We start from the raw sequence: 43,987 nt of genomic DNA on the forward strand, positions 1-43,987 counted from the left end.
AGAATACAAAGCTTTGGTGGAGCATTAAATTCTAACTCCAAAACACTACCTTGGACAATATGACCTACCCCTACTTGAGACCAATGTTGCTCAAACAAAGTATAGAGTAGCGATGACAAAACATCACTACTACAATCAAAATATTCATACTCAACTGATCCATTTGTAGATGCCTCAGTCACAACTTGATTTACAGGTGTCACCCAACAATTAAATTCAACCATTTAAAACTCTCCTGCACGGCTTTGCGTAAAACAAAACTATTAAAACGTAGAACTCAACCCAACTTGAAAAACCCTTCCCCCGTCTGGAAAACCAGGAAACAACTGATAACGCTGGTTAAAGAGATTATCTATACTACCTGTCAATACCAATGTATCGCTTAGAGGCGCACGCATTTTAAAATCCAAAGTAGTATAACCTGATAAAAACTCTGTGTTGATATTGTTAATTGGGTATCCGCTTAAAGAATTCATTAGTAACGCCAAATATAAACCTTCAGGATTTTCATAAGAAACTCCCAAATTTAATTTATCCGCACCGACAAATCGTAATTCTTGATTGATTTCAGCAGGATTGGCACTTTCTAAAATGCGCGGATTATTGGCTGTATAGTTAGCAAATGCGTAGACGTTTCTTATCAACTGCAAATTTAAAGATGCTTCAATTCCTGTAGTTTGTACTAAGCCGATATTTTCAAAAGTGCCTGTATTGCCATTTACAGGTGGGATTAGCCTTGTAAAAGCAATTGTATCAGATACTCTGTTACTAAAAAAGGTTAACCGTAGTAAGCCAATATTACCCAATCTTTGGTCAATACCAATATCAAAACTATCGCCTCTTTCGGGTTTGAGTGCTGGATTACCAATGTTAGTAGGATTATTGTTAAATAAATTAGCAATAGTCGGTGCGCGGAAATTTATAATGTAGTTAGCTCGGAGTGTAGTAGAATCAAATAAATCTAACTTTGCACCTATTGATGGTGATGTGAATGAACCGTTCACCAAGCTACTAAAATCTTGACGTATACCTAAATTAAGACTAAAACTGGGAGTTAAATTAGTTTCATATTTGGCAAAAATTGCCCCTTGACTTATCCCATCGTCATAATTTTCTCTGGTTATGTTTGTATCATAACTAAAGGTTGTATTGCGGACATTGGTATTGCGGTAATCAAAGCCATATAAAATTTGATTATTGATAAGATTCCAACTGTGTGTAGCTTGCATTCCATAAGAGGCTTGATTCGTATCAAATCGATTTTGAGATGTCAGCGTATTACTGCGGTTATCAAAACGAGTATTAAGAAAATCAGCATAAACTCTGACTGTTAATAACGAATTATCCCCACTCCCTAATTGGGAGTTCCAGGTTAAATCTGTGAGAATTTGGTCTGTGTATTTGCGATTATTCTCGGTAAGCGAATTGAAAAATCCTTGACCAAATTCGGGTTCAGGAATGGGGACTCCTCCTGGTACTCCTTGTTCTTTACCTAAGTATAGAGTTGATAGAGTTAAAGTGTTGCGCGTGCCTAAATTTGTTTCGAGTTTGATATTAAAGTTGTTATAGAGGGCATCATTATTGGCTCTAGTTCCCTCAAAATTGGCTTCAGGAATTACAAAAGGATAATTATTTTGTGCTTGAGTGCGGTTGTAACCTACAACCCAAGAAATGTCACCTATTGTTCCACTATTCTGAACAATTTGTTGGTTTAACCCATAAGCCCCAAGGTTAACATTGGCTTCCGTGATAATTTCACCTGTGGGACGACGAGTGACAATATTAATTACTCCACCGATCGCATCTGAACCGTAGAGTGTAGAACCGCCACCTGGTAAAACTTCCACCCTTTCGATATTATCGGTGGTAAATTCTGAAAGGTCGAAACCGCCACCGCCGAGGTTGTTAATCGGTCTACCATCCAGCAATATTAATACTTGACCTGTATTAGCACCTCGAATAAATTGACCGCTTAATGCATTAACTTCTGTCCCAACTGTACCATCACCCAAGATTCCAGGCAAAAATCGTAGTGCTTCCCTAACAGTTCTAGCACCCTGTGCTTTCATTTCTTCATTCGTAATCACGTAAACTGGACGGGTGGAATCTTGTACTGTTCCCTCGCGGCGAAAGGGTGAAAATACGGGTTCATTTAACAGTTTGTCGATGACAGTTAGTTCAATATCGGCTGCTTGTTCTTCTGTCGCTTCTGGGGTGTTTTTAGGTGTTACTGCAACTGGTTGTAGGTACGAAGCCGAATTTTTGTGCCTGGGAAACTCAGATAATTGGGTGATTTCTGTGGCTATAGTGTTGTCATTGCCGTATATTATCCCCAAAGCAACAGTCAAACTAGACACAACAACTTGAATAATACTGGTAATAGAATGAGTAGACATTTATAAGCTAAGCAAATAAAAGTTTGGCGAATTAAAAAAGAAAGCGTGCAACTCAACCACAAAAGTGGTGTTGGAAGAAAGCTAGCGTTTGATAATCATAATCATTATTGCATGCGAGATGGCTGTTTACGTTAGCGATCGCTCAACGTTCCCAAGAAATCACCCCAAGCGACTGGGTATTAATGATGAATTCTGCCAGAGTTGGATTTGATAACACAGATGGCTATCAAAAATGGCGCGTGCTGCTAACCCTTCGACAATCGGCTTTTCTAGCCAACGATTAAATGCCCAACGCCCAAGTGTGTATAACGGCGGAAGTGCGATCGCCACGACATCAGCAATGTATTTAACAGTAGTCAGCCCAAAAGTACGGAAGTTATCAACACATAAATCAATTGTTGGCGCAACTTGAGTTGAGATGTCCTCAGACTTGATTAACTTAAATCCAGCTTGGATCAAAGCCGTGTGAAGTTTGCTAGCTACATGACAATTAGAAAAAATGCCCTCTCGATATTCCGCATCAGAACGCATCATATCTGCAAGCAACAGGTAGCCACCACTACTTAGTAAACGAGCCGCACCTTGAGCTAAATCTTCAACAGCAATATATTGGCTACTTTCACTGAACAAAAGGAGATCGTAGAAGTGTGATGTGTGAAAATCTTCAAATCTTGTTAAATAGAAAAGTACTTGATTGTTAGTATTTTTGATAAACCTTTCTTGTTGAAGTGTATCAGGGGCTAACCCCTCGACAATAAAACCGCGATCGCACAAATACGCTGCATTACCACCGATACCACAACCTACGTCAAGCACAGTTTTTATACCTTCTGGGATAAAACTCATTAACTTCGCTGCATAGGCTTCCTGGGCTGCACGTAAGCGAGTTAGAGTCAATTCCTCTCCTTTTTCCGGTAGTGGTTCCCAATACCCGTAATGAAGATAGGAGGAATTTGTGAGTCCTATATAATAATCTATCGCTGCATTTTGGTAGCGAGTTGGTTTGGGAATATTAGTTGCTTTTGGCTTGATCATTAAGGCACACAGTAAATGTTAGGTGATTAGGCTTGGTTGAAATTCTTCCCATCGTTTGCACACTTGTTCGTAACAATTGAGTGGAGTAATCTTTAGCTGATGTAAGAGATTGACTTCAATTTGAGGATAAGCTTTTAGCATTAAAACAATGTCTTGATGGGGATTGTATGTTGCAACTGCGGGGAGAATAGAGGAAATTATTGATGAGCTAGTAGATTGCGATCGCAAGTAACACTCAATCAGATTAGAAGGCATAAATTGAAGTGTGAAGGAAATTGTATCGAGATTTGTCATTGTAGAGTAAGTAACAGAGGTGTCCACATCACAAATGACAACTCCCCGCCCAAATGACTCAAATCCCCGCCATGCTGCGTAGCCTATTACCAGCAAATTATTATGAATAAAGTTATTTTGCCAGTAGCCAAAATTTCCTTGCCAGATACTATCAGATAATCGCACCTGCTTCCTCACTTTGGAGTCATCGTTGTTTGTTAATTCCTATTAGAACTAGCAGCAATATTTATGGGTGGAATCTTTGCTAAAATACTTTTTTTTAGGGGGTCTGGTCGTTCCGACCAAGGCAAAGAACCGTCAGATTTAGTGTAATATTGAGTTGCACATTCGAGGATCGCTGGCGCACTTTCCTCTTTTGGTAAATCTCCAAAAAGATACGTTAACTTTGCTTCGGCGGCAAAGGCAATAACACAAGCACGATTGCAAGCACTCATACATTTTACGGCTTGAATGGAAAATTGATGCTGCAATTCCCAAGTTTGTGCTAATTCCTGAAGTTGTTGTAACAGTTGTTGTCCACCACTCTCACCAACACGATTGCCATCTTGCCACACGCTGGCACAGGTCGTGCAGATAAATAAAGTATGTTTGTTCATTGATTTTGAAAGATATAGAATGAATTTTGAAGCGCAGACATGAAAAATTATCTTAGTTGTGCTGCGACTGTTTCAGGCGATCGCAAGCTAGTCTAATACTACGGCTGCATGAGAAAAATAAGCTTTTTGGCTAAACTCTATACTAAAAATAGTCGTGTGTATTCAAAATACGCACTTTGAGTCAGTTAATTTAGTTAAGTTAAAGATTCAACACTTGCAATTAATTAAGTCCTAACAATCAATTGCTTTTTGGTTGGTAGTTGTATATTCTCAAGCAGACTGGATAAATTCTTATGCTTATAAATCATCTGTACCTCGCAGATAGATAGGTAGAGTTTTTTTCGGCGGGCATTCTGACTTTAGATAGTTTTGAGCGATTTTTGATTTGAGAAATTCTGAATCTTGAGTTTTGTTGACTCATAATTCATTTAAATTCAACCTTTGTCACTCATTACTTCTTTCACAGCTGCGGGACAATGTCGGATTTACACCGAGCTTTCCCCGTTACCTCTAATGGCTGACCCCCATTAGAACCGAATTATTGATTACCTAATAGTAGCACGATTTATGGTTCACAGCTTGGGCAATCGCACTAAGAAATAATACATCTTAGTCTGCAATGAACTATGTGAGCGCAAAACCGAGCATCTTTACATAACTTAATATTAAAATAATGTAAGTTATTACTTTTGCTTAACCTATGCCAAACCTTCAGAAAGGCAGTAGCAAATCTCGGATTATTGTAATTGGTGCTGGAATTGGTGGACTCACCGCAGGTGCATTATTAGCGCATCGTGGCTATCAAGTGTTGGTTGTAGATCAAGCATTAGTTCCAGGAGGGTGTGCTTCTACATTTAAGCGCAAGGGATTTACCTTTGATGTAGGTGCAACGCAAGTAGCGGGACTCGAACCTGGAGGAATTCATCATCGCATCTTTAGTGAACTTGAAATTGATTTACCACACGCAACTCCTTGCGATCCGGCGTGTGCAGTCTATCTCCCTGGAGAAACACAGCCGATTAACGTATGGCGCGATGCCAAAAAGTGGCAAACCGAACGTCAGCGGCAATTTCCTGGTAGCGAACCATTTTGGCAGTTAATCGCAACTTTATTTAAAGCAAGCTGGGCATTTCAGGGACGCGATCCGGTATTACCACCGCGCAATATGTGGGATTTGTGGCAACTTGCAACGGCGGTACGCCCTGGAACTTTAGTGACGTTACCGTTTACTTTGATGACGGTAGGTGATGCGCTACGGGCGTATGGCTTAGGAAACGATGAGCGCTTGAGAACATTTTTAGATTTGCAACTCAAGCTTTATTCGCAGGTGGATGCAGAAGAAACCGCATTACTTTACGCGGCGACGGCGTTGAGCGTATCGCAGTTACCACAGGGATTGTATCATCTAGAAGGCAGTATGCAGGTGTTGAGTGATCGCCTCGTATCTGCTGTAGAAAGAGACGGCGGCAAACTCCTGATGCGCCATACAGTAGAACAGATCCAAGTAGAAAATAATAAAGCAACTGGTGTCGTTATCCGCGATCAAAAAACAGGTGAAACTTGGACAGAACTAACCGACCATGTTGTTACGAACGTTACGGTGCAAAACTTGGTACAGTTGTTAGGTAAAAATGCTCCTAGTGGTTACAAAAAACGCGTAGACAAATTACCCCAAGCTTCCGGTGCGTTTGTCGTGTACTTGGGTGTAGAAGAAAGCGCGGTTCCGGTTGGATGTCCGCCGCATCTGCAATTTATGTATGATGCTGATGGTCCGATTGGCGACAATAATTCGTTGTTTGTTTCGGTAAGTCGTCCTGGTGACGGTCGCGCTCCAGAAGGAAAAAGAACAATTATTGCTTCTTCGTTTGTCGATCCGTTACCGTGGTGGCGCTGTCATGATTATGCGGCAATAAAAGCGAAGTATACGCAAGAGGCAATTTCTAAACTTGGTCAATTTTTCCATTTAACACCAGAAACGATTATTCACGTAGAAGCTGCAACGCCGCGCACTTTTGCTAGATACACAGCAAGAGATCAAGGTATTGTTGGTGGTATTGGTCAACGAATACCAACTTTTGGTCCGTTTGGTTTTGCCAATCGGACTCCTATTAAGCACTTATGGTTAGTCGGTGACTCAACGCATCCAGGGGAAGGAACTGCGGGTGTAAGTTACTCGGCATTAACAGTCGTTAGGCAGATCGAGAGCTTTTGAACAACACTAGTCACTAGATACTCTTTCACTCACTACTCACCCCTAGCTAGGCTGTTGTTGGTTGTTTCATTTGCGACTCTAGAATTGAACCATACAGTGTACTAGTGCGCATCAAATCCTCATGCGTTCCTTGGGCGACTAAGTGTCCTTTGTCCATGAGTAAGATGCGATCAGCGTTGCGGACAGTGCTGATTCTTTGGGCAATGACAAAAGATGTGCAAGTTTTGCGGCGCATTAAGTCATCTAAAGCTTCTTGAATATCAGCCGCTGTTTTGGCATCAACTGCTGAGGTACTATCATCCAGAATTAAAATGCGGTAGTTGGTGAGGAGAGTTCGCGCGATCGCAATTCTTTGTTTTTGTCCTCCTGATAACCCTAAACCGCGTTCGCCGACAGTTGTATCGTAGCCATCGGGTAAACTCGCGATAAAGTCATGGATTTGAGCCGTTTTAGCAACGTCGATGACTTTTTCTAAGGGGGCATTTGGTTCTGCGTAAGCAATATTATCGCGAATCGTACCAGAAAAGAGCGTTGTTTCTTGAAAGACAATACCAATGTGCGATCGCAAGCTTTCTAACTGAAAATCGCGCACGTCACGCCCGTCAATTCGGACAGCGCCGGCGGTGACATCGTAGAAGCGAGGGATGAGGTTCATAATCGTACTTTTACCCGAACCTGTCATGCCGAGGATGGCGATTAATTCTTGAGGTTTAGTTTCAAACGAAATGCCTTTGAGAGCCTCTGTCGTCGCTCCTGGATAGCGGAAATGGACATTTTCAAAGGTGATACGACCCCCACATTTTTCAAACGGTACAGCATGAGGGCGATCGCTAATTTCAATTTCCGCATCGACAACTTCATAGACACGTTCAGCAGAAGCAGCAGCTTGGGCGATCGCAGGGGCGGCGAAACCAATGAGTAAGATTGGTTGCAGGATAAATAATAGATAAGAGTTAAACGCGACTAATTCACCAATCGAAAATGTCCCGCCAATCACCTGAATTCCACCGACACCAACAACAATAACAGTGATTAGGTTACTGAGTAGAAAAATCCACGGAAACGTATTGCGAATCGCGGCGATCGTCTTCATATTAACCTTCACCAAGTCATCGTTTAGCTTGGTATACCGCGCCATTTCTATCGGTTCGCGCACAAAAGCTTTGACAACACGAACTCCAAAAATATTCTCTTGCAAAACTGCATTGAGATCTCCAAGTCGTTCTTGTACTTGACCAAACAGCTTTTGATTTTTAATGAGAAATCGTGCTAAGATCATCGCAGCGATGGGAACTAAACCCAACGTAATTAATGCTAATTGCCAGTTCATCATAATTAGAATCGTTGCGATGGTGATTAACGTGACGACAGCACCAACCACTTGAATCAAACTTGTCCCGACAAAAGTCCTAATTTGTTCGACATCGCTGGTAATCCGCGTCAGTAACTGCGAAGTTTGTGCTTGATCGTGATAACTAAAACTGAGATTCTGGATTTTTCTAAAAATTATGTTGCGCAAATCGTAGGCGACGCCTTGGGAAACCTTTTCTGCCCAAAAAGTTTGTCCAAAATTAAATAAGCCGCGCCCGATCGCGACCAAAACCATCGCGCCAGCAACTTCAAAAATGACTTGATAGTCGAAGCTAGCAATACCTTGGTCAATACCCCAGCGAAATAGTTGCGGAGTAATAGCATTCGCTGCTGTTAGCAGTAATAAGCTAATTAATGCTCCAGTCGTAATCAGCCAGTAATATTTGAGACTTCCGAGGACGCGGTTGAGAGATTGCATAAAATAATGTGTATCACACCTTATATTTATAATGAAATGCAAGCCGCTTCGGGCAAGTTGAGCGATCAATGATTGCTGCTGCACGGAAAAACCATGCTAGATAAAAAATAGCAACCACGCAGGGTAAAGAACGTAGATGAGTGCCAACGAGCGATACTACAGAGTTCTGGGACTAGAACCAGGTGCAACACTCGAAGAAGTGAACCAAGCTTATAAAGATTTGGCATTTATTTGGCATCCGGATCGGATTCCTAAAGATAATCCGCGACTGCAACAAAAAGCAAACGAGTTTCTCAAAGAAATTAATACAGCACGCGATCGCCTGCGATCGCATCTTCAACAAAAAACCGTCGCTACTCCACCGCCAGCCTCACCACCACCACCGTCATATCGCCCCCCTCGCCCGCAATCAAGTAATACTCGCTATTGGGGTGCAGATTTTAAACGCGCTAACTTGAAAGAAAAAGATCTTTCGGGTCGAGATTTTCGCAATGCTAATTTTACTGGTGCAAATCTCAGCGATGCTTTTATGCATAAAGTTAATCTCAGTGGCGCAAATTTATTTCAAGCGAATTTGTTTCGCGCGAATCTCTTGCAGGCTAACCTTAGTCATGCGAATCTTCGTGAAGCCAATTTAGTGGGTGCTGACTTGAGTGGTTCTGATTTAAGTGGTGCTGATTTACGCGGGGCACGGATTGGCGTTGGCGATCGCATTTTAGTCAAACTTACAGGTGCGCGTTTAACAGGAACGATTATGCCTGATGGCACAGTTCATCAGTAGTTGGTAATTAGTAAATGCCTACAAATAGCCCAAGTCACGAATTCATCACATCGCTTGAAACTGATGGTATCCGATTTGTGCGAAGTCTCTGGTTTGACAACGCGAACATCATTCGCGGTAAAGCTGCACACGTCGGAATGCTACCGAATTACATCATAGTTCAGCATTAGTTGCTGCTGATCGCCAAATTGCTTTTCAATCGACAGTGCGCGCGATCACCCTCAAACACCACCTCAAAGCCTTGTTTTTATAATCGTGATGCGTAAAGCCCCGTGCTGCAGTTGGGGGGTTGCTCTGCGAACAGGATAAATAAATTCATCCGTGATGTGAGTAATTAATGTATAAATTTCGGAATTTCAGCTTTTAGCCGTGACACTGTAGTTCATTTGTACTACTATAGCAGTGACTTAGCAACTTACCTAAACTTGTCTTTAGCTAGCATGAGAAGAATTAAAGCAAGACGCAAATACCTTTCCAAGCAAAGTACGCCCAGTAAGCGATCGCCACAATTGCCAATCCGCCAACCGCAGCAGAACAAAAACGCCATCCAACCAATCCAACCACAGCTACTATACGAAGATACGCCGCAACGAGCAACAGGATGGCAACGCCTAGCCGCACAAGCCCAAAGAATCAACCAAATGGCGGCAGAATTGGAAGATGCAATACTAGAGTTGAAAGTGATCGCCAGTGAAGTAAATTGCGATCGCCTTGTTGACAAAAATCACGTGAAAAGCTCCTGTGAGTATTTCAAAACATCAGTTCCCTGTGTTAAACGTAAACAAGCAGGTACATTTGTCTTAACAACTCGCCAAGTTGATTTATTTCGTGCTGAACGCGAAGCCGCACAATTAGCAAATACACTACGCAGCCTCACTAAAAAGCGAAGAAAACTTATGTCAACATCACCGCAGCGAAACAAACTTGGTTTTCTCAGCTTGCATATTTAGCGCTGTTCACTAGAGCTAATATTAATTCTGGCTACAGTCTCCACTTGTTAGCCTAAGAGTGTAATGACTAGTAAAGAAGTTACTCACCACTATTGAGCAAGTTTTTATCTATTCTAGATATATAGCAGTTAGCAATTAGCTTTTTGGAAAGCTTTGTCTTGAAAACTCCCCTCAACGCTCTTAACCCGCGCACAGGAGTTTTCGCTGTGGCAACGGAGACTCAGGATTATAAATGTCCTCATCTTAATACGTCTTGCTATAGCAGGGGTCAGGGTTAAACTTCCTTCAGGGAAATCACTATGAGCATATATAGTGTCCTAACTCTATTGACTAGGGCTATACAAGAAAAAAACGAATATACGAATCTTAGAAGCCTTTTGAGGTACACAGTGTTAGCGCTACTCTGGATTATTGCTGTAGGTTTCATCCCGCCTTTACTTTCAGTATGGATTATGCGCCGTACTCAAAAAAGAATGCAAGCTGAGTTGAGACGGGCGATGACAGCAACAAATAGGATAAGGGCTAGGCGCTATCCGGTTTCTTTACCTCCAGATAGCTATTACCTAGAAGGAGTTGGGTATCTCATTGGTGACATTAGTTGTAGATTTAATGCGAGATCGCGTTATATTCGCTGTGCTGTCAACCCTGAAGGTCCTTGTCAGGGATGTCGTCACTACGAGCAAAAAGAGGAAGTCTGAATTAACAATAGAAATCAAAGCTTCTTATTATTGGTTAGTGAATGCAGAAGACAATCTTAGCTATATCGTCTGCGATCGCCTATTTATGGCTCAAACGACATAACTTCTTTTCCCGCTTCCGACATACAATATTTCTTTTGTCAATATTTTTTTTGATGTTAAACGAGTAAGCTGTTCAACAGAATAGCTACTTTTTTCTCTTTAAATATTAGACGTTGAGCATTTTTCCCTAAACTTTATATCATTATGCACTAAGTTGATAGGAAACTAAGCCATAGTGAGAAAACGTCGTTAAAAATCCCACAAATCAAACTTTTCGGCTTAATGTCACCTCAATAGTTGAATTTTGATGAAACCGCAATCTCGCCAAATTAAGAATAGCAATCAACATCAACAGCTTTTTCGGATATCGTCAGTTGGTTGGCAAGTATTTCTTTTGTTAGGATGGATAATAGTTGGTAGTATTTTACGCTTGGTTAACCTAACAGCAAAACCTCCCTGGAACGATGAATTTGCTACTGTAGTTTTTAGTTTAGGGAATAGTTTTCGGACTGTTCCCATCGACCAAGCGATCGCCCTAGATACCCTTTTACAACCGCTACAGCCTAATCTCAACGCCGGAGTGAATGATGTCATTCAGCATTTGATGAGTGAGAGTACGCATCCACCAATCTACTTTGTCCTCATGCATCTGTGGATGAAATTATTTTCTACCGATGATGAATTAGCTTCTTTTTGGGTAGCGCGATCGCTGAGTGTCATTTTCGGAGTTGCGACGATTCCAGCGATTTTTGGTTTGGGTTATTTAGCTTTTCGTTCGTTAATTGTCGGGCAAATTGCAGCGGCAATGATGGTAGTGTCACCTTACGGGATTTATCAAGCGCAAGAAGCCCGCCATTATACTTTAGCTATTTTACTTGTTATTGCCTCTTTGTGTTGCTTAGTTTTAGCTATTCGTAATCTTCAGCGGCGCGAACGATTGCCAGTTTGGGTAGTATTACTTTGGGTGTTCATTAACGCTTTGGGCATTGCTGTTCACTACTTCTTTTTCTTGTCTATCTGCGCAACAGCACTTGTGCTTCTTAGTTTTTGGATTGAAGATTTTTACAATTGGATTAAACACAGAAATGAGCTTCAAAAAGTCCCTTATTTGCAGCAACGTAATTCGTTTATACTTACGCACTGGTATCGTATTTATACTGTCGCCATCAGTACTGTAATCTCTAGTTTAGTCTGGATTCCAGTATGGCAAAGTATACCTGATAACCAAGTAACACAATGGATTTTTGATGAAAATTCCTTTAATTTACTAGAAAGTATTCCTCAATTCCTAGCCTGGATAATTACAATGTTCGCCTTGCTACCTATTGAAGGTGCCAATGTACCAGTAATGCTATTCTTTGGGGCTGTATTAATTGGATATGTTGTCTGGCTGCTACCACTTATTATCAAAGGTATTCAAATACAAATAAGCTATCCCCCAACACGATGGGAAAATCAAGCGTTACTAAGATATTTTTTAGCGGCGATCACACTTGTGTTTACTATTTCTTTTAGCTTTGGTGCTGATTTAACTATTGCCGCAAGATACCATTTTTTCTATTTTCCTGTAGTTATAGTTTTATTAGCAGCAGCAGTCACTATCTGTTGGGATTCTAATAAAGTTTTAGAGTTTTTAGTATCAGTAGGAAATCTTCGCCAACAAACGTTAGTTTACTCGTTAAAATCAAAAGGCAAAAAAGTCGTTATTTTATTGTTTGTTATGGGATTATTGGGAAGTATCACAGTTCTCTCCAACTTCGCCTATCAAAAACCTGATCGCCCTGATTTATTAGTTCCAATTATAGAAAGAGTATCTCAGAATTCGACTCTTATTGCAACAACGCACTTTACTCACGAGCAAGTTGGTGAAATGATGGGGCTAGCATTAGAGTTTAAACACTATTATTCCCATAAAAATTCTTCTCCTAATTTTCCTTTATTTTTTTTAGCTCACTCAGAACAAAATTCTTCATCTATCAAAACTTTAGAAAAAAATATATTACAACTACCAAAGCCGCTAAATTTATGGTTAGTTAACTTTTTTCCTACTATAGAACCGACAATAAGCGGTTGCTTAATTGACTCTGAAATTAGACCGAAAATGAATGGTTACAAATATCGCCTGTATCATTGTTTGTAGTTTATAAATTGCATTATTTTTGCTCGTCCTAGCTGAGTAATGCTCTTTTTTTTATCAAAAGACTTATTTATTATATAAAGTAAATATAATGAGAATCTGTAAAAAACATCTTTGATTGTTTTATATTTTTAGTTTCATAAGTAACTTGCAATATCAGAAATACAGCATTTTTATTGAGAACTTAGGAGAAGCTAAGAGCAATCGTACTCTTTCCTAGCCTCTACCAAAACCGATAAATATGTAATACCATTTCACCAAATAAAAACTACAAATCATTTCACCTCTGCCTCTCTGCTCCTCTACTGCCTATTTGTAGTAAATTCAAAGTGACATGATATAACTTCTTTTTTTTGCAGGCTACTGTCTTTACAGAAACGCAGTATCTTTGTCAAAAATCTATATAGCCTTCACTGCGGTGACATTTAAGTTATAAAATATACTTGAATACACGCATATGTGCTTTGTTGACTGTCAGCTTTCAGTCATGTCCGAATGTTTCTCTTGCATTCGACAATTCATTGTCGCTGTACGATCATTGTAAATACTCGACACTGATGCTTGCGAAGCTCATGTATGCCTTGCTCAGATGATTAGATAATTGTCAAGGTCAAGCTAGACTACAGCTACTGTAAATAATATATATTGAGGTGCAAGAAATAATAGAAATATAAAGTAAATAGCAACAAAATGAAAATATCTCCAGTCTATTGATATCACTGATAAATTTACTCTGATTAGAAATAGCTATGTTATGTGAGAAACTAGATTAATAAAACTATAGTAATTAATTTACCTATTTCTTACATTTTGGCAAAGGCAAGACTTCAGCCTTAGATAGAACCTATCCAGATACTGTTCATTATAAGCAAAACATGGAATCCACATCATTTTTGATAGTTGACGATCAACCAATCACTCTTTCTCAAGCACTTAAATATCTTCAAACATCTGGCAAGCTTCAACCTTTTATTTTAGAAATTCTCCGCCAACGAATACTAGAAACAGAACTAAACACACGCAAAGATCTTGAAATTAATCCTGGAGTCATTGAGCAAGCCATAATTGATTTTCGGTTGCAACAGCAACTCACTGACCCAAATATCTTTCAAGAGTGGTTGATAAACAATGGCTTAGACTATCCAACTTTTCACCAACAAGTGGTTTTCAACTTCAAACTAGAAAAATTGAGAAATATTATTACTGAACCACGAGTGCAAGAGTATTTTATTGAGCAAAAGATTTTTCTAGACCGCGTGGTATTGTCTCGGATAGTGGTGAAGGAACAAGAATTAGCTGAAGAACTCAAAAGCCAAATTTTAGAAGGAGCTAGATTTGAGCAACTTGCTCAAGAGTACTCGGTGACTGACGATCGCATTGTTAATGGGATGATGGGACCAATTAGTCGGGGTCAATTACCTGACGCGCTGCGGGCTTTAATTGAGTTAGTCAATCCTGGTGAAGTTGTAGGTCCCATAGAAATTGATGAATGGTATTGTCTATTTCGAGTTGAGCAATTCATTCCTGCTGCCTTGGAAGGGGCGGTTAAGCAAGAATTAGAAAATCAGCTTTTTGAACAATGGCTTGGTGAAAAAATGCAGAAGCTGAATATTAAGCTGCAAGTAGATTCATAAAGCGTAGAGCGTGAGGTTATTATTATCTTAGCAGATTTAGTAGCTTTAATCTAAATAAATTTTGTCAGGATACTAATAGCTAAAAAGAATGCGCAGACTCAATTTAAGAATTTCAAAAAAATAATTTTGCAGCACTCGTTGCTACGCACTTAACGAGTGGCAAAACTATGTGATTTAGTAGTTTCACAAAGTTTTCAAAATTTACCACAGCCAATTGTATTCAATGTGTCTTTCCTCGACTGCGATCGCAGGGTTTCTAGCTCTCATGAGGTTTCTATGATTACGACAGATGAAATTAAAAACTTGATGTGGGATAAAGTACCCTTATCGTGTTTAAGTTCTGAAGAACAAGTTCAATTCCAACATCAAGCGGAGACGCGTAGCTATATACTCGGTGAAATTATTTGGTCTACCGACGGCGAAGAGCAACTTAAAGGTTCTGGTAGTCAAATTTTGATTCTAGCTGGCAAAGTGCGCCTAGTTCCAGAACACGGAGAATCGGTCATTTTGCAACAAGGAGATTGGCTAGGCGATCTGTTGGAACTTTCAGGAGCGTGGAAAGCTAGAGCATCAAGTCGAGAAGTTATTGTTTTACAGTGGAAGGCAGATTTTTGGACAACTGTTGCATCTTCACAGGTACAGCAGTTTTGGGCAACAGTGCGATCGCGCTATCAACCCCAACAAAAGCCGCAAGCAGAACCGATACTCGGTTATCCATTTGTTTCAAGTTTGAATACAGCGGCAGCGTGTTTAACAATGGTGACACAACACCTGCAACACCCAGCGCAGCTAGAGTGGGTACAACGGCAAACACGCGGACAAAGCCCTAAATATATTGTTGAAGCCGCAGAAAAAGTTGGATTGCAATTACAAAAAATCCAAGTTAGTTGGAGTGATTTACGCCAGCTATCGTTTCCAGCTTTACTGCATTGGCAACAAGAGTCGTGGGTTGTTGTGTACGGTGTTAAAGGCGATCGCCTGATAATTGCCAATCCGCTTAATCCGAGTCAAACCTGTGAAAGTATACCGCGAAGTATCGTAGAAGCGGCGTGGGATGGGCAACTTTGGCAGATTGAACTGATTCAAAAACGCGATAAGTTCAATCTTAGTTGGTTTTTGCCAGCGGTATGGCGCTATCGCAAGTTATTAGGAGAAGTTCTCTTAGCTTCGTTTACGTTACAACTATTTGGCTTAGCGACACCAGTGATCACGCAGGTGATCATCGATAAAGTTCTGGTGCAAGAAAGTTTGTCTACCTTGGATGTGATGGCAATCGCGCTGTTAGCGATCGCGCTATTTGAGGCAATTCTCGGTATTTTGAGGATATTCATTTTTACGCACACCGCCCGCCGACTCGATTTAAGCTTATCAGCGCAAGTCTTTCGTCATTTGATGCGCTTACCACTAGCTTATTTTGAGTCTCGACGCGTTGGCGATACCGCCGCACGAGTTCAAGAATTACAAAATATTCGTGAGTTTCTCACGGGTACGACTTTAACCGTGATCCTCGATAGCTTGTTTGTGGTGATGTATTTGGCACTGATGTTTTATTACAGTGTCCCACTCACCTGGGTAGCGCTTGCCGTGATTCCGTTATTTGCACTGTTGATTCTGGTATCTACTCCGATTCTGCGTAACTGGCTCGATGAAGCCTTTAACCAAAGTGCCGATAGCCAATCATTTTTAGTCGAAACGATTACAGGAATTCATTCGGTAAAAGCGCACGGTGCAGAACGCACTTCGCGCGAACGTTGGGAAGGACTATTTGCACGCTATATCCGCACCAACTTTAAAGCCTCAACAGCATCTAAAATCACGAGTAATATCGGTACCTTTCTTACAAGCTTATCGTATCTGCTCATTCTCTGGTTTGGAGCAAAATTAGCGATCGAACAGCAGCTAACAGTCGGTCAATTGGTAGCATTTCAGATGCTGTCTGCTAGAGTCACAGGACCGCTATTGCGCTTGGTACAATTGTGGCAAAACTTACAGCAAGTTTTTCTTTCAGTGGATCGCCTCGGAGATGTTTTGAATGTTGCACCAGAAGCTGAACCAGGTTCGGGTTTGATTTTACCGGCGCTGCAAGGGCAAGTAACTTTCGACCAAGTGTTTTTCCGTTATCGCCCTAACCAAGAGCCAATTTTGCGCGGGATCTCGTTTAATGTCCAACCAGGAATGTTTGTTGGTATTGTCGGGCGTAGCGGTTCGGGTAAAAGTACGCTTTCTAAACTGTTACAGCGGCTTTATCTACCAGAGTCTGGTCGTATTTTAATCGACGGCTTTGATATTAAAAGTGCTGATATTGCGTCCTTACGGCAACAAATCAGTGTCGTTCTTCAAGAAGACTTCTTATTTAATGGCTCGATTCTGGAGAATATTACTTTAGGTAATCCTGATATTACTGCGGAGGAGGTCGTAAAAGCAGCACGGATGGCAGCCGCCCACGATTTCGTCAGTGAATTGTCACAAGGATACGAAACTTCGATTGGCGAACGCGGTACCGGATTATCAGGGGGTCAACGCCAGCGGATTGCGCTAGCACGAATGTTTTTATCGCAAGCTCCGATTCTCATTTTAGATGAAGCAACAACTGCTTTGGACAGCGAAACCGAACAACAAGTTTTACAAAATATTCAAGGTATTGCCAAAAACCGCACTGTCTTTATGATTGCCCATCGTTTTGAACCACTCAAAAAAGCAGATTTAATCTTGGTTCTAGAAAAAGGTGTATTGATGGAACAAGGAACGCACACCGAGTTAATGCAGAAGAAAGGATTGTACTGGTCGCTATACCAACGACAGCAAAATAACTAGACTGCCTGCACAAAAACTTGTACAAACATTAACTATCCCCCTCTCAAGTTCTGACAGGGGGATTCTACTTAAAATGGTAGCGTTGCTGAATCGAGTATAATAAGCCATCGTGAGTGACACGTTCGCGCAAAGTTCTGCAGGAAATAATCAGCAACGCCAAAATCGTCTATTCGTCTATGTTAAATGCACTATGCTGAGCGAAAAACCTCGATCGCAGAAAGCGCACCAAAGTCTGCATCTGCCTTGAGTTGAATATTTAACTGACCATCATTAACTTGTAGTCCTTCAATTGGCACTTTAACTGCCTTTAAAGCACCTCCTGCTGCCGCCGTGATGTCGAAGTTGTGGAGTACAGTCTTGTTCTCAACTATGACATCGAACACGCGCTTACCGATGCCACCAGGACCACGATTTGGCGCACCCCAGTAGTTCTCAGAGAAGTGTAACCGAAGATCAACTTTACCTGGTTGAACGGGTAGCGCAAAGGAAAGTACGCGAGAAGACATCGGGATCGAACCATTACCTATTTTTGCCCGATACGAACGATAGACAGGATCGATATTTGTATTTTGGATGTTAGGTGTACCCAATGTGCTTTCGGGTACTGCGTTGGATGGACTAAATAAACCTGTATCAGCCGACCAAACAAAACCACTAGGGCTAGTGTAGGATGAGCTACTACCAACATTAATGCGATGCAGAACTTGTCTTTGGGCTGTGGTTTCGTTCGCTGAAATTAAGAAATTATCAAAAGTCGCTGTAAATGGTGCGCCTCCTTTATTACTTGTAATGAGCCCAGCTTTGCTTTGTGCCGCGAAATAGCGACCAATCTGACCGCCTTTGAGCGAAACGACGCCAGGCAGGAGAATAATGTTATTATTGTTGCCGACACTATAACCAGCACGGACTGTTCCCGCTTGAGGATCGGTAAATAATTTCAGTTCTAAGGACTGTAAGCTTCCAGGATTGGCGATCGCTGCTGTACCAATTGTTTTGCCTACACCCTTGTTTTCTTGATAAAACTGAATTCCAAGCTGACCGTCATTACGCGCGATCGCAACTACCTTAATATAATTGTCTTGATCCGGTCCCAACATCACACCTGCTTGCTGGAAGCCTGTCTTAATGTTATTGAACGGACCGAGCAGTTTACTACTAATCACCGACTTGCTAACTCTGCCATCGAAGATAGTTTGCAATCCGTTGACGAGCGTATTGTCTTTACTGCCATTGCTACCACCAGTTGTCGTAATCTTTAGCGTTCCTGAACCAGTAGTATCAAGATTGATAAGATTTGGATTGTAGGATGCTATTGAGGTAAAGGTATCATTCTTATTAAGTTGCGTGCTGGTGAATCCAATATTCTTACCATTTTTATCTTTCAAGCCATTTGGAAAGACATTTTCGTAGGTTTTACTAAAGTAAAACTTCAAGTCTGGCGAACCTGGGAATCTACCACCTACTGATGGATCTAAAGCAGAATTTTCTGGTTTTGCATTTACGAACAAGTAAACGTCATCATTATAGTCATAATTTTTGGGTGGTGCACTATCGTCGTTACCAGGGTCGGCAGCAGCTATCCAAGTGTGCGGAATAAGCGTACCTTGAGCATCACGGACTGGATATATTCGCCAGTTGTGCGTTTGATCGGGAAGGTTTTGCGTGTAATCTGTCCAAGCTCCTTCGGTAGTTGGTGCAAACAAGCTACGATTGAGGGCAAATGGGCTATTTGGCGTGAAGCTCACGTTACCAAGAGTTGGAGTTGTATTTACTCCGCCAACTAAAATTTTGGGGAGAAGCTTTTGGTTTTCACCGCCGCTGATGTCATTGCTCCCAAGTACGTTATCAGCTTGCAGCCGTCCGGCGTGTTGGTAAATAAAACCACTCTTACCGCCACTGCCAGGTTTTGCCTGAAACCTGATCGGATCGTGAGGACCATCTGTAGGACCACTAAAAACTGCTAGCGGCCACAGTTGAACTGGCTTACTATTGTCCGCACGTACCCAGTAAGGAGAGTAAACTTCATCACCAATAAGTTGTTTTTGACCACCTATGATTAAGTTTTCAGTACCTATATTTGTTGTCCAGCCAAAAATCCGAGTTATTTCTGCGAGTGAAGGTTCTCTATTGGCTTCGTAGTTAGCTGCATTCAGTCCAGCAAGGTTAACTGTTTTTGCTGGTTGACCGTTAGCATTGATTGTCAGCGATGCGTAGTTTTCCCCGTTAAAAGTATGGGTAGTGGGGGTAGTACTTACTTGCGCGGTACGCTGCGGAGCAAACTGAACTTGAATCGTACGACTTTGATTAGCTCCAAGCGTAAACGGCTGTCCTGTGGGAGCATCAAGAATTTGAAAGTCAGCAGCCCTTTGATGGTCTGCAAGTCTCACCGCGTTACTCTTTTCTTGTGAATCGCCAAGATTAAGCGCAATTGTTAGCGGGGTACTTCCTGTATTATTCAGCGTCAGTGTTTTTGGCGATCGCACTTCTCCTGCAACAGTACCAAATACCATCCGGTTCGAGACGATATTCGCATCTGGAGTCAGAACTTGAAGGCTACTACCGCCAATTGCACTTTGGTTCATGCTACTGAAGCCGTACGGATCTGCCGTACTCGCTTGCAGGCTAGTGTAACCAGTGTTGAGATTACTGGTATTCGGGCTAGTAGTTGAATTAGTAGAAGGATTAAGGAGATCAGTCGCCATTATCTACTCGACTTATAGAGGTACCAAAAAGAAAGAAAGTTCTGACTATGGAAAGCGGTGACACGCAGATTCCGCCGCCATTGGGCGGAATGCTGCTAACTAGACGCACTTAAGACCTCAATAGCGGCAATAGAGGCAAAGTCTTGTTGTGCCGCAAATTGCAAATTGAGCGTGCCATCATTGACTTGAATGCCATTAATCGGCACAACCACGGCATTGAGCGCGCCACCACTCGCCGCAAAGATGTCAAAATTCTGGAGTACGGTTTGTCCCTCCGCAATTACATCAAAGACGCGCTTACCTGCGCCACCGGCGGCACGTCCTGGCGCGCCGTAGTACAATTCCGCAAAGTGCAAACGCACATCAACACTTTGCGGCGTGTTAATCGGCAAGTTCAACGACAGAACTCGCGAACCTATAGGAGTATTGTTGTCACCAACTTTGCCACGGAAGCTTTGATAAAGTGTGTCATCGAGCGTGTTGGCGATCGCTGGGGTGGGATTGAATGGACCGCCGTTGAGCGCGGGGGCAAATTGCGGGTTGAATAGTCCCGTATCCGGCGACCAGGTATTACCTAAGCTATCGGTGTATGCACTGCTGCTGCCTACATTTATTCGATATAGTGCTTTTTGATTTTGCTGATTGTTGATGACGGGTGAGCCTTGGAAAGACGTTGCACTAAATGCTGGATGTCCACCTGTAAAGAGAATCTTGTTCCCAAAACTTGCGGCAATGCCTGCGAGTCGTGCTTGTGGTAGTGGTGTTAGCTCTTGCCAGGTGTTTGATAGTGGATCGTAGGCTGTGACGTCTGCTGAAAATTTTTCATGGGCAAACTCACCACCAGCAACAATAATTTTGCCGTCCATCACAAATGTCGAACTCGAAATATGCGATCGCGCTTTGGGTAAACTCGCCACTTCTCGCCATTCGCTAGGGTTAGCAGGGTCCCATACATGAACAGAACTTTGAGTGACTAAGTTTTCATCGACGTCATGCTGACCACCGATCGCATAAATCTTACCTCCCAAAACAACATCACCCATATGCGTGCGGGGATTTGGGAAAGGAGCCGCAGCATTCCAGCTTGTTCCGCCGTTAAGGTCTAAAGTCCAATGATTGCCTTTATCTTGACGATTGATATCGGCTCCACCAAAGAAATGAAGCTTGCCATTAACGACAGCTAAGCCTCCTGATGCCCGTGCTTCGGGTAATGCTGGCATAGGTGACCAAGAATTTGTATCGATGTTGTATTTCCAAACATCTTTAGTTGCAAAAATCTGCCCTACAGGATCTTTGGCAACGTAGCCACCAGCAATATAGATATTTTTGCCGTCTACCGCTGTACCAATATGATTAACGGGCTTGGGTAGATCTGCAATTTGTGACCATGTATTTGTTTGCGGGTTGTAGACATCCGACCGCGAGCTAGGTCGCCAACTGCCACTATAGCCACCAAATACAAATAACTTACCATCGGCGATCGCACTTCCTGCTTCGGTTCTGCCTACTGGCATCGCCGCGCCATTACTCCAGTTAATTTGGTTAAAGTCGGGGTTAGCACTGCCAAGCGAGTTCACGCCAAAATAGTCAAATGTGACATCGACTTTCTTGGACTGACCTGTGAAGGCGAGAATACCTGCCCGCGAAGTTGTTGCATCTGCAAACAACGATTGCCCTGCATTACTCGGCAGCTGAAACGACTGTAAACTAGTCGGTAAAGCCGTATTCGAGTTGACGCGGTACGCGGCGGTGAGCGTTTTGGTTTGCGGGTTGCCTGTCAGGTACAAGTCGAGCGTGTTGATGCCTGCCCAGTTCAAGTTTTTGATTTCACCAATACTCGTGCCAATGCCATTTTTTTCGTTGTAGAACTGCAACTTCAAGCCTTTGCCATCGTTGACGACAACAAGTTTGGCGTAGTTGTCTTGGTTCGCACCCACGAAGATGCCGCCTTGCTTGTACGCCGCGTTGAGGTTGGTCACAGGTCCTTTGATGCGCGTACTGATTCTAAACGGCTGCGTGATTGTATCTACCGCTACTTGCAGTGCATTTTTCAGGTTATTTGCTGCCGCATTGCTGCCTTGCGTTGCAGTTAATACTAAGCTGCTACTGGCGGTATCGAGATTGATCAAACTCAGGTCGTACGCATCGCCGCTGCTGTTTGCTTGCACCGATGTGAATCCTGTTCCCAATCCATTTTTGTCTGCTACGCTTCCTGGTACTGCTGTCGCAAAATCTAAGCTTAAATCCGCAGCCATGTAGATACTCCTTTAATACTCACTCGCTTGTATGGTCAACTCACTTTGAGTAACGAAATCTGCCCTGCAACACCATCTTTAATAAGTTCCGCAACGTATAAGTTACCCGCGTTCTTCTTCGTGTCTTCGACAAGATCGAGTGGATCGTTCAATCCTGATATCACTTGCGTAACATTGCCTCTAGGTATGTTTCCATTGTTATCTGGTTCCAGTGCCAAGATATCATTACCGCCACTGTACTGCGCCACGAGCAGCTTATTTTTCAATGCACCACCGAAAGTATTGCTTTGGTATTCGATGATACCGTTAGGTGATTTGTTGCGTCCAAAGTCATAAGCAAAGCCTCGATAGTTGGAATCTGGCTTGATACCTACAGGATATCCAGCGTATGCCACTTTAGTCACAGGGTCTACGACTCTAACGACCTCAGCTGGGTCAATTCCACTTGTTGGATTACCACCATTGAGAATGTATTCCCCGCGTTTGGGGTTTGGATGACCGTAGTAACCACCTTGGACGACTTTAAACAGATAGTCGTTTTGGGTACCGACCCTTTGCAAAGCTTCATTCACCGACGTTTTGGGATTATCTGGCGTATTGCCGTTAGCGCCACTACCATTCGTCGGAACGTACAAGAAACCGTTACTATGCCAAACTAAGTCATAAGCATTGCGGATACCAGTTGCATATAATTTGACGGGTGCATTAACTGCAAAAGGATTATAGTTGCCTTGCTTTCCGCCGTAATTTTCAGTTTGGACGTTAAAGCCACCACTAGGGGCGTTTCTGTTGGGGTCAATTTGTAAAATTGCCGCCGTTAAAAGTCGTTCAGGTCGATTTGCCCAGGCGGTATCTGGCGCACCCAACGCACTATTACTACCTTGCGACAAGTAAAGCTTGCCGTCTGGTCCAAACGCTAAACTGTTGCTAAGGTGGTCTTTTGCCGATCGAGGTAACCCAGTAACGTAGTCTTGGATACTCGCACTAAAAGAATTAGTATTTGAGTTGAGAACCAGCTTGGAGATGGCGCCGGTAAAGTCTTTTGCGGGCTGTGGGAAGAGTGGATCGTTATGAGAAATCCACAAGTTGTTGGGATTTTTTGGGTCAAAGGTTAGACCAATAATGGCTCTACCATTGAGCTTCGCTGGCGCGAATGTCTGTAAATTAGATAACCTACCTGAACCTGCATCAATATTCCAACGGCGAATTTTACCGTCAAGCCCCGCAGCGTATAATTTACTGTCTGGACCTACTGTTAAGCTTGCTAGTGGAGCACCTTGATAGACCAATTCCTTTGTGAAGTTAACTTGATTGTCACCAGGTACTGTGGAAGCATTGCCGGTATTAAATGTAAAGCTTTCTGTATTGAAGCTTGTCCCTGACTCGTCTTTGACTTTGTTGGTGACAATAAAGGTGTAGTTGGTGTTTGGGTCTAAGTTTTGACTTGGTTGATAGACTATGACATCATTACCGCCACTTGTACCCACAAGCCCAGGTACTTGTTTACCGTCTTTGGTGCGATACAACTTCACCGTAGATGAGTTTAAGCTACTAGGCGCAACCCCGATACCTGAGCGCGCCAGCGCCACATCAACATTAATCGATGTATTAAGATAAGCTTTCCCTTGAGCATCGCGATCAACTGCAAATCCTGTGACGTTTGGATGTTTTCCTGGCGTAATATTGAATATTTCAATAAAGTTAATTTTGGTGTTAGTACCGCCGATCGCATCAATTGTTAGCCGACCATCATTGACATTTACTTTGACGGTTTCGAGTTTGTATTCTTGCTGCGGAGTGCTTTGAAATTTATCAATTGCGGTAACGCCTTCAACGCGAATCGTGTGTTTGCTGTCATAAACGCCGTTGGGGTTTGGTCCGTCACCAACACTGACAGTTACACTGTACATTCCATTCGGAACCGCCATTTCCCACGCCGCTGCTGGACTATTGAAATACTGCATATGCAGTAAAGTATCAATGCGTTGATCAACTCCAGCGCGATCGCGATCGCGGGCGAATTGGGCAATATTTAACGGTGTATTTGTGCCACTTCTTACCCAACCGTAACCACGCGTATTATTGAACGCTGCACCCGTATCTTTGACATAGCCTGACGGTAAGTTAGCTGCATTCGGCTGGAAGTTGACTTTAATTTCTTGCGCAATCCCAAACTGGTCAAATGCAACCACAACATTTGGTGCATTGGTTGTCGAAGCTAGAATTCCCGCACTTGTGTTACTTGCATTAGCAAGGAAAAACGGCGTACTTGTTTTGATTTGGGCAGATTGATTGACGACTTTTGCAGGTGCAGTGTTTGAGTTGACGCGGTAAGCAGCTTTAAAGGTTTTTGTGTCAGGATCTCCGGTTAAATAAAGATCCAGTGTATTAATATTGCTCCAATTGAGGTTAGTAATTTCGGCGATGCTTGACCCGACTCCGTTTTCTTCTTTGAAAAACTGAAGCCGCAAGCCATTAGGACCACCACTATTAATTAAGACAAGCTTGACATAGTTATCTTGATCCGAGCCAAAGAAAATCCCACCTTGTTGAAAGGCACTCGTAAACTTGTTTGGTGAGCCTTTTAACCGTGTACTGATTGTAAACGGTTTAGTATCATCAATTCCCCGCTGTAGGGCGTTTTTGAGTGAATTATTTGCCCAGGCGCTGCTACCTTTGGTCGCAGTAAGAGTTAGCGTTTTCGCAGCAGTGTCAATATCAATGTTACTAGGTTGGTAGTGGTCGCCACTGCTATTAGGCTCTACTGAAGTAAATCCGGTGCCTTGACCATCTTTATCTAGAACTGTGTCAGGAAGCGTAAAAGAAAAATCAAGGTTTAGCATCACAAATCCTTAATTACTTGACATAGCTGATACTGCCAGTAGCGAATAAAAAAGTAGCTGTGTTTGATAAAGGCAGTATACAGACTTAAGTAAGCCATGCTTACCGTTTTAAAAAAAGTAAGAATAATTCAGGTTTTAGAAACTGATGTTTCATCTTGAATCCATATTGTGGTCAGCAAAGCCAAAGATATTCCTAATTTCACATAACCCGATAAAGCATACGTAGTATTTTTACGCGGATACTCCTCTACGCAAAGCGTGAAGCACGTACAATTACGGAAATCTTCACCAAATCTTCACAAAGGCGGCGAAATATTCTGTCTTATTTGGCAAATCTTTATCGAATCTTCATGCTCTGGTGGCTTAATACCTAGTAACATCACGTTTTCTTCACACTGTTTCAGTAAAATTACTTACTCTAGAAACTCTTGTTGTAATAAATATATCGTAAAAATGAGATAATCATTACAAAATGTTTATATTTTCTGAGAGTTAAATCAGATCAAATCGATCAGCAATCTCTACATCTAGATGACAGATTCTACGAGGATTGTCCGCACAAGAAAATCCTCGGCTGACACACGCCAAAATCGAGAGAATCGCTAAAATTCAACTCTTCAACCCTTAGTCTTATCAAGCACTATAAAATTACAGGTTCTTGAGTGCAGACCTCATTTATCTTTGAAGCCACAATTACGAATGCTGTTGACTGGCAATTGGTTGAGTATAAGCAGAAAAGCTGGCTGTTTTGAGCATTTCTACAGTTGCTTGGCTATTTTGTACCCAAAACTGTCGTCCAAAGCGTACCAACTGACTGCGATCGCCCAATTTCACCGACGCTAGAACCGGAATTTTGGCTTTATCTTTTTCACCTAGCTGTTCTTGTAAGATGCTTTTTAAGCGGTGTTGATAATCAAGCGTTGCCGCTTGCTGAGGATCGAGTTCTACCATGACTAACTGCACTGTCTCAATCGGTTCAGCATCTTCTACAATCAGCTGAATTTGATCGTCGCGGCGGTCTACTTTACCCCAGACAACCATTCTGGCATCAGCTTCAAGTGATGCGCCAATTCGTTCATAAGCTTTCGGGAAGACAACGGCTTCGGTTTGTCCGGTTAAATCTTCGATTTGTAAAATTGCCATGCGATCACCTTTTTTAGTGACCACTGGTTTGATATTAGTCAACATCGCGACCGCACAGAGTAAAGTATTATCGCGTTGGTCGCCGAGTTGCGATAAATTGATCGGTGACAAAAGTCGCGTACGCGATCGCAGCGACTTCAAAGGATGATCCGAAACATAAAAACCAAGGAGTTCTTTTTCCCATCGCAGTTTTTCCATTGGCGGGTAATCTGCTACGGGCGGGGCTTTGGGTGCTAATTCATAGTTGGTGTTATTGTTGTTATTAGCTATCCCGCTCCAATCGAATAAATTAACTTGACCACTAGCACGATCTTTAGCCCGCGATTGCGCCCAGTCAATGACTAAATCAAGGTCTGCAATCAGTTGCTGGCGATTTGCGTCGAGTTTGTCAAAAGCGCCACAATGAATTAAAGCTTCTAAAGTACGACGGTTAACAGCGCGTAAATCGACGCGATCACATAAATCAGCTAGCGATTGAAATTCGCCTTTCTTGTCGCGGGCTTCTAAAATGGATGCGATCGCATTTTGTCCGACATTTCTCACAGCGGATAAGCCAAATAAAATTTTCCCTGCGACTGGTGTAAAATCCACTCCAGAGCGATTAATGTCTGGCGGTTCGATCTGAATATTCATATTCAGACATGTAGAAAGATATTTTTGGATTTTATCGGTATCACCACTGTTTGCCGTCAGTAATGCTGCCATGTACTCTACAGGATAATTCGCTTTTAAGTATGCAGTTTGATACGTGACATAACCGTATGCCGTCGAATGCGATTTATTAAAACAGTATTCCGCGAATTTGACCATTTGGTCGAATAATTCTTCAGCAACTTGCTTTCTCACACCATTTTTTGCTGCACCATCAACAAAAGCTTCTCGATGTTTTTGCATCTCGGAAACTTTCTTTTTACCCATGGCGCGGCGTAATAAATCTGCTTGTCCTAAAGAATATCCTGCCAAATCTTGAGCCATTTTCATGATTTGTTCCTGATACACCAAAACCGCATAAGTTTCATTTAGAATTGGCTCTAACAGCGGATGAATGTATTCTATTTCTTCACGACCGTGCTTGCGGTTAATGAATTTGGGAATCAGTCCGGCATCGAGGGGACCAGGGCGATACAATGCCAAGATTGAAGAAATATCTTCAATACACGAGGGCTTCAAATCGCGCACTATTTGCCGCATTCCTGAAGACTCAAGCTGAAAAATTCCTTCTAGTTCACCTTCTTCGAGAACTTTATAAGTTTTTTCTACTTCTTGCGGCATTTTTTTGACTTCGCCCTTGGCTAAGATTTTTTGAACTTTCCTTTCTTCTAAGGGTAAATAATCGGGGTCAATCTCAATATTTTGATTTTGCTTAATTAATTCAACAGTTTTTTGAATAAGTGTTAAATTCTTTAACCCTAAAAAGTCCATTTTCAGTAATCCCAGCGATTCTAAATCTTCCATGAAATACTGGGTAATCACTGAACCATCATTATTTTTTTGTAACGGGACAATCTCATCTAAAGGTTCAGAAGAAATAACGACTCCTGCCGCATGAACGCCAAAGGTTTTATTAGTTCCTTCAATCCGAATCGCCATATCAACCCAGTGACGAACTTTAGGATCGTTTTCATATTTCTCCTTGAATTCTGGTGCTGGAGTTGCATCCGAAATCATCACAGAAAGTTTAGTCGGTTTACCGCGTACAACAGGTATAAGCTTTGCCATGCGATCGGCTTCACCGTAGGGAATATCTAACACCCGCGCTACATCTTTTAAAACGGCTTTAGAAGTAAGACGGTTGAAAGTAATAATTTGTGCAACGCGCTCTGTTCCATATTTTCGTGTTACATATTGAATAACTTCATCACGTCTTTCGATACAAAAATCTGTATCAATATCAGGCATGGATTTACGTTCAGGATTCAAAAATCGCTCGAATAATAATCCATGATGAACAGGGTCAATATTTGTAATTTTTAAAGCATAAGCAACTAAAGAACCAGCAGCCGAACCCCGCCCGGGACCAACCGGAATTTGATTATCTCTGGCATATTTAATGTAGTCCCAAACAACTAAGAAGTAGGTGGAAAAGCCCATTTGTTGGATCATTTTTAATTCATAATCCAACCTTTCTTTATATATTGGTTCAATTTCACTACGCGATCGTTTTCTTAAACGATCTAGCATTCCCTCCCACACGACTTCCTCTAGAAAAGTATCAGCGGTATGTCCTGCAGGAACCGGATAGTTAGGAATGCGCGGTTCGCCCATAATGTGGTAAGGTTCAACCTTGTCGGCAATTTCTACTGTGGTGGCGATCGCTTCTTGAATGACATCATCGGTTAGGTGATCGCGAAACAGTTGACTCATTTCTTCTGCTGATTTGAGATACTCTGTCCCGCTGTAGCGCATTCGGTTATCTTCTGCAATCAGTTTTCCTGTTTGAATGCACAGTAGCGCGTCGTGTGCTTCTACGTCAAAACAAGAAATATAGTGCGAATCGTTGGTCGCAATAAATTTAATGCCTAATTCCCGTGCGATTTTAACGATTTCAACATTAACTATTCGGTCTTCTTGCGAACCGTGGTCTTGAATTTCGAGGTAATAATCGTCACCAAAGATATCTTTATATTCTTGTGCGACTTTCCGCGCGATATCTAATCGACCTTGCAGAATTGCTTGCGGAACTTCTCCACCTAAACAAGCACTGGTAACGATTAATCCTTCATGGTATTCTTTTAATAGTTCTTTATTGACACAAGGACGCGAAAAAATACCTTTCCCTTGAACACCTTTCAAGTGCGAAATTGTTGTTAATTTAACAAGATTTTTGTAACCTTTTGTATTTTTTGCTAAAACAACTTGGTGATAGCGAGGACGACGCTTCTTCTCCTCAATATCTCCATTAATGACATACATTTCGTTGCCGATAATTGGCTTAACATTCTTGTTCCGGCAAACTTTAATCAGTTCGATTGCACCATACATGACACCGTGATCAGTAAGTGCGATCGCTTTCATTCCTAACTCATTGGCTCGTTCAATAAGTGCCGGTATTTGACTTGCACCGTCGAGTAAGCTGTAATCACTATGAATATGTAAACCAACAAAAGACATAACCTTTATAATATTTATAATAAGAGAATTAAATAACTAAGATCCAAGCCACCTGAAACAATTTCCTTACAGTTAAGTTTTCTGGCAAAATTTCACCATCTTCTACTGCTGATTCTACTAAAAGTTCTAAAACTTCTTGAGCATTTTTTTAGCGCTTCTTCATAGGTGTCTCTGTAAGTGACTGGCTACATAACATCTTTAAATTCAGGTAATATTATAACAAAACATTGATTCTCGTCCGACCACTAAATAATAATAGTGTATTTCATTCTTCTACCTCCTTTTCACTTATTTGTTTTAATTAATTGCTTGAGCAACTTGTTTGTCTAAATATCTTTTTGCATCATCGCTATCTTTACCCACTATAATTATTGATTGAGATAATTGTGAATATATCCACTTAATATGGCTACTTTGCAGGTTTGTTTGTAAACCCTGCTTTTAACAATATTGTTTTTATTTCTCTAATTTTCTTGGGTATATCATGTAGCCTTCTAATTTTTGGCTAATCCAGCACCCAAGTATACTGTTTCTAAAGGAGTTTCTTGAATTCCATCTTCCATCCTTTGCAATCGATAAGCTTTTGCATAAGGACGAGAACTAAAAATCGGCTCTAGTCTATTTTCAATAAAATGCAGCGCCACGCCATCATCTGCGGCATATCCATCACTAATTTTTCCTGCTGATAGTAAACGATGGTAAGCAGGTCTTCTTTCTAATTCTCCATCATAATGCGGGCAATTGCTACGCTGAAGCCAGCCAAGACAAGGTAACACGGTTAATTCTCCAGGAAGCGAATCAGTAACTCCTTGCTCAAACCAGCAAATCGAACCTGTACTTAAGCCAGCAAGGATAACACCACTTTCCCATACTTCTTTGAGGATTTTGTCAAGTTCCCATTGAGAAACCACCACTGCCCATTGCTATAATTTATCGGCGTGACATGATGGTCGATCACCCCACGTAAATCACAACTGTTGCACCCAGACGCGAAAAGCCTTAACGGCGGCGTTTCTTCCCTGAATTTTACTTTCGGCAACGTATTGGGGAATGACTTCTATAATTGGTAGGTTAGGAAAAATCTGACTTTGGTTCGTTGCAACATACTGGTGATTTTGCAGTAAGTATATTTGTAGCGATCGTCCATCATAAATCCATAATTCAGGAACGCCTAAAGCTTCATAGCTACTTTTCTTGATTTCGGAAGCACTTGTAATATCAATTTCAATTGCTAAGTCAGGCGGTGGATCGAAGTTAGCATCAATTTTACTTTTACCTCTAATTGCTGCTTCATGTTGAATATAAAAGCAAGCACCAGGTTCTACACTACTTGCCATATCCCGACGTTTAAAGGTAGTAGAACCTAGGGGAGTAAATTCTATCGCTTGTTCTTCAAGTAATATTTTTACTAGATCTCCGATAATTTCCTTTCCTCTTTCATGTTCAGCCAGTGGTACCATAATCTCTAGTATTCCTTTGTAGTAGGCAAGTCGGGAGGCACGCGAGTTACCTAGCTCATCCAGAATTTGCTCAAACTCACTCCAGCTAATATTTCGTAGTAGGACTTTTTGCCCTGGCTTCACATCTAGCTGATTCAGTTGTAGTTGCATTTTTTACCTCCATATGTTTCAGCGTTCCGCCATCTGTTGAATTGAGACTTGTCGAACAAAGTTTTGCACGACTTGAAAATATTTAGAACCTGCAACTTCTGCGACATTATTGTGTCCCGCACCAGGAATTAAAATTAATTGCTTCGGTTCGGGTGCAGCGGCGTAGAGTTGTTCGCTCATTTGCGCGGGAACTTGCCAATCCGCAGTTCCATGAATGAATAGAACAGGGATTTGTAGTGCGGGTACTTTACTAATTGAGTCGAAGCGTTGACGTAAGATCAAATCAACGGGAAAGATGCGGTAGGCACGTTGGAAATCGATCATGGCACGAATCGAAGTAAACGAACTTTCGACAATTAATCCGGCAGCGTTGGGCTGTTGTAGTGCTAAGTGAATTGCGATCGCACCCCCTAAAGAATGCCCATAAATAAAAATCTGACTCGGATCAATTCGTCGTTGATTAACGAGATAATCCCACGCTACCGCAGCATCTTGGTAAACAGTTGCTTCTGAAGGAAAAGCCCCTTCACTACGACCATAGCCGCGATAATCGATGAGGAGTACTGAAAAACCCATCTGGTGAAACCGATGGGCGTGAGCAACATTTGCACCAATATTGATACCATTGCCGTGTAGATAGAGTAGAACTCTTCCGTTAGATTGAGTCGCAGGAATCCACCAGCCGTGAATGTGTTCAGTTTTCCCTGCGGTTGTAGTGACAGGTAGCCATACTTCCTGGTAGCGGAGATTAAAAAACTCTGGTGTCGTTTGAATAACGGGTGAAGGAAAAAAAATGAAGCGAGTTTGCTGGAAAAACAGATATACGCTGATCCCGATATAAAAAAGTGCAGCAATTAGCCCAGCACTCAGCAGCCACCTCAATGATAATTTGTTGAGCATGGATATCCTTCTAAGCATGTACGGATGCACAACTTTATGATAAAAACTCCAAGCTGCGCATCACTATACTGACGTTCTGGCTATGTTAACTTCGGAGTCTTTTTATGCCATTCTGTTGCCTGTTCATAAGCATACGCGACTTGAAATAGCAAATCTTCGCGCAATACGTCGCCAATCAACTGCAATCCGATCGGTAAACCTTTATCATCAAAACCACAAGGAATACTCATTCCTGGTAAACCAGCCAGATTGACGGTGATTGTCATCAAGTCAGTTAAATACATACTCAGGGGATCGTCCGTCTTTTCTCCCGCCTTAAATGCGGTTGTTGGTACAGTCGGACATACCAAAACATCAACATTGGCAAACGCGTTTTCAAAGTCTTGCTTAATCAGCGTGCGGACTTTTTGCGCCTTTAAATAATACGCATCGTAGTAACCCGCCGACAGCGTGTAAGTTCCTACCATAATCCGTCGTTTGACTTCGGTTCCAAAACCAGCAGCACGAGTCCGGTTATACATCGACAGGAGATTTTCGGCATCTGGCGTGCGGAAGCCGTATTTCACACCGTCGTAACGCGCTAAGTTTGCCGAAGCTTCCGAAGGCGCAATGATGTAATACGTTGGTAGCCCGTAGCGAAAACGAGGACAGGAAATTTCTTGAACTTCTGCGCCTAAATCCTTTAGTTGTTCAATCGCTTTGGTGACAGCTTGTTCGACAGCAGGATCTAAGCCCTCACCAAACGTTTCTTTGATAATGCCAATGCGGAGGTTCTTAATGTCGGGTTTGAGCAATTGCGTATAGTCTGGGACTTCAACTTTAAGACTCGTCGAATCTTTGGGATCGTATCCAGCGATCGCACCCAGTAAAATTGCGGCATCTTCTACGGTACGCCCAAATGGTCCAATTTGATCCAACGATGAAGCAAACGCGACTAAACCGTAACGCGAAACTAACCCGTAAGTCGGTTTCATGCCAACAACGCCACAAAACGACGCAGGTTGACGAATCGAACCGCCAGTATCAGAACCTAGGGCGACAACACATTCTTGCGCTGCTACCGCCGCCGCCGAACCACCAGAAGAACCACCAGGGACTCGTTCTAAATCCCAAGGATTGGCAGTGACTTGAAATGCTGAATTTTCTGTAGAACTTCCCATTGCGAATTCATCTAAATTCGTTTTGCCCACCATGACAGTACCTGCATCGGCTAGCTTTTGCGTCACGGTTGATTCGTACGGTGGTACAAAGTTCTCCAAAATTTTAGAAGCACACGTTGTCCGAATTCCCTTGGTACACATATTGTCTTTGATGCCAATCGGAATTCCTGCGAGTAGCCCTATTTCCTCTCCCGCAGCGATTTTGGCATCCACTGCTTGCGCCTGTGCTAGCGCTGTATCTGCTGTCACCGATAAGAAACTATGTAATTTCGGCTCTAACGTTGCGATGCGCTGCAAGGCTTCTTGAGTAATTTCAACCGCAGAGCGTTCTTTGCTCACCAGTTGTTGGTGCAACTCGCGGATGGATGCCATTGTTTGCTCCTTTGACTTGTAATCCAGATTATTTAGTTTAATTCAGGACTTACGTAAAAAGTGACTCAAATTCTTGTTTTGCTTGGTAATGATTTCTTTTACCAATTACCATTTCCCACTAGCAACATAAGTCTTATAGTAAAAATATACTATGGCTTATTTTTATCGAGTGTCTTTACCTCAAACTACTCACCCTGTCAAGCTCAACGTTCATATTCAAGGACACGGCTTTCCGATCCTTTGCTTACACGGTCATCCAGGCTCAGGGCGTAGTCTATCGGTGTTTACGAACCATTTATCGCAGCGTTTCCGTACGATCGCCCCCGATTTACGCGGCTATGGTAGCAGTCGCACACAACAAAATTTTACAATGAACGATCACTTGCTCGACTTAGAAGCACTGATAGATAGCTTGAAAATTCAGCGCTGCTTATTCCTCGGCTGGTCGTTGGGCGGAATTTTGGCGATGGAACTCGCGCTTAAATTGCCTGATCGCGTCAGCGGGTTAATCCTCGTTGCCACCGCAGCGCGTCCCAGAGGGAATCATCCGCCGATTAGCTGGCAAGATAATGTGTATACTGGTGTAGCATCTATTCTGAATTGGTTACAACCGAGTTGGCAGTGGAATATTGAGACTTTTGGCAAGCGATCGCTCTATCGCTACCTCATTCAACAACATTCACCAACCGCCTATCGCTATCTTGCTACTGACGCGATCGCTGCGTACCTGCAAACTTCTGCGGCTGCACAACGCGCGTTGAATACAGCGCTGCGATCAGGTTATAATCGCCTCGCCGATTTACACAAGATTACGTGTCCGAGCTTGATGCTCGCCGGAGCAAGCGATCGCCATATCACTGCTGAATCAAGTCACGAAACGGCTCGGTACTTGAAAAACTGTCAATGGCAATGCTATGCCAATACCGCGCATCTTTTCCCTTGGGAAATTCCCCAGATGGTGTTACGCGATATTGACGCGTGGATAGCTCAATATCCAGAAGTCGTTGAGGAAGAGTGAGTCGTTAGAGGTAGTGACTAGTACTTAGTAAACTAATCACCCTAAACCCTGACCCCTGACCTCTACATAGCTTCTACATCTGACCGCTAAATATGGGTGTGGCTTTAGGCTGCACAACTCCCAAGTCGTCAGCAACCGTTAAATTCTTGGGTTTGCAACGCTTGACTTTTACAATGATTCCTTGCGCACCTTCTTGCTCTAAATCCTCAATATATCCAGCCTTGGCAGCGTTTGCTTCTTTAACGCTCAAGAAAGGACCGAAGTAGTACGTGCAGCGCGGATTTTGTGTAACAATTTCTACCCACCAAGCCCAGCCAAAGCTGTGAAAGAGATTAGTTAAAACTTCTTTAAAACTATCCCAAAATGTTTTCATATTTGCTGTTTTGTCCATTGGTTACAGATGTGACGCGGTCTGCTACTGCTTCTAAATACTTCACACTTTGTTATACTCTGTTACGCTTCTTTTTTCAAATTATCTTATTTTAATTTTTCTAAATGAAGCATATTTAACCAACGTTGGCGAAAAATTTCATACAAAGCCATTCCGGCTGCGACTGAGGCATTTAAGCTAGGAGTATCACCCAAAAGTGGAATTGACACTAACACGTCACAGCAACGTTGTGTTAACAAGCTCAAGCCCTCACCCTCAGCACCAATCACTAACACTACTGATCCTGTAAATTGGACTGTATGCAGCGGTTGGCTTGCGGTTGCGGCTGTACCATAAATCCAAAATCCTGCCTCCTTGAGTTCTTCTAAAGCACGGCTGAAGTTAACTACTCTGGCGACAGGGATTTTTTCCAAAGCACCAGCGGCGGCTTTCATAACACTCGATGTAATTCCGACTGCTCGTCTTTGCGGGATGACAAGCCCTTGCGCTCCAATCGCTTCAGCCGTCCGAATAATTGCTCCCAAATTGTGGGGATCGGTAATACCTTCAGCTGCCACAATAACAGGTGATTCGGCGATCGCTTTTGCTCGCTCAATTAATTCACCAAGATCGCTATACGCATATGGGGCAATTTGTGCAGCGATCCCTTGGTGATTTGCATGATGCGTGATTTGATCTAAACGCTTAGGTTCAACTTCATCGATAACTGTTCCTTTTTCTTTTGCTTGTGAAATCAAAGAATGAAAGCGGGGATCGTAGCGCAATCGCGAAGTAATCCAAATTCGATTTAAATGTCTTTGACTCTCCAAAGCAGCTAGAACAGGGTGACGACCGTAAATGAGATCGTTGTCTTCTGTTAAATTTTGTAAATTTGTGTTACTAACAGCATGATTCACTGTAGGTCTTGCTCGTGCAGTGCGACCCTGATTGGGAGATTTGAGCAAAGGTTTAGAGCTTTCTCTAATTTTGACTGGCTTATCGCGCTTTGCCCCGCCCGTAGATCTAAATTTTTGTGGTTTGTTAGCCATTTATATAGTTGAAGTGTTAAATTCTTTTGGGCATCCCTACTCCTCGAATCTAACTGAGAATTCCAGCTATTTCGGTATAGAAAGACAATTTTCATCACTCATTTTGATTTTGCTCAAAGTCTAGCTTGTGTAATAACTGAGCCAAACGCTGACAGTCAGTGAGAAATAGGTAGCCGACTAAGGTTTCTAAACTCGATGCTTGTTGATAAATTTCTGGTTCGATACGCTTTGGCGGCTTCGTTGTCGCATTCCGACCACGACGGACTATATCTAATTCAGTACTGGTAAGGTAAGGAGTGAGCGATCGCAAATGTGATGCTTGTGCTTCTGCTCTTACCTGTGCCACTACTAATCGATGATAAACCTGCGATCGCTTTGGTGGCAGTAAGTAATAACGCCTAATGTAAAGCTCATAAACTGCATCTCCTAAATATGCCAAAGCGCTTGGAGAAGCTTGCTGTAGCTGTAATAAATCTTCAGCCAAGGTTGGTAGCAGCTGCTCTAACTTAAGAGTTAGTTCGTCTTCTATTATAAATGAGCGATCAAGTAGTTCTTCCTCCTTTGAGTTCACAATTGAGATGATCCTTCTATCTAGATTGATGGTGAGAAAATAAATTTTGCCGTTACGAATTTAGTAAAACTACCCATTTCGGTTTTGGTAGCTTCTTATTATCCTCGATCCCCACATCCAAATAAATGAAGGTAATAGTAATTAGCTGCTAGTTAGCGCTCATTCTTAAAGATATAGATAGGTGCTTTCAACAGACTTGCACGAATGCTGAAATAGCTTCGCACGCTTTAATATCAGCGCTTTAACTAAAGTCGGGGCTACCCAAACCAAGTGCGCACAGCAACGGAAGCGGATACAGTTTATTGAGCAGCGAATTCATTCACCCAGCTTTAATAAACATTTTTCTATAAACAAAAATCAAGCTACCCAGATGATGCAACCGGATAGCTATATTAGCCTTGTTTCTGTCGCCAGATCATGACTGTTTAACGTTTTCTAGCGCGGCTTCGACTGAAGGACGCAGTGAGAGAAACTGCTCTAACCGAACTAGCTTAACTGTTTGAGTCACGCGGGCGTTAGTCACGATTTGTGAAGTGCCACCAGCATTTTGTGCTTGTTTTGCAAGTTGCACCAGTGCCCCTAGACCTGAGCTATCAACAAAGTCGATTTGAGAAAGATCCAAAATAATATTTTTTGGTCCTTCATCGATACATTTGCCAATTACCTTACGAAAGGTTGGTTCAGAAAAAGCATCTAACAACCCTGTAAATCGAAACAACTGATAATTGTCCCGCACTTCACGGGTTCCTCTCAAACTAACCGTGATATTTAGTGGCTCAGCAATAATACCCTCCTCTTGCTACGCTAACTAAGATGTTTAAAGTCGAGGCTCAAGTATAGAGTGTTTTTGGAGATCTTGTCTACTATCATGAGACAGAAATTGAGGATTAAAAAAGACTAATGCTTTGTCGCTGATCCTGTTTAGCTTCGCGCATCAATTGTACAAACTGCTCAAATAAATAATCCGCGTCATGAGGACCAGGGCTAGCTTCTGGGTGATACTGCACTGAAAATAGAGGTAGTGATTTATGTCGCAGCCCTGCAACCGTCGAATCGTTGAGATTGAGGTGGGTAATCTCAATATCCGCATCTGGTAAGGAATTGGCATCGATCGCAAAACTGTGGTTTTGACTCGTGATTTCGACTCGCTGCTTTGAACCAGCGGGTTGGTTAAGACCGCGATGCCCAAACTTAAGCTTAAAGGTTTCTGCGCCTAGCGCGTGACCTAAAATTTGATGTCCCATACAAATGCCAAACATTGGCTTTTGACTCGCTAGGAGTGCTTTGGTTGTTTCGATTCCTTCGGTAACGGGTGCGGGGTCACCAGGACCATTAGAGAGAAAAATTCCATCAGGGTTGTATTTGAGAATTTCTTCAGGAGGAGTGTTGACAGGAACAACAATGATCCGACAGCCATAACTCGCTAGGCGGCGAAGAATGTTACGCTTCACCCCAAAGTCAATCGCAACAACCGTCAAAGGTTCTGCGGTATTTTCTTGATTAACGGGCTTAAATTCCCAAATCGCGGTTGTGGGGTCTGACCATTCGTAAACCTTAGCAGTTGTTACTTCACGCACTAAATTCAAGCCTTTCATGCTAGGCGCTGTGATGACTTGCTCTAGTAACTCAGCTTCGTCAAGAATTTCGGTGGAAATTCCGCCATTCATAGCACCTAAAGCCCGAATTTTACGAGTGAGCGCGCGAGTATCAATTCCATAAATGCCAGGAACGTTGTGCTGTGTGAGGTAATCTGGCAAGCTAGCTGTAGAACGCCAATTGCTCGGTTTGTAGCAGATGTTGCGCGTTACTGCACCTCGGATTTGCGGCTTATGCGATTCTTCATCGTCGGGATTTACGCCTGTGTTACCGAGTTCAGGATAGGTAAAGACAACAATTTGTCCGTAATAACTGGGGTCTGTTAAGACTTCTTGATAGCCTGTCATGCCAGTATTGAAAACAACTTCCCCAATAGTGGTTCCGGTAGCGCCGAACGAAAAACCACGATAAGCAGTTCCATCTGCAAGGACAAGCAGCGCTGGTTTAGCGTCAAATAGGGACATAAGCAATTAATCTCAAGGCTTTGACTGGCATCAGGGTCATTATGCCACGAGTCAATTGTGTCTTGGTATGACTATGTAAGAATGCGATCGCATTTCCACACTTCTCTTACTACTTCGCACCGTAATAAAACGCAATTTCTTTGTCTTTGAGCGGTGTAAAGTCAGCATCAATGAGCATTTGATTCAGTTTTTCCTGCGGAATGTGTTTCGCGCCAATCCGCACGATTCGCGATCGCATTGTATTAGAAACACCGCTACGTTGTCTGCCTGCTTCTAGTTCCATGACTTGGCGATACAGTTCTAGTTTGGCAGGTGGAATCGGAGTACCATCGAAATCTGTTCCTGCGGCGATCGCCACATCGACAGCATCTGCGCCTGTTGTTTGCGGAGATTTTTGTGAATTCATCGTTTGTGGTAATAACAGCTACGCTTGCATTTTACCAAGTGTGATTGCCTATTCAGCAAAACAGATAACTAGTCGTATTTTTTCGCAAAATTGGGTATTCAAACACTTGCAACTACTAAAGCTTTTGATCTAACCTCTAGCCAACTATGTACCCTCATAACATTTTTTTATGTCTGACGTTCCTATTCCCGATTCCCAAGACCGATCGCTACAAAAAGCGTTTACGGGAAAACTAGTAGATGAATATTTTGATTACTCTGAAAGTTGGCTGCGGGCAATTTTGAGAATGTGCATTTTTTCACTCACTCGAATTGGTGGAAAAACTGCTTTGCTCATCGAGTGTCCCAATCAAGCAGTTGCTAAACGCCTTAGCCGCAAAACGTATCCTTTACAGCAGTTTAGCGAGTGCTTTTCTTCAAGTTACCCTGCAAGTAGGCGAGTTCTGATTTGCTACCAAGATAGTGCGCTTGCTACTTGGCGATGTTTTGATACAGAAAGTAATAGTTGGAAAACGTGGGAGAATTTACAAATTCCCACGGCTTCGACCGATGGATAATGTATTCAAGTATATTGCTAAGAACTTTACTTTAGCAGTTTTAATGCCAATGCCCATACTTCACATTGCTCTGCGCCGCTGTGGCTTGTTATACAAACAAAATCCTGTAGAGTTGCTATCTAAAAACGCCGAATGTACTATTTTAACTAGTTGTCTTGAGTTTGACCAGGGATATGCGTAGCAGTCCTAGAAGAAGATTCTCTTCGTGTATCTGAGCAAATGCCGATTTCTTTTAATAACTGAGCAATTTGCTGTGAAGTCAAACTGCGTTCTAGTAGTTGCTTTTGCTTTGCGATCGCCAGCAGTTGATGCAACTCTTCTACTGACAATGTTGTATCTTCCTGAGAAGCTGTTTGGCTAGATGCTGCTAATTTTAATGTGACTAATATTAAAAAACGCTGTAGCACGACTCTTTGAGTAGGTGTTAACTCTAATTCATCGGCAAATAATGCTAAATTGTCAGCTACTTTTTCTTGACTATCTGCCTTTTTTATGGTGTGTGCTTTAGTCGTTCCCAGAATGCTCACAATGCCACCGAGCAGCGTTCCTAAGTAAAGCCCTGTTGAACCACCTTGCCAAACTGCTCGTGGTGTGATCCAAGCCTGACAAGCCGTTTCTAAGCCCCAAGGTTGACTTTGGCATTTTTGACCTTGAACTTTCAGGCTGATTTGACTACCAATGTAAGCACTGACAATTCCAGATGTCAGCGCGATTAAAGTACAAACTAAAACTCGTTTTGGTTGCCAAAATTTGCTCATTAACCAGTATTCCGCATACCAGCAGCAATACCATTAATTGTAAGCAACGCGCCACGGAGTAGTTCCCCCTTGCTATAGCGTGAGTGGATAACGCCTGACGTTGTGTTGGTGCATTGACGTAGCCGTTTGAGCAAAGAAACTTGTAAAAAGCCCAAGGGGACAATTGTTCCATTGCGTAATTGGACGGACTTTTGCAAAACAGGATCGCCATCTAGAAGGCGTTTATGACCGGTGATGTTTAATACCAAATCTCGTGTGAGGTAGAATTCATTAGCAATTTGCTCAAATAGTTTTTCAAAGCGAGCCAAGTCTTCAGGTTGTGACAATTCCTGTACGTAGTGCTTTGCCATTTGCAAATCTACTTTTGCTAAAGTCATTTCGACTTTAGAAATTGCCATCTTAAAGAAAGGCCATTTGAGGTAGAAATAGCGCAGCAGCTTAAGATGTTCTTCGGGTTCTTCGTTGACAAATTCTTGTAACGCAGTTCCTACGCCATACCATGCAGGTAGAAGAAAACGGCTCTGTGTCCAGCTAAACACCCAGGGAATTGCGCGTAACGAACTTAGGTCTTTTTTACCACCATTGCGGCGCGCGGGTCGAGAGCTAATTTGCAACTGGCTGATCTCGTCGATGGGTGTAACTTGATGGAAAAAGTCAATAAAGTCCGGCTGCTCGTAAATTAAAGCGCGATAATGACTACGCGATCGCGCGGCGATTTCTTCAATAATTTCGTTCCAAGGTTGAATATTGTCAAATCCAGTCCGCAACAAACTTGCTTGGACAACGGCAGTTGTAATCGTTTCCAAATTGTAAACCGCAAGTTCAGGTAAAGAATACTTGGAAGCGAGAACTTCTCCTTGTTCTGTAATCTTGATTCTACCGTTAATGCTGTGACCAGGCTGCGCTAAAATAGCTTCATAAGCTGGACCACCACCACGACCAACCGAGCCACCGCGTCCGTGAAAGATGCGTAACTGTAAACCAAATTGTTCGGCAATTTGCTGAAGTGCTTTTTGCGCTTTGTGAATTTCCCAGTTACTGCTTAAAAAGCCTGAATCTTTATTACTATCTGAATACCCTAACATCACCTCTTGAAGATTAGGTGTAAGCGTTGATGGGGGTGGGGGTGGTGAGGTATCTGCTGACGAGTTTCCTGCTGAGTGCGCATGATAACCGCCTGCAAGTAAGGCACGATACAAGGGTAGTTCAAACAATTGTTGCATTACCCTCGGCGCTCGAAGTAAATCTTCGACAGTTTCAAACAATGGCACAACTTGTAAGGTGCTTGTCCCCGTTGCGGGATCGTATAAGCCTGCTTCCTTAGCAAGGAGCAATACTTCAAGCAGGTCACTGACTTCGTGACTCATGCTGATAATGTAAGTTTGGCAAATGCTAGAACCAAATTCTTGCTGTAGCGATCGCACAACCCGAAATGTTTCGATGACCTCGGTTGTCTGCGGACTAAAAGGTAATTCTGCGGGAATAAGTGGGCGACGTGTTTGAAGTTCTGATACTAACCAGGCGACGCGCTCAGCTTCGGATAATTCTTTGTAGGAACGCGGTACAATTTGCAAATACTGTAGAATCTCTTCTAACACGTCAGCATGGCGCGATGACTCTTGGCGAATATCTAGATGCGCCAAGTTGAAGTCATAAATTTCGACCTGACAAATCAAATTTTCTAATTCGCGGCAACTTAAACCCGTCGCTTCTAAATTACGCTGAATTAACCGCAATTCTGTGAGAAATTCGGTACTAGAGCGATAAATGCCACGGAAATCGTTTTCAGTTTCGATAGTTTCGCGTTGTCGTAAATCGCGGTTGTATAAACGACTGTTGCGATCGCGTGTATTCTCTAAGCGTTTGAGTAGATAAGATAATTTGAGGCGATATGGTTCTTGTCGATATCGTAGAGCGAGTGCGTCATAAACATCATTCATTTGCGATTGATCTTGCTCCAGCGATTCGAGTAATTCTGGCAAGACATCGCTCCAGTGTAGCGACAGGCTTAATAAAGTAATCAAGTGCTTCACTGACTGAATATACTTCTCTAGCACCATTTGACGTTGATAGCAAGCTGTTTGCCAGGTTACTTGAGAAGTTACCGAAGGATTTCCGTCGCGATCTGCTCCTACCCACGAACCAAATTTGCAGAAATCATGCTTTGGCGCATTCAGTCGGGGAAAAGAACTAGAAAGTGCGTGTTTAAATCGTTGATGCAGTTGAGGAATCTCATTGAATAAAACTTCTTGGAAGTAGTGCAGCGCATACTCTACTTCGTCCAGCACTGTAGGTTTAAACTGATGCAATTCATCCGTCCGCCACCATAAGCGAATTTCTTCGGTTAGCTGTTCGCGTAGTTGTGCGGCTTCCCAAGAAGTTGTCTTGTTAAGAAATCCTTGCTTTTCCTCTAGTTGATCCAACCTCTGGAGTAACTTTGCCATGCGCCGCTGTTTTTCGCGAATCGTCGGGCGCACGATTTCGGTTGGGTGTGCGGTAAAGACCATGCGCACATCCAACTGATCAATTAGGCGCTGGATTTGCTGAGGCGGGACATTCTGCTCTTTCAAATGAGGAAATAAGGCGTGAAAGGTACTATATTTCTGATTGTCAGATTGAATTGCTTGCCAGCTTTTCTCTAGTATTTCCGCCCCAGGTTGTCCATTGAGCGTTTTCTCTGCGTCAAGTGACTGACCGTTTGCTGATGTTACTTGCTTGCTAAGTGCCGTATGCTGCGAGGAACGCGCGAGTTGCAGTCGCTGTTCGTAATGTTGCTCAACAATATTAATCAGCTGAAAATATAAAGCAAAGGCGCGCGCCGCTCGAATTGCTTCGTTAAGATCGAGTTGTGCAATCAACTTAGTCACTTCTGCTGCTTGGTCGTTTGTCGCTTGTCCTTCTGGAGAACACAGATCGCGCAGTTGACCTAGAAGATTGACTAATTCTTGACCGCAATCCTGTTTAAGCACAGACTCCCATAAGTCCTCTACCAACTCAAGGCGTTGCCGGAGAAATAAATCTAGCGGTGAAGGCACAGTCAGTGCCTCATCAGAGGATAGGTTGATGAGCGAACTCATAAGGTCTGTTCTAAATAAAGCCAGGAATATAAATAATTCTATGAGGTAAATTCCCCTCAAGTGGTTGCACAAACAACAAACTTTGGGATTAAGTTATGCGCTTACTCATTTTGCTCTATCTTCTGTGGCTCTGGAAAGGGTAGTATTGGTAAGCGATCACCGCGTAAAATTTCTTCGGCTGATTGTCCGACCGACTGAATCAATTCTGAGTAAGCTCTGGCACCTAACATCCCCAATAATACTAATCCAGTGCCAATTTGTAACAAAACTTTAGAACTCAGACTGATAAGGAATAAGTCTATTTCCTGCTCTTTTTTACCCTGACGCTGAAATGTCATGTTGGCTCGCATCCCCAATTATTTTTTATTGTGCTCGTGTGCAGCTTTTTATGTTGTAGAACTCAAAGTTGCCGTAAATGTTGAAACAGCACTTTCGTAGCAAGTTTCGTCAGTTTATAAAGTAAGCCTATAAACTATATTTACCAAATTAATCCTTTTGATATAGATTAAAACAAGTAAAGTAATGTAAAGTACTAAATACAGGCAAAACAAATTTGTCTGATTATTTTTCTCCAACTTACTTGTAGTTACAAAAAGCAATCATAAAAGTATGACAACAACTCTACAAAGACGCGAAAGCGCATCATTG

The 43,987-nt window shown here is 42.5% G+C and carries 33 protein-coding genes and 1 riboswitch (1 of these 34 cut by a window edge); of the genes, 10 read left to right on the forward strand and 23 right to left on the reverse strand.

Annotation, left to right across the window (positions count from 1 at the left end; genetic code table 11):
- From NIES1031_RS13810 to NIES1031_RS13830, 5 genes are all read right to left on the reverse strand, one after another.
- Window positions 1–224 carry the start of a (2Fe-2S) ferredoxin domain-containing protein gene (locus NIES1031_RS13810; protein WP_073550019.1) on the reverse strand. It extends 658 nt beyond the left edge of the window, so only the first 224 of its 882 coding nucleotides appear in the window; it begins with the start codon at window positions 222–224; its stop codon lies beyond the left edge, outside the window.
- 39 nt (window positions 225–263) lie between these two features.
- On the reverse strand, window positions 264–2,396 hold the full coding sequence (locus NIES1031_RS13815) for a TonB-dependent receptor plug domain-containing protein (protein WP_073550020.1): 2,133 nt from the start codon (window positions 2,394–2,396) through the stop codon (window positions 264–266).
- 159 nt (window positions 2,397–2,555) lie between these two features.
- Window positions 2,556–3,431 (reverse strand): methyltransferase domain-containing protein, encoded by an 876-nt coding sequence (locus tag NIES1031_RS13820; RefSeq protein WP_073550021.1) that lies wholly within the window; start codon window positions 3,429–3,431, stop codon window positions 2,556–2,558.
- Window positions 3,432–3,449: 18 nt separating this feature from the next.
- The gene (locus tag NIES1031_RS13825) at window positions 3,450–3,890 is read right to left on the reverse strand and encodes a hypothetical protein (RefSeq protein ID WP_073550023.1); all 441 of its coding nucleotides are present in this window, start codon (window positions 3,888–3,890) and stop codon (window positions 3,450–3,452) included.
- Between the two features lie 32 nt (window positions 3,891–3,922).
- On the reverse strand, window positions 3,923–4,321 hold the full coding sequence (locus NIES1031_RS13830; protein ID WP_073550025.1) for a DUF1636 domain-containing protein: 399 nt from the start codon (window positions 4,319–4,321) through the stop codon (window positions 3,923–3,925).
- Between the two features lie 326 nt (window positions 4,322–4,647).
- Window positions 4,648–4,874, reverse strand: a riboswitch (cobalamin riboswitch).
- A gap of 147 nt (window positions 4,875–5,021) precedes the next feature.
- Between NIES1031_RS13830 and crtD the strand changes: the two genes are divergently transcribed.
- Window positions 5,022–6,533, forward strand: a complete 1,512-nt coding sequence (gene crtD / locus NIES1031_RS13835; RefSeq protein ID WP_073550027.1) for a C-3',4' desaturase CrtD — start codon at window positions 5,022–5,024, stop codon at window positions 6,531–6,533.
- Window positions 6,534–6,579: 46 nt separating this feature from the next.
- Here crtD and NIES1031_RS13840 read toward each other — a convergent pair whose 3' ends face one another.
- Entirely contained in the window at window positions 6,580–8,322 is a 1,743-nt protein-coding gene (locus tag NIES1031_RS13840) for an ABC transporter ATP-binding protein (protein WP_073550029.1), read from the reverse strand.
- Window positions 8,323–8,458: 136 nt separating this feature from the next.
- Between NIES1031_RS13840 and NIES1031_RS13845 the strand changes: the two genes are divergently transcribed.
- The 7 genes from NIES1031_RS13845 (at window position 8,459) to NIES1031_RS13870 (ending at window position 17,378) form a co-directional block, all read left to right on the forward strand.
- Window positions 8,459–9,103, forward strand: a complete 645-nt coding sequence (locus NIES1031_RS13845) for a pentapeptide repeat-containing protein (protein ID WP_073550030.1) — start codon at window positions 8,459–8,461, stop codon at window positions 9,101–9,103.
- Window positions 9,104–9,117: 14 nt separating this feature from the next.
- Window positions 9,118–9,273 carry a hypothetical protein gene (locus NIES1031_RS23830; RefSeq protein ID WP_218596800.1) on the forward strand — a complete coding sequence of 52 codons (156 nt, stop codon included), beginning with the start codon at window positions 9,118–9,120 and terminating at the stop codon, window positions 9,271–9,273.
- A gap of 270 nt (window positions 9,274–9,543) precedes the next feature.
- A complete protein-coding gene (locus NIES1031_RS13850; protein ID WP_073550032.1) occupies window positions 9,544–10,053 on the forward strand; it encodes a hypothetical protein in 510 nt (169 codons plus the stop codon).
- Window positions 10,054–10,442: 389 nt separating this feature from the next.
- Entirely contained in the window at window positions 10,443–10,751 is a 309-nt protein-coding gene (locus NIES1031_RS13855; RefSeq protein WP_015189958.1) for a DUF6464 family protein, read from the forward strand.
- A 349-nt stretch (window positions 10,752–11,100) separates the two neighbouring features.
- A complete protein-coding gene (locus NIES1031_RS13860; protein ID WP_073550034.1) occupies window positions 11,101–12,933 on the forward strand; it encodes a glycosyltransferase family 39 protein in 1,833 nt (610 codons plus the stop codon).
- A gap of 872 nt (window positions 12,934–13,805) precedes the next feature.
- Window positions 13,806–14,564 carry a foldase protein PrsA gene (locus tag NIES1031_RS13865; protein ID WP_073550036.1) on the forward strand — a complete coding sequence of 253 codons (759 nt, stop codon included), beginning with the start codon at window positions 13,806–13,808 and terminating at the stop codon, window positions 14,562–14,564.
- 276 nt (window positions 14,565–14,840) lie between these two features.
- Complete coding sequence (locus NIES1031_RS13870) at window positions 14,841–17,378, forward strand: peptidase domain-containing ABC transporter (protein ID WP_073550038.1); 2,538 nt, start codon at window positions 14,841–14,843, stop codon at window positions 17,376–17,378.
- A gap of 188 nt (window positions 17,379–17,566) precedes the next feature.
- Here NIES1031_RS13870 and NIES1031_RS13875 read toward each other — a convergent pair whose 3' ends face one another.
- The 8 genes from NIES1031_RS13875 to gatA form a co-directional block, all read right to left on the reverse strand.
- Window positions 17,567–20,080, reverse strand: coding sequence for a malectin domain-containing carbohydrate-binding protein (locus NIES1031_RS13875; protein ID WP_073550039.1), 2,514 nt, complete (start codon window positions 20,078–20,080; stop codon window positions 17,567–17,569).
- Window positions 20,081–20,175: 95 nt separating this feature from the next.
- On the reverse strand, window positions 20,176–22,335 hold the full coding sequence (locus NIES1031_RS13880; protein WP_073550041.1) for a Kelch repeat-containing protein: 2,160 nt from the start codon (window positions 22,333–22,335) through the stop codon (window positions 20,176–20,178).
- Between the two features lie 35 nt (window positions 22,336–22,370).
- The gene (locus tag NIES1031_RS13885; protein ID WP_073550043.1) at window positions 22,371–25,178 is read right to left on the reverse strand and encodes an Ig-like domain-containing protein; all 2,808 of its coding nucleotides are present in this window, start codon (window positions 25,176–25,178) and stop codon (window positions 22,371–22,373) included.
- A gap of 693 nt (window positions 25,179–25,871) precedes the next feature.
- The gene (locus NIES1031_RS13890) at window positions 25,872–29,432 is read right to left on the reverse strand and encodes a DNA polymerase III subunit alpha (protein ID WP_073550045.1); all 3,561 of its coding nucleotides are present in this window, start codon (window positions 29,430–29,432) and stop codon (window positions 25,872–25,874) included.
- Between the two features lie 494 nt (window positions 29,433–29,926).
- Window positions 29,927–30,343, reverse strand: coding sequence for a Type 1 glutamine amidotransferase-like domain-containing protein (locus tag NIES1031_RS13905; protein ID WP_073550046.1), 417 nt, complete (start codon window positions 30,341–30,343; stop codon window positions 29,927–29,929).
- Window positions 30,344–30,400: 57 nt separating this feature from the next.
- Window positions 30,401–31,042, reverse strand: coding sequence for a Uma2 family endonuclease (locus tag NIES1031_RS13910; protein ID WP_073550048.1), 642 nt, complete (start codon window positions 31,040–31,042; stop codon window positions 30,401–30,403).
- 18 nt (window positions 31,043–31,060) lie between these two features.
- Window positions 31,061–31,942, reverse strand: coding sequence for an alpha/beta hydrolase (locus NIES1031_RS13915; RefSeq protein WP_073550049.1), 882 nt, complete (start codon window positions 31,940–31,942; stop codon window positions 31,061–31,063).
- 80 nt (window positions 31,943–32,022) lie between these two features.
- Complete coding sequence (gatA, locus tag NIES1031_RS13920) at window positions 32,023–33,474, reverse strand: Asp-tRNA(Asn)/Glu-tRNA(Gln) amidotransferase subunit GatA (protein WP_073550051.1); 1,452 nt, start codon at window positions 33,472–33,474, stop codon at window positions 32,023–32,025.
- A gap of 151 nt (window positions 33,475–33,625) precedes the next feature.
- Here gatA and NIES1031_RS13925 point away from each other — a divergent pair, with 151 nt between their 5' ends.
- Entirely contained in the window at window positions 33,626–34,492 is an 867-nt protein-coding gene (locus tag NIES1031_RS13925; RefSeq protein WP_073550053.1) for an alpha/beta fold hydrolase, read from the forward strand.
- A gap of 73 nt (window positions 34,493–34,565) precedes the next feature.
- Here NIES1031_RS13925 and NIES1031_RS13930 read toward each other — a convergent pair whose 3' ends face one another.
- From NIES1031_RS13930 to NIES1031_RS13955, 6 genes are all read right to left on the reverse strand, one after another.
- Window positions 34,566–34,865, reverse strand: a complete 300-nt coding sequence (locus NIES1031_RS13930; protein ID WP_073550096.1) for a DUF1816 domain-containing protein — start codon at window positions 34,863–34,865, stop codon at window positions 34,566–34,568.
- Between the two features lie 104 nt (window positions 34,866–34,969).
- Window positions 34,970–35,911 (reverse strand): 23S rRNA (guanosine(2251)-2'-O)-methyltransferase RlmB, encoded by a 942-nt coding sequence (gene rlmB, locus NIES1031_RS13935; protein WP_073550054.1) that lies wholly within the window; start codon window positions 35,909–35,911, stop codon window positions 34,970–34,972.
- A 94-nt stretch (window positions 35,912–36,005) separates the two neighbouring features.
- Window positions 36,006–36,407 (reverse strand): Mini-ribonuclease 3, encoded by a 402-nt coding sequence (locus NIES1031_RS13940; protein WP_196797628.1) that lies wholly within the window; start codon window positions 36,405–36,407, stop codon window positions 36,006–36,008.
- 490 nt (window positions 36,408–36,897) lie between these two features.
- Window positions 36,898–37,248: an STAS domain-containing protein gene (locus NIES1031_RS13945; protein ID WP_218596806.1), complete on the reverse strand. Its 351-nt coding sequence runs from the start codon at window positions 37,246–37,248 to the stop codon at window positions 36,898–36,900.
- A gap of 121 nt (window positions 37,249–37,369) precedes the next feature.
- Window positions 37,370–38,542: a glutamine-hydrolyzing carbamoyl-phosphate synthase small subunit gene (gene carA, locus NIES1031_RS13950; RefSeq protein ID WP_073550060.1), complete on the reverse strand. Its 1,173-nt coding sequence runs from the start codon at window positions 38,540–38,542 to the stop codon at window positions 37,370–37,372.
- Window positions 38,543–38,651: 109 nt separating this feature from the next.
- Entirely contained in the window at window positions 38,652–38,948 is a 297-nt protein-coding gene (locus NIES1031_RS13955; RefSeq protein ID WP_073550062.1) for a small RNA NsiR4-regulated ssr1528 family protein, read from the reverse strand.
- 169 nt (window positions 38,949–39,117) lie between these two features.
- Between NIES1031_RS13955 and NIES1031_RS13960 the strand changes: the two genes are divergently transcribed.
- Window positions 39,118–39,504, forward strand: a complete 387-nt coding sequence (locus NIES1031_RS13960) for a hypothetical protein (RefSeq protein ID WP_073550063.1) — start codon at window positions 39,118–39,120, stop codon at window positions 39,502–39,504.
- A 146-nt stretch (window positions 39,505–39,650) separates the two neighbouring features.
- Here the strand turns inward: NIES1031_RS13960 and NIES1031_RS24995 are convergent, their stop codons facing one another.
- From NIES1031_RS24995 to NIES1031_RS13975, 3 genes are all read right to left on the reverse strand, one after another.
- Window positions 39,651–40,262, reverse strand: a complete 612-nt coding sequence (locus tag NIES1031_RS24995) for a hypothetical protein (RefSeq protein WP_073550064.1) — start codon at window positions 40,260–40,262, stop codon at window positions 39,651–39,653.
- Window positions 40,262–43,339 (reverse strand): phosphoenolpyruvate carboxylase, encoded by a 3,078-nt coding sequence (ppc, locus tag NIES1031_RS13970; RefSeq protein ID WP_073550066.1) that lies wholly within the window; start codon window positions 43,337–43,339, stop codon window positions 40,262–40,264. Before ppc ends, NIES1031_RS24995 begins: the two co-directional genes overlap by 1 nt.
- 101 nt (window positions 43,340–43,440) lie before the next feature.
- Window positions 43,441–43,677: a hypothetical protein gene (locus NIES1031_RS13975; RefSeq protein WP_073550098.1), complete on the reverse strand. Its 237-nt coding sequence runs from the start codon at window positions 43,675–43,677 to the stop codon at window positions 43,441–43,443.
- Window positions 43,678–43,987: the final 310 nt, after the last annotated feature.

The sequence above is a fragment of the Chroogloeocystis siderophila 5.2 s.c.1 genome, assembly GCF_001904655.1.
GTDB lineage: Bacteria > Cyanobacteriota > Cyanobacteriia > Cyanobacteriales > Chroococcidiopsidaceae > Chroogloeocystis > Chroogloeocystis siderophila.

Coding starts and splice junctions, on each gene's coding strand:
- NIES1031_RS13845 (WP_073550030.1), top strand. CDS start 8,459: ATGAGTGCCAACGAGCGATACTACAGAGTTCTGGGACTAGAACCAGGT.
- NIES1031_RS13860 (WP_073550034.1), top strand. CDS start 11,101: ATGAAACCGCAATCTCGCCAAATTAAGAATAGCAATCAACATCAACAG.
- NIES1031_RS13880 (WP_073550041.1), bottom strand. CDS start 22,335: ATGGCTGCGGATTTAAGCTTAGATTTTGCGACAGCAGTACCAGGAAGC.
- NIES1031_RS13960 (WP_073550063.1), top strand. CDS start 39,118: ATGTCTGACGTTCCTATTCCCGATTCCCAAGACCGATCGCTACAAAAA.
- carA (WP_073550060.1), bottom strand. CDS start 38,542: ATGTCCCTATTTGACGCTAAACCAGCGCTGCTTGTCCTTGCAGATGGA.
- NIES1031_RS13875 (WP_073550039.1), bottom strand. CDS start 20,080: ATGGCGACTGATCTCCTTAATCCTTCTACTAATTCAACTACTAGCCCG.
- crtD (WP_073550027.1), top strand. CDS start 5,022: ATGCCAAACCTTCAGAAAGGCAGTAGCAAATCTCGGATTATTGTAATT.
- NIES1031_RS13955 (WP_073550062.1), bottom strand. CDS start 38,948: ATGAATTCACAAAAATCTCCGCAAACAACAGGCGCAGATGCTGTCGAT.
- NIES1031_RS13840 (WP_073550029.1), bottom strand. CDS start 8,322: ATGCAATCTCTCAACCGCGTCCTCGGAAGTCTCAAATATTACTGGCTG.
- NIES1031_RS23830 (WP_218596800.1), top strand. CDS start 9,118: ATGCCTACAAATAGCCCAAGTCACGAATTCATCACATCGCTTGAAACT.
- NIES1031_RS13865 (WP_073550036.1), top strand. CDS start 13,806: ATGGAATCCACATCATTTTTGATAGTTGACGATCAACCAATCACTCTT.
- NIES1031_RS24995 (WP_073550064.1), bottom strand. CDS start 40,262: ATGAGCAAATTTTGGCAACCAAAACGAGTTTTAGTTTGTACTTTAATC.
- NIES1031_RS13975 (WP_073550098.1), bottom strand. CDS start 43,677: ATGACATTTCAGCGTCAGGGTAAAAAAGAGCAGGAAATAGACTTATTC.
- rlmB (WP_073550054.1), bottom strand. CDS start 35,911: ATGGCTAACAAACCACAAAAATTTAGATCTACGGGCGGGGCAAAGCGC.
- NIES1031_RS13830 (WP_073550025.1), bottom strand. CDS start 4,321: ATGAACAAACATACTTTATTTATCTGCACGACCTGTGCCAGCGTGTGG.
- NIES1031_RS13925 (WP_073550053.1), top strand. CDS start 33,626: ATGGCTTATTTTTATCGAGTGTCTTTACCTCAAACTACTCACCCTGTC.
- ppc (WP_073550066.1), bottom strand. CDS start 43,339: ATGAGTTCGCTCATCAACCTATCCTCTGATGAGGCACTGACTGTGCCT.
- gatA (WP_073550051.1), bottom strand. CDS start 33,474: ATGGCATCCATCCGCGAGTTGCACCAACAACTGGTGAGCAAAGAACGC.
- NIES1031_RS13815 (WP_073550020.1), bottom strand. CDS start 2,396: ATGTCTACTCATTCTATTACCAGTATTATTCAAGTTGTTGTGTCTAGT.
- NIES1031_RS13890 (WP_073550045.1), bottom strand. CDS start 29,432: ATGTCTTTTGTTGGTTTACATATTCATAGTGATTACAGCTTACTCGAC.
- NIES1031_RS13915 (WP_073550049.1), bottom strand. CDS start 31,942: ATGCTCAACAAATTATCATTGAGGTGGCTGCTGAGTGCTGGGCTAATT.
- NIES1031_RS13885 (WP_073550043.1), bottom strand. CDS start 25,178: ATGCTAAACCTTGATTTTTCTTTTACGCTTCCTGACACAGTTCTAGAT.
- NIES1031_RS13850 (WP_073550032.1), top strand. CDS start 9,544: ATGAGAAGAATTAAAGCAAGACGCAAATACCTTTCCAAGCAAAGTACG.
- NIES1031_RS13910 (WP_073550048.1), bottom strand. CDS start 31,042: ATGCAACTACAACTGAATCAGCTAGATGTGAAGCCAGGGCAAAAAGTC.
- NIES1031_RS13870 (WP_073550038.1), top strand. CDS start 14,841: ATGATTACGACAGATGAAATTAAAAACTTGATGTGGGATAAAGTACCC.
- NIES1031_RS13820 (WP_073550021.1), bottom strand. CDS start 3,431: ATGATCAAGCCAAAAGCAACTAATATTCCCAAACCAACTCGCTACCAA.
- NIES1031_RS13930 (WP_073550096.1), bottom strand. CDS start 34,865: ATGAAAACATTTTGGGATAGTTTTAAAGAAGTTTTAACTAATCTCTTT.